Below are 57671 nucleotides of genomic sequence, written 5' to 3'. Positions count from 1 at the left end.
CAGTTTGTTTTTTGTGATGAAAATTTTTGCACTTAGTTGCTCCCCGCTCCCGCGAAGGCTATCCAACCGTACAGCGGCAAACGGATAACCATTGTTTTCGCAATAAGTAAGCAGCTTGTTCAGCAAGGTTGCTACCTCCTGACTGCTGAATGGCTGGCCGTTGTATAATTTTTCACGAAAGCCAATCCTGTCCAGAATCACATCATCAGCATTTCCATTGCTGAGCTTCGCCCATTTCCATTGTTTGCCGGTATAAATTGTTGCAATAAATTGATTCGAATCTTTTTTCACGCCAGTGTAAGTAGCTTCCAGATAACCTTCCTGATAAAACGTGTTCAGTAAGTTTTTCATCTCCTGATTGCATGCCACTGAATCATTCAAACTTCTTTTGTAGGAAAAATCCTTCGTTAAAAAGCCGCTATCTTTATCAACAGGAATAATCTTAAGCAGGAAATTTCCCTGTGCATACAGGATGGTGCCTGCAAATAAAAATATAACTAAAAGCACATAGCGCATGTAATCTTTTCAGGGAATGAAATCACAAAACTATCAATGAATAACTACAATTCTACCATCCTCTTGCCTGTTGCTCAAAAACTATTCAAACGCTCTCCGTTCCCTTTAGATTATGCTCATTTTAATTACCGGCAAATCAGATAACATAGTTATGGCCGGTATTTACATACATATTCCATTCTGCAGACAAGCTTGTCATTACTGCGATTTTCATTTTTCGGTGAAGCAGGAATATAAAACGGCAACTGTTGCAGCTATTGTAAAGGAAATGGAACTTCAGCAACATTATCTTGGCAATGAACTTATACATACTATTTATCTTGGCGGCGGCACACCTTCGCTGCTCAATCAATATGAATTGAATTCCATTTTTGAAAAACTGTACCAACGTTTCGATATCGATTCGAACGCGGAAATAACACTGGAAGCGAACCCGGATGATTTGACCATAGAAAAAATTGCTGAACTGGCGCAGTTGCCTGTTAACCGTTTGAGTATCGGCATTCAGTCTTTTGATGATGCGGATTTGAAATGGATGAACCGGGCGCACAATGCGAAGCAGGCCACTCATTCAGTCCAAGCTGCTCAGGACGCAGGATTCGACAATATCTCCATAGATTTAATGTATGGACTGCCGGAATCAAACGAAGAAATGTGGGAACAAAACATTTCTAAAGCACTTGAATTAAACGTGAACCATATCTCCTGTTATTGCCTGACGGTGGAACCCAAAACAGCACTTGCACATTTTATCTTATCAGGAAAAAGCAAACCCATTAATGAAGAACAATCGGCCAGGCAGTTTGAAGTGCTGATGAAAAAAATGAAGGAACAGGATTGGAAACATTATGAGATCTCCAATTTTTCAAGTGATGATCTTCATTGCTCAAAGCATAATACTGCGTATTGGCAGGGGAAAAAATATTTGGGACTTGGGCCATCTGCTCATTCATTCAATGGCGTTTCAAGACAATGGAATGTTTCGAATAATCATCAATACATGGAAACAATAAACAATGGAAAGACCGGATTCGAAAAAGAAATACTCACTCCAACCCAACAAATCAATGAACGCATCATGACGCAGCTCAGAACCATGTGGGGATTAAAGCTCACTGATTTTGCTGCACCTGCTGCTGATTTGATTCGCGATAGCAGTCGTGAATTTATAACAGCGGGATTTGCTTCACTTGAAAATAATGCGTTGATATTGACGGACAGTGGAAAATTGATTGCCGATAAAATTATTGTGGACCTGATGCTGGAGGAAGATTAACTTCTCTCGTCTGTTTATTTCCCTTCGATAGGTTCCAGGTTATTAAATCCTTTAGCAATTATTTTGGTGGATGGCAGTGATTTTTTTAATGCTTCATAAATCTGAGCATTCAGCTTATTATAACTTATATCCAGCACTTCCAGTTGCTTCATGTGCTGCAGTTGTTTTGCCGCTCCAAACAGATCAAGTGATTCATTAAAACTAATGTTGAGATTTCGAAGTCCACTGAGCTGATCGAATCCGGAAGGTAATTTTTCGAGGGTATTGGCTTTCAGATCAAGACTTTTCAATTGGTGAAGCAATACAAAACTGTCGGGCAATATAGTGAGCAAATTGTTTCGCAGATCGATCGTTTTCAACTGCGAACAGCGACTGAGGGAAGCAGGAAGGGCCCGAACCACCTGATCTCTCATGCTTAACACTTCAAGCAGTTCCAGGTTTCCAATAGATGATGGAACCATGCTGATCTTATCAACAGGATAAGCAAAAAAATCAGCATCCAGATGCAATTCCCGCAACGATTTGAGTTCGCCAATCCAATCAGGAATTTTATTGATGTGGTTGTGATCCAATTGCAATACCTCCAGGTTGACCAGTCCGCGAATGGCCGGAGAAATTTCAAAAAGTGTGCACCAACTCAGGTTCAATTCTTTCAGATGAATGAATTTTGAGATGGCAACAGGAATGGCGATAATAGAATCGCCACTTAAATTCAATACTTCAAGCTGTATCAGTTTATCAAACCCGGAAGGAAAATTCCTTAGCTTGTTTCTTCGTTGCCCATCACGGTCCATTCCTAAATCGAGCTCCTTCAGCAGTACTAACTTTTCAATCGATCCCGGAAGCGACGTTAATTGATTGCCACTTAGATCAAGCCTTTCCAGTGAAGTTAGATTACCAATTGATTCAGGCAGCGACTTTAGTTCGTTGGATGAAAGTGATAATTGCTGTAAGGAAGTAAGCGATACCAACTTATCCAGCTCAAGTGTATAATTCAACAAAGGATTATTGCTGAGATCAAGAGTTGTAAGTGACTTCAGTTCTTTTAAATTTTCAGGTAAGATGCGCAGCCTGTTATCAGCAAGATTCAACCACTGCAGATTTTGCAATGCATCTAAATCAGCAGGAACCGAAGTCAGCAGATTATTGGAAAGATCAAGCGCAATCAATTGAGGAAGGAGCTGTAGACGTCCAGCTACCGTAGTAAAATCCAACGTCCTGTTAAATGATAAATTCAGGTATTGCAGCCGTTTGCAATTACCGATAGCTGACGGTAATGTGGTTAGCAAATTGGATTTCAGGTTTAGTGTTTGAATATGCTGCAGCTCACCAATTTCATCCGGCAATGATTTCAAATTGCAAATACTGATTTCAATGTATTGCAAATCAGGTAATGCGCTCAAACGATTTAAGACCTGTTGCCAGTTCACATTCAGGCAATACCGGAAAGTGATGCCTTTCAGATGTGAAAGCTTTGAAAAATTTTCAGGCAATTCACGCAATGTATCCTGCTCTAAAAAAAGATAATGGCAGCGCTGCGGATTTTTTAACGCAAGATCCACACGATAGAAGGTACTGTCACTGTCGTAAGGCACTTCTTTTAGCTGACTTGCTGCTGTTAATGGAAACAAAAACAAGAGCAGCCAAAAATGGAAAGGGCTGACATGCACATTTCTAAAAATTGTTTTCTTCATGCCTGACGTTCAGGACGCATCTGTGGAAAAAAGATCACATCCTGGATAGAGGGTGAATTGGTCATGATCATGGTTAACCGGTCAATACCGATTCCCAAACCTGCTGTTGGCGGCATTCCATATTCAATGGCCCGAAGAAAATCTTCATCCAGCATCATCGCTTCTTCATCACCGCGCTTGCCCAATTCAAGCTGTTCTTCAAATCGCCTGCGCTGATCGAGCGGATCATTCAGCTCGCTGAATGCATTGCACATTTCCTTGCCATTGCAAATGGCTTCAAAGCGCTCCACCAATCCGTGTTTGGTACGATGTTTTTTCGCAAGCGGCGACATTTCTACGGGATAATCAGTGATGAAAGTCGGTTGAATCAAAAGTGGTTCGCAATGTTCTCCGAAAATCTGATCAATCAGTTTTCCTTTTCCCATGGAAGCATCTATAGGAACATGCAATTGCCTGGCAGTTTCGCGCAATTGATCTTCTTCCATTTCACTGATATCAATTGTAGTAAAATGCTGAATCGCTTCAAACATGGTGTAGCGTTTCCAGGGACGTTTGAAATCAATTTCATTGCTTCCGACCGTAACTTTTGTTGTGCCGTGTAAAGCCAGTGCAATTTTTTCTACCATCTCTTCCACCAGGTCCATCATCCAGTAATAATCTTTGTAAGCCACATACAATTCCATCATCGTAAATTCAGGATTGTGTGTGCGGTCCATTCCTTCGTTGCGGAAGTCTTTTGCAAACTCAAACACGCCGTCGTATCCGCCAACAATCAGTCGCTTAAGGTAAAGTTCATCGGCAATGCGGAGGTACAAGGTCATGTCAAGCGTGTTGTGATGCGTTGTAAACGGTCGCGCGGCGGCACCGCCGTAGATAGGTTGCAACACAGGAGTTTCCACTTCGAGGTATCCTTTCTCCAGTAAAAAATTGCGCATCGATTGCAGCAATTTCGACCGCAGTACAAATACTTCTTTCGAACGTGGATTCACATTTAAATCAACATAACGTTGACGGTAACGCAATTCAGGATCGGTAACTTCATCAAATACATGGCCTTCTTTTTCTTTTACAACAGGAAGGGGCTTTAATGCCTTACTCAATAACTTCAATGATTTCACATGAATGGAAGTCTCTCCTGTTTTCGTGACAAAAACATATCCTGTCACACCAATAAAATCGCCGAGATCAAGCAGCTTTTTAAAGACTGTATTGTAAAGTGTTTTATCTTCTCCGGCGCACAGTTCGTCGCGACTCACATACAATTGAATTTTTCCTGCAGCATCCTGCAGCACAGCAAAAGATGCACTTCCCATAATGCGTTTGCTCACAAGTCTGCCTGCGATAGAAATTTCTTTCCATGCTGCTGCATCCGTGCTGTTAAGGTAATTGCCAAGAATATTCGCCGAAGAATTGTTTACCGGAAATCCTTCTGCCGGAAACGGATCAATTCCCAGCGAAACCAATTCTTCCAATGCCTGCCTGCGCTGTATTTCATGCTCACTAAAATGTGTCATAGTCTGTTTAATTGTCGGCAAAAATAGTTTTTCGCAATGAGTACTTTGCATGCAGTGTTGAGTTTTTGCTGAACAAATACAAAGTAGTTTCAGCAATTTTATATGTTGCACAAAAATTAGACTATCAATAACGCGGTTCCCACTTCTGATCTTACAGTGCAGGCCAACAAGAATATTCAAATTCAAAAATGGGTGGTGGCCATTGGCATTGTCTTGCTCATTGCAAAGTTTGTGGCCTATCTGCTCACGCATTCGAATGCTATTCTTACAGATGCATTGGAAAGTATTGTAAATGTTGTAGCAGGCGGTATTGGCCTCTACAGTTTAAATTTATCTGCCAAGCCGCGTGACGCTGATCATCCATACGGACATGGCAAGATTGAATACATTTCAGCAAGTATTGAAGGCACGATGGTATTGTTTGCCGGTTGTATTATTATCGGAAAATCGATCTACAGTTTCTTCTATCCGCAACCTCTTCATGATCTGGATACAGGCATTATCATCATTTTAGTTACTGCTGTGGTCAACTTTGTACTTGGTGTGCTTTGCATCCGTCAGGGCAAAAGATCAGGTTCACTTGCCTTATCAGGAAGTGGCACGCACCTGCAATCTGATGCTTATTCCACACTTGGAATTATTGTGGCTTTGATCATTATAAACCTGACAGGACTTAAAATCTTCGACAATATTATTGCCATTGCTCTGGGAATATTCATTTGCTTCACCGGTTACCAGGTTTTAAGAAAAGCCATTGCCGGAATTATGGATGAAGCTGATTATGATCTGCTCAGAAAAATCATTCTGCAACTGAACAATGAAAGGCGTGATGAGTGGGTGGACCTGCATAATATGCGTGTGATTAAATATGGAAATGTGGTGCACATCGATTGCCATCTTACGCTGCCATGGTATATAAACGTACGTGCTGCTCATGAGCAGGTCAGCAATGTTGATGAGACGGTAAAGAAAGATCTTGAAAATCCGGTTGAACTATTCATCCATACTGATGCCTGCATTCCGCCGGTTCAATGTTCCATTTGCATCAACAAGAACTGTGATGTAAGGGAAGCTCCGTTAGAAAAAATTATAGTGTGGAATCTGGAAACATCTCTGCAGAATAAGAAACACGGATTTGAATGATCCTGCATTTAAATTGCCTGCATCACTCTTTTGATCTCAGCAACCAGGTCATCCATTTTGAAAGGCTTGCCGATATAACCATCCATTCCGGCTTTCAGATACTTTTCACGATCGCCTGCCATGGCATAGGCTGTTATCGCAATTATTTTAGGTGCACTGTTTTTAAACCTTTCGCGTATCAACATGGTGGTTTCTTCTCCACCCATTTCAGGCATCTGAATATCCATTAATATCAGGTCGATTTTTTTCTCATTCAATGTTCGCAGCACATCCATCCCGTCTGCTACGGCATCTGCCCTGTAACCAAGTATAGCTAGAATACTTAAAAGCAATTTTTGATTAATCACATTGTCTTCAGCAATCAGAATACGGAGTGGCAGCTCTATTGCGAGTTTACCATTGGATTTTGATTCGTGCTGTTTGCTCATCTCATTGAAGTAATGGAAAAATTGCTATTGCCAATATGAATTTAGTTAACAATACCGGCTTCGCCGCGACTGTTTACCTATTAAGCCATTTAACAATTTAATTTAAATGAAATGCTTTCCTGATCTTCGCAACATAATCCAGTTTCTCCCAGGTAAAGAATTCGACTTCGCGGAATCTTGCCTTTCCATTCTTCCCGATGTTCACTTTATGCTTATACGGCGTTTTTCCCATGTGTCCATAAGCCGCCGTTTTACCATATATAGGATTGCGTAATTTCAACCTTGTTACAATCGCATAGGGACGCATATCAAAAATCTGTTGTACGATTTCAGCGATTTTTCCGTCAGTCATCAACTTGCCATCAGCATCTTTAATATTGGTAGTGCCATAAGTGGTGATATACAACCCAACAGGATTTGCAACTCCAATTGCATAAGCAACCTGTACCAACACCTGGCTGGCTACACCTGCTGCTACCAGGTTTTTAGCAATGTGCCGGACAGCATACGCAGCCGAGCGATCCACTTTGGAAGGATCTTTGCCGGAGAAAGCACCACCGCCATGAGCGCCTTTGCCACCATACGTATCAACGATAATTTTTCTTCCGGTTAAACCGGTATCACCGTGAGGACCACCAATCACAAACTTCCCGGTAGGATTGATGTAATATTTAATGTCTGTTCCAAAAAGTCTGGTGATGCGTGCCGGAAAACTTTTTTTCACTCTTGGAATGAGATATTTCTGAATGTCATCAGCAATCATCTCCTGCATCACTTTATCAGAATCAAAATCATCGTGCTGTGTTGAAATTACAATCGCGTCAATACGTAACGGTTTGTGATCATCACTGTATTCAATGGTAACCTGCGATTTTGCATCAGGCCGAAGGTATTTCATCACCTTACCTTCTCTGCGGATAACAGCCAGTTCTTCAAGGAGTTTGTGTGCAAGATCAAGCGCCAGCGGCATATAGTTATCCGTTTCATTCGTCGCATAACCGAACATCATGCCCTGGTCACCGGCACCCTGGTCTTCCTTTTTCTTCCGTTCCACGCCCTGATTGATGTCAGGTGATTGTTCGTGGATGGCTGTTACAATGCCGCAGGAATCGGCATCAAACATATATTCAGATTTGGTATAACCGATTTCGCGAATCACCTTTCGTGCAGCCCGCTGAATGTCCACATAGGCTTTCGATTTCACTTCACCGCCCACTACTACAAGTCCGGTGGTTACAAATGTCTCACAAGCGACTTTAGCGTTGGGATCCTGTTTCAAAAACTCATCGAGAATGGCGTCTGAAATCTGATCCGCTACTTTATCCGGATGACCTTCCGAAACAGACTCCGAAGTGAAGAGGTATGGCATCGAATGATTTGAATTTTTTTGAGAAAGTGTGCGAAGATAGGGCAGCCAACTGAATTATCCGATTAATATTTACACATCACTGTATGGTGGTTTTCCGTGTAAATCCGTGCCCCCGTGGCAAAGAATAAAAAAACATTTGCCACGGAGGCACGGATTTGCACGGAGAACAAGAATTATAAATTGCCCACTCTAAATTTTATTGCACTACAATCTGCTGCGTCGCAAAATGGCCTGATACGGTAATAATTTTGAACAGATAATTTCCTTTTGGAACGTCATTCAATATTATCTTCCCTTGTTTAGTGTGATAGTAATATTCCTTGATCACTTCGCCCTGTTGATTAATTAATTGTTGCACGTGCGGAACTTCATTTCCTGTTAAGGAAAAATTTAATTGAATGGTTGCAGGATTGGGATACAGATGCAAATTGCCTGAGATATTTTCAGGATCATGTATACCGGAATACCATTGCTTTTCCACCTTAATATTGTCAATGATCCATCCATCGTAATTATCAAAAATGCCATCTGAATCAAAGTTGAATCTAACCAGGATGGTATCAGGAGTCATATTATCGCGCTCTGTTTCAACACTAAAATACCAATACCATGAGTAAGACGAAAATACCCAATCAGATGAAATACCTGATACTATATTACCATCCAATGAAGAATTTGGTGTTTGCAAAAGCGGTGGGTCCCAATAAAAAAAAGTATAGCCATACCCATTTGCGCCTTGAATATCATAAGTGTCTACCATTGCAATCCATGAAATTCCATTGTCAATAGAAAAAGAAACAGAACCCGCATCATTCAATACGCTGGCCTGATATTTATGCCAGAAAGAAAGTTCCGTCCGATTCCAATCTACTGCATATCCAATGTTATTGGTGAATTTCAAGGTAAAGGCAGAATTATTATTCACAGGATATGGATTCAGCGTATCCGTTTGAATAGCGTTAGGCGCAGAAAATGCATTTCCAAAAAATGGTTTCTGAGGCGTTCCTATCTGCCAGATGTTTTGCTGCGCCGTATCAAATAAAAACTCACAATTAATAAGTGTACCGTCAAAATCACATTCGGCAATCTGCATTGGATTTTGAGCACGAACGCTTATGAATGAGCTGCAAACAAATAGAAAAACGAATATTTTTTTCATGATAATGATTTTTATAAAATTACGGTTTATCCAAAGAAAGTAACCGGATAAAATTTACTTTTGCAAAATTCTTTTCCTGTGAAGATTCCTGCAGTTCTGTTACTTGAAGATGGTACCGTATATCACGGTTTTGCCGCTGGTGCCATTGGTACCACCACCGGCGAAATATGCTTTAATACCGGCATGACAGGTTACCAGGAAATATTTACCGATCCATCTTATTTCGGGCAGTTACTGGTGGCAACCCATGTGCATATAGGAAATTATGGTGTGTTTGAAGAAGAAGTTCAATCCAACTCCATCAAAATTGCCGGTCTTGTTTGTAAAAGTTTCAACACTTTTTATTCAAGAAAAATGGCGGGCAGCGGCATACAGGACTATTTCATCAAAGAAAATAAAGTGGCCATTGAAGGCATTGATACGAGAGCACTGGTTCGACATATCAGAAGCCGTGGTGCTATGAATGCCATTATCTCTTCTGAAACAACAGATCTTGAAGTGTTGAAAAAACAATTGGAAGCCGTTCCTTCCATGGCCGGCCTCGAATTGTCATCGATTGTGAGCACTACAACGGCTTATGAAGCGGGTGATATGAATGCTGAATTAAAAGTCGCGGCCCTCGACCTTGGGATCAAGAAAAATATTCTGGATTGCATGGTAGCGCGGGGCATGCAGGTAAAAGTATTTCCTGCAAAAACTTCTTACCAGGAAATGAAAAGCTGGGGTGCTGACGGATACTTTATCTCCAACGGACCGGGCGATCCTGCAGTGATGGATTATGCGATTGAAACCGTAAAACAAATTCTGAGTGACGATCAACCTTTATTCGGTATTTGCCTTGGCCATCAGTTGCTTGCATTAGCGAGTGGTATTCCTACTTTCAAAATGCACCACGGCCACCGCGGATTGAACCATCCGGTGAAAAATATAATCACAGGTCGTTGTGAAATCACCTCACAGAATCATGGCTTTGGTGTGGATCCGGATGCGATTAAAAGATCGGACAAAGTGGAAGTAACACACATCAATCTGAATGACCGTTCTATTGAAGGTTTACGATTAAAAGATAAGCGAGCTTTCTCTGTGCAATATCATCCTGAATCTGCTCCGGGTCCGCATGATAGCAGGTATTTGTTTGATGATTTTGTGAGTATGATGCAGGAGGTGAAGGTCTGAAGAGTTTGAAGGGTTAGGGTTGGTTGGATATTCTTTTAGACTTTTAGTTTTGCAATAATTTGTTCTGCGGCGATTCTACCTGTTGCTGCACCGCCATTCATAAATCCCTGGAATTCATAGCTGCAATGTTCACCGGCGAAATAGAGGTTGCCAACCGGGCGAATCTGCGTTCCGCACATCGTTGTATACTGACCGACTTTATAAGACAGGTAACTGCATTTTGAAAATGCATAACCCGGCCAATACCAGCGCTGGAAATTTCCGTTAAACTGGTTCGAAACTCCCGGAAAAACACCATCAAGAGCAGGCACATATTGTTTTTGCAAATCTTCCAGTGAAATATTTCCGCAATCGACTCCCGCTTTTCCTCCCAGAAAAATGGTATAGCCACCTTTACCTGAATTATTGTTTTGCATTTGTGTATGGTCGTATCCATTCATCATACCATTGTCCGAAAATGCATAACCGGCATAACCCTGTTGGCGCCAGACCCTTTCATTCACACCAATAAAAAGTTTGGAATTGGTTCCGTAGCCAACATTTTTAATGGTATTCATTTTCCAATCAGGCAATGGAACCTTGATATCCACTTCCCGCAAGGTGGTGAACGGAATGGTCATTAATACAATATCCGCCACTGTATTGATTTCTCCCTTACCTCCTATTCTAAAAGTGAGTTCATAACGGTTGTCCGGATTCATACCAATGGCAGTCAGCAAATATTCTTCGCGGATCTGTTCATTTAGCTCCGCAGAAAGCGCATTACAGATTTTTGAATTCCCACCCACCACTGAATATCGCTCATCACTGTCGCCATATAACTTCACCTCCTCTCCATTACCCGGATCAAAAATGGAAAGCAGGTTAATGGCTGATTGTTCCGATGCTTCCATTCCATATTCCGCTGTATAACTGGTATTGATAAATTCTTTGAACCAGCCGGTGAGCCCTAATTTTTCGGTGTACGCGGTGATAGAAATATTGTCAAGTGCTAAATCAGCAGGAGTATAGGTATCGAAGGAAATGATTTCCGAAAGGGAATCAATATCCGCTTGAATTTGCGCTGCCACCGGATGAATGGCTTTCACCACATCAGCAAGCACATACCGTTTTCCATCAAAGAAACAGGCAAACTCATTCAATCCCAATTCACTTGGTGCCTGACGATCAATTAACGGAAGATTGAATTTCGTGGCAAGGTTCAGCATATCAATATGCGTGCTGTCAATAAATTCACCACCCATTTCTGTCCACAATCCATCACCCATCATACCATCAACCGACATAATGCGGCCACCGGTTCTCGGACTTCCTTCATAGATCTGTGCAATCAATCCTGCATTCTTTAAAATATAAGCCGCATGCAATCCGGCAATGCCACCGCCGACAATGGCAATAACAGGTTGTGTTTTCTGATTCACCGGTTTGCAGGCTTCATACAATCCGACCGCTCCGATTACTGCTGCAGCTTTTGTAACATCGAGAATAAATTTTCTTCGAGTGATAGAATGACTTTGTATATCACCAGCAACAGATTCAAAATCTGTAGTTCCTTTTTCGTTTGCATTTCTTGAAAGCTGAAATGCTTTCCTCAGTTGCTTGAGGGCGTTGTTTTTTACAGCATGAAGTGGCATCGGTTTTTCATTTATAGAATCTTATCCGACAATATTGCAAAAAATATGGTGTCTTCAAAACAAACGCAAAATCTTCCTTATAACCTAAATGGCTTTCATAGCAGACAATTTTTTTAAGAAGAATGAATGACAATCGCAATCCGACGGTCAATGCTTTTAAAGCGTGCCAATGTAGCTGCGATTATTTCCAATGAATGAAAGCTGTTCCGGCTTTTCCTGAAAAATGCCATAGACAGCAGAACCACTTCCGCTCATGGAAGCATACAAAGCTCCTGATGCATACAGTTGCTTTTTTAACGCTTCGATTTCGGGATGTTGCCGGATTACAATTGCTTCAAAATCATTGACAATAATATCTTTCCAGGAAGATACAGGTTGCTGTAGTTGAATGGTAAAATTATTCGCATCATCCTCAGCGGAAATGGAGTTATTGGCTTTGGAATATTCCTGAAAAGCCCACGCTGTATTGACAGCTATTTCAGGATACAGAATTACAATACAATAACCTGACAGATTCATTTCAACCGGAGCTAACTGTTCTCCTTTACCAGTGACGAACATTGGTTTATTTTCAATAAAAAAAGGGCAATCACTTCCGAGTTGCAAAGCATATGCTTTTAATTCGTCGTTGGTAATGTGCAATTCAAAAAATTCATTCAACATTTTTAAGGTGAAAGCACCGTCTGATGAACCACCACCCAAACCTGCTCCAATCGGTATATTTTTGAGGAGTACCATTTTCACAGGAGGTAATTCATATAGTTGTTGCAATAAGTTATAAGCCTTTACACAAAGATTATCAGCATTTGAACCATTAATCATTATTCCTTCAGTCTGAAAACCAAATTCATTTGAGCGAACTATTTCCAATGCATCGCACCATTGTACCGGATAAAAAACGGAAACAAGATTGTGATAACCATCTTCCCGCTGGTTAAGGATGCGAAGACCGATGTTGATTTTGCAGGTAGGAAAAGAAATCATTCGTATTGAACAAATGGTTAAATGGCTTCATGGTTAAATGATTGTGTGAAAGCCAGACTGTATGAATGGGTTTGTAAATACAAATTGATACACTGGATTTTTAATTGAACTTTTCCCGCTTCATTAAATAGGGCAACAGTACAGGCCTGAATCCTTCATTCACATCCGCTTCCACCAGGTCAATCTTAAATTGTCCGCAGCGCAATTTCAGTTGCTGATAGAAATCCTGCATTTGCTTCACATAACTTTCTTTCACCTGGTTTGGGTTCAGTTTCAATTGTTCTCCGGTTTCGAGATCAATAAAACGATAAGGCCGGTTTACAAAATCAAACGACATTTCTTTTGATTTATCCAGCACGTGAAAAAGAATCACTTCATGTTTATTGTGCTTCAAATGCTGCAAAGCGGAAAACAATGCGAGGTATTCATTACTGTCAGTGAGCATGTTTTCAAACATATCACTAAAGATGACCACCATCGACCGCCGGTGAAGTTTTTCCGCCACTTCATGAAGACAAGCAGCCGCGGCGGTTCTCTTTTTTCCGGGTTCACGTGTCATCACATTTTGCAATTGTCCCAATAATAATTTATTGTGAACGGAACTGGATTTTACGGTGCTGTGCTGTTCAACATGATCGGAAAAAATAGTGAGTCCGAATGCATCTCGCTGCTTTTTCAATAAATGCATCACAGAAGCTGCCGCCACACAGGAAAAATCAATCTTTCTTAAACCGCTTGCTGATTCTTTCGCCTCCGGAAAATACATAGAAGAAGAACCGTCCAGCACAATCTGACAACGCAGGTTTGTTTCTTCTTCAAACTTTTTCACATACACACGATCAGTTCGCGCAAGCACCTTCCAATCAATGTGTCGTGTTGATTCTCCCGGATTATACAATCTGTGTTCGGCAAACTCTACAGAAAATCCATGAAACGGGCTTTTATGCAATCCTATCAGAAAGCCTTCCACCACCTGCCTGGCCAGCAATTCGAGGTTTTCAATTTTACCAACTTCACCAATTAATTCTTTAGAGGGTTCCAATTATTTTCGTTTTAATTTTTCCTGCAAAGTGCTGTTTTCTGGTTGAATGGAGTAAACGCCTTTTCCTGGCAAGTAATCTTTATCATTTTGATAAAATAGTTATCCTGTTAAACAGGTAATGTTACAATCATCGAAAGTAATTCCACATTTTCACATTGGCAAAACTAATCTTATTATGCTTCGCAATTTAAAAGGCAGGTACTTTGAAAACAGGTGGGAAATTACATTGTTACTGATAGCATCTTCTGTATTCGCTGTCGGACTTGAAGCACTTCGCATCTTTCTGAGCGGGCACCACAACTATTTGTATTTTGTCTGGAATCTTTTCCTTGCATGGATTCCTTATTGCATCGGCATTTACCTGCCCGTTTCTTTTCACGTGATACGTTCCAAATTTATTATCTATCTGTTATTTATTGTCTGGTTTCTCTTCTGGCCAAACTCTCCTTATATGCTTACCGATTTGCTTCATCTTAAGGAAAAACAAAATATTCCACTTTGGTTTGATTTGGGTTTGATCCTTGCATTCGCATGGGCCGGACTTATGCTTGGCTTTCTATCATTGATCGAAGTTCAGAACCTGGTGCGAAAAAGAATGGGTCGCATTGCAGGGTGGATCTTCGCTACTGTCACGATCTTAACAGGAAGCCTGGGTATTTACATTGGGAGATATGTCAGACTGAATTCATGGGATGTTGTTGGTAATCCTTTGCGCGTGTATGCTGATATTTTTGAACACTTTTCTGACCGTATGCTCCGGACTGAAATGATTGTGATGACGCTTCAGTACGGTATATTTTTGTTTCTGGGCTATCTTACTATAAAAATCATTATCAAAATACCTGATCGCATGGCATTGTGATTTTTTAATTCTTACCAGGAAAACCGGTGTACCACTGATGGTTTCCTTCCTATCATAGTCGACTTATTTTCGTGCATGCTTTGCAAATACTACCAGTGTTTATAGTTGCTCTATCTCTAAAGAACATGGAATTTTATTCGCGTACCAAGGAACTTTGTTCACATTACGACTCCTTTTTCAACAAATACTTGGCGAAACACTACAATCATTCTACTTTTGAAACTACCATAAAATCCGCTCCTTCAACTTACCGTTGAATTTAACTTGCATACATGAAAAGTTTTCTCTTATCCATTTTTTTACTGCTGTTCTTGCTGTTTAAAAATAGTGCCGGTCAATGTATTACAGATCCAAATTTTAAGGCAGCGATTCAGACTGCTTGTCCCACTTGTATTGATGGGAGTAGTGGCTGTCTGCTACCACCCGCTAAAATGTTGATTGAATTGAATGTTGCCGGAAAAAGCATCATTGATATTTCCGGCATTGAAGGATTTACTGCCCTGAAATCCTTCTATTGCAATAACAATTCCATTACCACTATTTCGCAACTTCCTGACTCCCTTCAACTCCTGTATTGCAGTGATAATGTGATTACAAGTTTACCGGCTACATTACCAATCAAACTCGAGCAGTTAAAATGTGAGAATAACCTGCTTGCTACGCTTCCGCCTTTACCTAATTCACTTCAGACACTGTTCTGTTCAGATAACTTGTTGGGCGAATTGCCTGCTTTACCCAATAACATGGATAACCTCACATGCAACGACAATCACCTTTTTACACTACCACCATTACCTGCACATTTAACATCCATCCATTGCAATCTGAATCAGCTCTATCAGCTTCCTGAATTACCATCAAGTCTTAAAAAGCTTTTCTGCACGCAAAATCAATTGATGTCCTTACCGGCATTGCCTTCATCCCTTACTAATCTGGATGTTAGCGGAAATCCAATTGCCTGCCTGCCTGAACTGCCTTACGACCTTCAGTCCCTGGTATATGATTTTACGAATATCAGTTGTCTTCCAAATTTTCCGGCTATCTATGAGTATCTTTCTCCGCTTCCGCTTTGTATAAACGGCCAGCCGAATAATTGCGCCCTGCATCCTACTGTTAGCGGCAATGTCTTTGTCGATTTTAATGGAGATGGATTCAAAGATGTTGATGACATCGCATTTCCTGGAATAGCCGTAAAAGCAAGCACTGAAAACTGGGCAGGTTATTCAGATCAATCAGGGGCTTATGCTGTGAATGGTGGATTTAGCGGCACCTATTCTTACAGTGCTGTACTTCCCCCGGGAAATTATACTGTTAACCCTTCAGTGCCTTATTCTATTACATTCAATGATACGTCGGGTCAACAAGTAAACAATATTGATTTCGGCATTCATCCTGCTGCTGATGTCTATGATCTTGGAATCAGCATTGCTCCGGGACAAATAGTTTCAGGTGTTAAATGTAATTTCTACATAACCTATACAAATAAAGGGCCTTATGCCGTCAACGGCTCTTTGGTATTTCAGCATGATGAAGCGATCAGTTTTCTCGGAGCCGATATTACTCCATTCCTTCAAAACGGCACAGTACTCACCTGGATTTTTTCAAACCTGCAGCCTTTCGCCTCACAAACCATTACTGCAAAATTTGATGTTCCGGCAAGTGTTTTGGCAGGTTCAAGTCTTTCGTTCTCTGCACTCGGAATTATAAGTGGCGCAACTGACATCTATTTAAACGACAATTCAATTGCTGATTCTGTAATCGTTAGCGGAACCGGCAACACAAATTACAAAACAGTAAATCGCACGGAAATTATACCCACCGATCTGGCTGATGGCGATGAGGAAATTGAATACACGATTTATTTTCAGAACACAGGGAGTAACAACTCCCAAAACCTCGATATCTATGACACATTAAGTGCTAACCTGAACACTTCCTCATTCGAAATGCTTGGGTCAAGTCATGATGGTTCTTTAAGCGCGAAAAGTGTTGCCCAATATTCCGCTCATCCACTGGTATTACATTGGAACTTTAGCGATATCAAGCTAGCGTCTGCTACAAACGATCCTCTTGGAAGTCGTGGATTTGTGAAGTTTAAAGCCAAGCCACTAACGACTTTAACGCAGGGTAATAAAGTTCTCAATAAAAGCATTATTCAATTCAGTAACAATGTTAATCCGGTGGTTACCAATACGGTTACAACCAATATCATGTTTCCGGTTGGTATGTTTGAATTACAAAGCGGAACGGTTGAATTATTTGCTGCGCCCAATCCATTCTGCAATACCTTACAGGTAAAATACCATTTAACAAAAACGGAAGAAATCAGAATTTCAGTTTTAAATATATTTGGAGCAGTCTTACTGGAAAAAGTGATACCCGAAAGCCAGGAAGAAGCCGTTGATATAAATCTTGATGGGCTTGGGTCAGGAACTTATTTGCTTACTTTAAAGGGGAAGCATAGTAATGCGACAACACGGTTATTAAAAATGTAAGTTTAACAAAAGATTATCCTGAAGACGATTCAGCCCCTTCTGATTCCATTGAAAGAACAGAAAGGGCTGAATCGTTTTTACTTAAATGAACTATGACAAGTGTGACTTCAATTTTGATTCTAGCACAGACTTCGGAACTACTCCAACCTGCTTATCTACCATCTGGCCATTCTTGAAAAAGAGAATGGTAGGAATGCTCCTGATGCCATATTGGGTTGCTGTTTCAGGATTATCATCCACATTCACTTTCCCAATTACCACTTTACCCTCATATTCATGAGCCAATTCCTCAACTACAGGACCTATCATTCTGCAAGGTCCGCACCATTCGGCCCAAAAGTCAACGAGTGCAACCTGGTTACCATCCAACACAGTTTCTTTGAAGTTGGAATCTGTTAATTGTAATGCCATTGTAGATTATTTAGTTTTTAAAATCGATAAACTAATTAAACAAGCAGATTGATTAAAAGTTCCTGCCTGAAGGAGGCGTCAAAATTAAGCTTTAAGTTTTGAAAGCAACCCATCCGCTACAGATTGTTGACAACCTGAGCACAAGGAGTAAGTAATTTTATTCATTGTCATCCCTCTTATCCAGCTTTTGTGATAACCGGTAACAAACCGGTCTCTTACCCGGAGATTCCTCCATAATTTTCCAGCCAATTAAATCATTCTTAACCTGGTTGGCATACAGTTCAAGATCACCATCAAAGTGATGGCCTATCTCCTTTTTCAAATCAGTAATTAAAGTTGCCATAGTTGCTTCTTCCCTGCGCCACAAAATGGTGATGATGGTTTGACGAATCAGGTCCCGTTTCAGAAGGTCAGGTTGAAAGGAAGGTGGTTCTGCAGACTTAGTGATTTTTTTCTTCTCCCTGGATTCACGTTTAACAAGAGGAGCAGCACTTCCGCTTTTCGGCGTTTTTTTCTTTACTGGAGTTTTCTTCACAATGGTTATTTAAATATATGAGACGGTAAAGTAAGATTTCCGGCAACCATTTTTTATTTCCGGTAAATGATTTGAGCGAGCAATTTTCAATTCAGCTTCAATTCCACCTCAGGAAATTCGTCTACCATATGCATAAATTCTTCACTGAGATTTACGGTTGCTTTCTGAGCATTGAAATTGAGTGAGAAATTATCAGATTTATCATTAACCTGAATCGCTACCGGAAAGTTGCCTTTGTATTTGGTAAATAATTCTTCAATTTTCAAAATCAGCTGGTCATTCACATCATTGAGTGAGATATTCAATGTCACCCTTTTAGTCAACCGTTCTCTGATATCCTGAAGCAACTGGATGGATGAAATTTTAAGTTCATACCGGTCTTCTGAATTGTAACGAAGCTGGTATTTTCCCTTCACGAAAAGCATAGTTCCTTCAACAAGAAAATGTTTCAGCTTCAGGTATTCTTCACCAAATAAAACAAGCTCTGTGGCTCCGGTAAAATCCTCAATGCTGAACGTGGCGAATGGTTTCCCGTTTTTGCTTACCCTATGCTCCACGGTAGTGATTATTCCTGCTATTGCGGCCTCCTGATTTTTATAATTCTCGAGATCAGCAACGGTGCTGGTACAAAAATTATTCATCTCCATCTTGTAGTCTTCCAGCGGATGTCCTGATAAATAAACGCCGGTTACTTCTTTTTCACGTTTGAGCTTCACCAATGCAGGCCATTGTTCCGTCTGCGGAAGTACCGGATTCCGCATTTCTTCATGCGCAACCTCCCCGAAAAGTGTTTGCATTTTCACATTAGCTCTCGCCTGGTCAGCGGTTGCATTTTTAATCGTCTTTTCTATTGCAGAAATGGTTTCTCCCGGAAGCGTAGCAAAATACTGGGCACGATGTGTTCCTTCAAAGCAATCGAATGCTCCGGCAGCCGCTAAACTTTCAGCCGCTTTCTTATTCAGCGAACGCGAACTGACCCTTTTGGTGAGGTCAAACAAATTTTTATAGGCGCCTTTATTTTCCCTTTCTGCAACGATTGCAATAACCGCTGCTTCGCCAACGCCTTTAATGGCAGACAATGAAAACCGAATCTCCCCTTTTTTATTTGCAGTAAACTTCAGTTCACTTTCGTTAATATCAGGGCCAAGTGTCGGGATATGAAAACGCTTTGTTTCATTCAGGTAATATTGGGTGTCTTCTGTTGAACCCATGTAATTAGACAACGTAGCGGCCATAAATTCCGGTGGATAGTTGGCCTTCAGATAGGCAGTCTGATAAGCAATTATTGCATAGCCGGCAGAGTGGGAACGGTTGAAACCATATTCTGCAAATTTTTCCATGATGGTAAATACTTCTTCCGCTGATTTGCCTTCGATTCCTTTTTTCTTCGCGCCTTCCACAAAAATGGCCCGTTGCTTTTGCATTTCCTTCATGTCCTTTTTACCCATCGCTCTGCGAAGCAAATCTGCTGCACCCAACGTATATCCGGCCATGATTTGCGCCGCCTGCATAATCTGCTCCTGGTATACCATGATGCCATTGGTGGGCTTCAACACTTCTTCGAGCAATGGATGCGGGTAAGAAACTTTCTTGCGTCCGTGCTTCCGGTCGATATAGTCAGGAATATAATTCATAGGGCCAGGACGATATAAAGCATTCATCGCAATCAGATCTTCTATATGTGTTGGTTTTAATTCCCGCAGGTACTTACGCATACCAGGCGATTCAAACTGAAAAATACCAACTGTGTCACCACGTTGAAACAACTCATACGTTTTTAAGTCATCATACGGAATCTTATCAAGGTCAATTTGGATGCTGTGATTTTTCTCAATATCTGCCAGTGCATCTTTCAGAATAGAAAGGGTTTTCAATCCCAGAAAATCCATCTTCAGCAGACCGGCATCTTCAATTAACTTGCCTTCATACTGCGTAACAAGCAAGGTTGAATCCTTTGGAGAAATAACAGGAATGTGATCTCGTATATCGCTTGGAGCAATGATGACACCGGCTGCATGAATGCCATGGTGCCTCGTACAACCTTCGAGGGTTTCTGCAATACGAATTGTTTTTTTTATCAGCGCATCAGGACTGTTACGCAATGCCGCAAGCTCTTTCACTTCGCTGTAAGCACGCTTAAAACTCATGCCTGGCATTTCCGGAATCAGCTTGGCAATACGGTTTGATTCTGCCAATGGCAAACCCAATACTCTTGCCACATCACGTATTCCCGTTTTGGGACCCATCGTTCCAAAGGTGATGATCTGCGCAACCTGGTTTTGCCCATATTTTTGCACCACATAATCAATCACGCGTTGTCTGCCGGCGTCATCAAAGTCAATGTCCATATCAGGCATTGAAACACGTTCCGGATTAAGAAAGCGCTCGAACAACAAATTGTATTGCAACGGATCAACATTCGTAATGCCGATGCAATAAGCGACTGCTGAACCGGCCGCTGAACCACGTCCCGGACCCACCCAAACGCCTAACTTTTTTGCTTCGTTGATGAAATCCTGAACAATCAAAAAATATCCTGAGAATCCTGTTTTTTCAATAATGCTTAATTCATATTGCAACCTTTCACGAACAGCTACTGAGATATCATCATACCGTACTTTTGCTCCTTGCCAGGTAAGGTGTTCAAGGTATTGCTGGTTGGAAGTATAACCAGCAGGCAATGGAAAAAAGGGCAGCAGGATCTTTTTCTTCAGGTCGAGCGGTTCAATTTTCGAAACCACTTCCATGGTATTGTCAAGTGCTTCAGGAATATCAATGAAGCGCTCTTCCATCTGCGCTTTTGTTTTAAAGAAAAACTGGTTGTTAGAAAACCGCATTCTTCCAGGATCATCAAATGCTTTGTTGGTTTGCAGGCATAGCAGAATATCCTGTGCTTCTGAATCTTCCTGATTTACATAATGTGAATCATTGGTTGCGATAACTTTCACATTGTATTTTCTGGCAAACCTGATGAGCACCTGGTTTACTTTGTCCTGTTCAGGAATTCCATGGCGTTGCAGTTCGATGTAGTAATCTTCACCAAAAACATCTAACCATTCTTTTAAAATCGCTTCTGCTTCAGCTTCTGATTTATAAAGAATGTGTTGCGGAATAATTCCTGCAAGGCAACAACTGGTGGCAATCACCCCTTCACTGTGTTGCTTTATCAGTTCAAAATCAATTCTTGGATTGTAGTAATAACCGTCAATAAATCCGAGTGAACAAAGCTTCATCAGGTTTTTATAGCCGGTTTCATTTTTCGCAAGCAAAACCTGGTGAAACGATTTTTTTCCACGTGTTCCATCTTCATCATTTCCAAAACCTGCAATCAGTTCCTTTTTAAAACGGTCTGGCACTATATAAAACTCGCAACCTACAATCGGAAGTATATTTTTTTTGTGCGCTTCTTTTACAAATTGAAATACACCGAACATGTTACCATGATCGGTGATCGCAATGGCTTTCATCTCCTCTTTAACGGCTTTATCCATTAACGAAGAAATATCAGCAGCTCCGTCGAGCAGTGAGTATTGTGTGTGACTGTGTAAATGACAAAAATCAGGCATGCTCTATTCGTTTTTTAATTCATAAAATCTGTATCATATAAAGTAATAATATTGCCATCCTTACTGCAGGAACAAAAAAAACTTTGCTGATCAATTGCATTCCATCAGGTACAGTTACTTTGCTTTGTATCCCATTTCCAATAACATCTTTACCACTCTTTCCTTTTGTGCTCCCTGTATCAGGATTAATCCATCCTTGGCACTGCCACCCACTCCGCATTTCTTTTTCAGCACTTGACCAAGCTCCTCAAGATCCTGCGTGGAACCAATAAATCCATCCACCACTGTTACCGTTTTACCGCCCCGGTGATTTTTTTCAATTCGTATGCTAAGGTTTTGTTGCTTACCTGGTAAAGTTCTTGAGGTTTCTACTTCTTGCTGCTGATACTGATATCCCGGATCAGTGGAAAACACAACGCCTTTAAGGTGCTTATTTTTATTTGACACGAATTGAAAAATTGAAAAGTGAATGAATTACAACCTTCTTTCAAATATCACATCAAAGTTAATTGAAACGGAATAGTGTAACCGTTCATTTTTTCCACAAATAAATAATCAATCACTTCCGCTTTGATGCTGACATATAGAGGATAGATTCTTTCTAATGGATTAACATTTCATTCACTTATTAATTTCTATTTTTGCCCACTTTCATTTCAAATCGCCATTCCACACGCATATGAAATTCTACCATTACACATTATCCATTTTGCTTTTGCTTTGTTGCTTTCTATCCTCCGGTTTGTATGCACAAAGCATTTCACAGGTTTCAGCTATCGGTCCATCTTCTGCGACTGTAACCTGGCAGGGATGTAATGATAACAATGAAGCGATACGTTACCGGTTGGATGGAACTTCGGATTGGATCACTGTTTCTACCGGGACGATATCCACTTTCAAGATTCCAAATCTCCGACCCAAAACACATTACGAGTTTGAAGTAAAAACAGGTTCAGTAAATGGTGTGGAAACCTGGTCGGCTGGTGAAAAAATACTTACAATTGGAAGACCCAATCTGCTGGTGATCATGGCTGATGACGGACGTTATGATAATTATACCGTAAACGGCGGCCCTGATTTTTTTCCTTCACCCAATATTAACAGTATAGCAGAAGAAGGTGCCAATTTCAAGTACTGTTTTCCAGCATTGTCCCTTTGTTCACCCAGCCGTGCCTCACTTGTCACCGGAACATATCCTCATCACCATGGTGTATTTGGCAATGCTGTTATTGATACATTACTATTGCCAACAGTTGCAGAAATATTACATGATTCAGGTTATTATGTTGGTCTGGTGGGGAAATATGGTTTTGATAAATGGCCCATTCCGGGTTATGATTACTGGCTTCAATCAGCAAGTGATCCTTATACCAATGTAATTTATGACACACCAACAGGTCCAACATTTATTCCCGGACACAAAACCAATGTTTTCACCAATGGAGCGAAAGATTTTTTGAGCTCAGTGCCCGATGATAAACCATTTTGTCTATTCCTTTTTCACAAAGCCCCTCATGTGCCTTTAGACCCAAGGCCTGATGATACAACCCTGTTTCTTACGGATACGATGCCGTTTCCTGATGACTTTTATCCATACACAGAGGCATTTCCCAGTTACCTGTATGATTGCCATGCGTTCATAAACAATACGGATACGCTTGCGTACGAATGGCTTAAATACTATCAGTTACTGGCTGGTATTGATTGGAGCGTTGGAGTAATCTTAACCAAGTTGGAAAATCAGGGTAAACTCGACAGCACGTTAATCATATACACCAGTGACAATGGATTGTTGAAAGGCGAGCACCTTTTGCGTGGCAAACAAATTCCGCAGGATGAATCATTGCGGTTGCCCATGTTTATCAGATATCCGGCTTGGTATGCCCCAAACACAAAAATTACTGATGAGATGGTAATGAATATTGATATCGCACCTACGCTTATTGATGCTGCAGGCTTTAATAATCCTGCACAAATGGATGGATGGTCCATTCATGACATTACTACCGGAGTAAAACAACGCAAGCAATTCATGTATGAATTTTACAATAAGGAAGAATGTACGCCAACCCTTCATGCAGTTCGCTCATTTGATTACAAGTATGTTTTTAATTCCTGTGACAATGTTGTGGAAGAGTTTTATGATCTCATCAACGATTCATTGGAAACTTATAATAAAATCAATGTTCCTTCTTATCAGGCCTTGATTCAGGTTTATCGTTTAAAGCTGGATTCAATGCGCAAGTTTTATGGAGATACCATTTTGGTAGATACCATAATCAATTGTGAATTGTACAACGGAATAGAAACCGAAGGCGATGAAGAAACTGAATCAGGAGTGTTATATGCAACTGTTTTTCCAAATCCCGGAAATGATCTGCTAAACATTAACTGGTCATATGTTTATACTCTGCAAACAGAAGTAACTATTACTGACATCACAGGCAGGATCATATATTATAAATCTTTCCGGTTGGGAGAAGAGCGAACGATTCTGTTGCAAACGATGGACTGGCCGACAGGGATGTATGTTATTTCTATCAATGCAGGCAATGAACAGAAAAGGTTAAAGTATGTTCGGGAATAAAATATAGTAGAATCCATTTATAGGCTATCTTCTTACGCACGCTGAAATCCTTTCCTGTGCAGTATGCTTAAATTGTTTATGCTCAGTGAATATTCCATACATCAATAGCCTTATTGATGCCTATATCTGCTAAAGTAGTTTAGCTTTTAAACTGAGATCAAGGCTACGATAGGAATGTGTTAAGGCTCCTACTGAGATATAATTAACACCTGTTGATGCAATATCACGCACTGTTTCCAGTGTAACGCCACCTGAAGCCTCAGTTTCCACTGTGTTATTAATTATTGCAACTGCACGGCTTGTGTCTGACAATGAAAAATTATCCAGCATAATACGATTTACATAACCGGATTTGAGGATCAGTTCAACATCTTCAATGGACCTGGCTTCTATTTCCACTTTCAGTTTTAGATTCTTTTCGTCCTGGTATCTTTTTACCGCTTCAATTGCCTGTACAATTCCACCGGCATAATCGATGTGATTGTCTTTAATCAAAATCATGTCGAACAAACCGAACCGGTGGTTGTGTCCTCCGCCGATCTTCACTGCCCATTTTTCTGCAGTGCGGAAGAGTGGTGTAGTCTTCCTTGTATCGAGAATAACAGTGTTATAACCCTCCACTTTTCTTACATACTCATTAGTAAGTGTTGCAATACCGCTCATACGCTGCATACAATTGAGCGCTAATCGCTCGCCTGTTAAAATCGAACGAGCGTTACCGGAAATTTCGAATGCAATTTGGCCCTTATTAATGGTAGCGCCATCATTGATGTGTATCTTCATTTGAATCGTCGGATCCAGATACTGAAATATTTTTTGCGCCAATTCAACTCCCGCTAAAATGCCGTTGTCTTTGATATGCAACTGTGCGTTGCCTTTGGCTGAATCGCTTATACACGAAAGGGAAGTATGATCGCCTTCTCTGACATCTTCTTCAAGCGCAGCTTGTATAAAATTTCGCCAATACACTAGTGTTGCTTTTCGAATCTCATTTCCTGAATAGTAGAGGTAGTACCTTTCTGCTTAACATAAAAATAAACTCTGAAAGACTGCGTGGTGGACTTTAACGGACCAATCCCGTAAGATGAACCTTCACCGGAATTTCCCCTGTGCACTACTTCAAAGGACTGCACTGGATTTTTGGAGAAAAAATCGCGTAATACCATTTCAGCCTGCACTTTGCTATAGACTGATTCCTTATCAAGGATGGTGATTTCAACATTTGAATCAAAATACCTGGCAACTTCTTTTGAATTCCCGCTTCTTATTGCATTGGCAATATTATCAACGATATCAATGTTGGAAAAAACAATAACCGGAAAAGAAAGCAGTATAAAAAGTAAAAAACCTTTATGGGAAGGTAATTTCATTACAAATTAATTTTACAAATTGTTAACAAAAACACTGCCAACACCATTATCTCCGGTTGTTGATCAGGATTATCGTTCTTCATTGGAAACGAAGATAGTAAACTTTTGAATGCTCTTTTGATGCCCGAATGGCTGGCTTTAATAATAGAGCCAATATACTGCTTCATGTATTGTGTTGTAAATTTATCGCGAAACTTAAGGGTTCAACAAGCTTTTCTATGAATAAGAAAATGATTTTGATGATAATGGATGGTTGGGGCCACGGTGCTCATCCGGCGAGTGATGCAATATACCAGGCAAATGTTCCTTTCGTAAAAAATCTGTATGCGAAATACCCTCATTGTGAGTTGATCACGTGCGGGGAAGCCGTGGGTTTGCCTGATGGCCAAATGGGCAACTCTGAAGTAGGTCATATGAATATCGGAGCCGGACGGATAGTTTACCAGGAACTGATGCGCATCAATAAATCGATTGAACACAAAGAATTACACAACAATCCAGCATTGCTGGAGATGATCAGCTACGCGAAAACAAATAGCAAACCGCTTCACCTTTTGGGTCTCGTTTCTGATGGTGGTGTGCATTCACACATTAATCACCTGATGGCATTGTGCGATGCTGCAAAGGAGCAAGGACTTGAGGAAGTATATATTCATGCATTTACTGATGGTCGTGATACTGATCCGCAAAGCGGACTGGGCTTCTTGGCTGCATTGCAGCATCATCTTGATAAAAGCGTTGGACAGATTGCTTCTGTCACAGGGAGATATTATGCAATGGATCGCGACAACCGTTGGGCGCGTGTGAAGATCGCTTATGATGCATTGGTTAAAGGTATAGGTGAGAAATCAATAAATATTTCAGAGAGTATAAATAAATCTTACCAGGAAAACATAACGGATGAATTCATCAAGCCCATCATTAAAGTAAATTCAACGGGTGAGCCGCTTGCCACCATTAAAGAAGGTGACGCAGTAATTTGTTTCAACTTCAGAACAGATCGTTGTCGTGAAATTACGCGCGCTCTTACACAGGAAGATTTTCCGGAATTTGAAATGAGAAAGCTTTCGCTTCGCTTCACCACCATGACCATTTATGACCAGACTTTCGAAAAGGTGGGCTTTATATTTTCAAACGACAACCTGAATCATACGCTGGGAGAAACGCTGTCGGAAAAAGGACTTAGCCAAATCCGCATGGCGGAAACAGAGAAATATCCGCATGTTACTTTCTTTTTCAATGGAGGAAGAGAAGAACCGTTTAAAGGCGAATACCGCTTCATGATTCCTTCTCCAAAAGTTGCTACTTACGATTTACAACCCGAGATGAGTGCCATTGAAGTAAAAAATCTGCTGATCGAGAAATTGAAAGAGCTGCAACCCCATTTCGTATGTATCAATTTTGCCAATGCTGATATGGTGGGGCACACCGGCGTGATGGCTGCTGTAAAAAAGGCGGTGGAAACCGTCGATCAGTGTGTAAAAGAAGTGTTGGAAACCGCACTTGCAATGGACTATGCTGTATTGCTGACTGCCGATCATGGCAATGCTGATTACATGATCAACGCGGATGGCAGTCCCAATACAGCACATACACTAAATCCGGTTCCATTGTTTCTAATTGACAATTCTTTAAAAATGAAATTGAAGAATGGTAAGCTTGCAGATCTTGCGCCAACCATTCTTAGCATAATGGGAGTTGATATACCAAAAGAGATGACTGGTGATATATTGACTTACCAACTATAGAATAAATTCGCTTTTTCACACATTCTTTTCAAAAAGCAAAATGAATAGTACAACCTCTTTACTGTCAAATTCATTGATGATTTTTTTAACCGCAGTATTGTTTACCGTTACTGCCTGTAACGCTCCTCCGGCCATTGCAGATAAAAAGGCATATTTTGATCTTACTGGTTTTTTGGATCAGCAGATAGCATTGCTATATAAAGATTCTTTCATGGTAATGAAAACTTCGAGCATTAACCAAAATACGGAACAACACGAAATGCCATGGACTGACTGGCGTAAGGAACTGGCCGTTTTTTATGCTTCCGATATTAACAAGGCAGCTTATGTCGGAAAATATGAAGTTGACACAATGATGGTTGATAGCACAGAAAAAAAAATTATCTATAAAAGCAGTGACGCTGATTTCAGAACATTGCTTATGGAAGTCACTTATTCCCTGACAGACCAAAACGTTACGCTCATTCATATCAGCAACTATTCGCACAATATTATTTATACCAACAGCGAGGAGCTCTATTTTAAGCCCTTAGAAACCTACATTATAAAATCAACTCAGTACATGAAGCTTTTTGGCGAAACTATATTTGCGGTAAAAGGAGATTTTGTTCAAAAAAAGCGCTCTTACTTTTAATCCGGATTTCGTAAAAAATCAGGTTTCGTAACCCTAAGGTGTAATAAGATCCTTACTCAGTTATGATTACTTTTGAAAAAAAACATTCACGTGAATTTTGCGATTTGTGATTTATCTGTGATTCCATTGCGTGCGGACACTTCGGACAAAAGTGAAATGCTTTCGCAAATACTTTTCGGAGAAGTGGTAGAAGTACAGGAACGCACCAAACAATGGTTGCGTGTCCGAACTTTTTGGGACAGTTATGACGGATGGATAGATGAGAAACAAGTGCAGCCCATTACCCAAAAAAATTTCCGTGAAATTACTTCTGCCGCAAATTCCTGTTCGCTTGATACGACGGGATTTGCTAAAAGCAAATTCCGTACACTTCAACTGCTAGCAGGTAGCTCCTTGCCTTATTATCATGAAAACAAATTCAGGATAAATGAAGAAGAATTTAATTTCAGCGGAGCCGTTACTGATCCGTCAGCGCCCAATATTTCACAACAGATACCGGAGTTCGCATTGAGATTCCTGAATACACCTTATCTCTGGGGAGGTCGATCTGTTTTTGGAATTGACTGCTCGGGATTAACCAATGTGGTTTTCAAACTCGCCGGAATACAATTGCGGCGTGATGCGTGGCAACAAAGTGAACAAGGCGTATTGGTTAGTTTCATTGATCAGGCACGCACAGGCGACCTTGCATTTTTCCATAATGAAGAAGGAAAAATAAATCACGTAGGAATAATTCTTGAAAATCAAAGAATCATTCATGCTTCGGGCCGTGTCAGGATTGACAACATTGATCACTATGGTATCTTCAATGAACAGCAAAAAAAATATTCGCACCAGCTAAGGTTGATTAAGAGAATCATCAGTTGATGCTTTTTGACAGTTGAAATAAAATTACATGTATCAATTTTGAAGTGGCGTGATTAAAATTCTTTTGGCAGAACAAATCAGGGAGGCGGACCGCTATACCATTGAGCACGAACCAATCAGCAGCATCAACCTGATGGAACGCGCAGCTTCAGCATTTGTTGAATTATTCATCGCAACCTATTCTACAACAAACAGCATTCATATTTTCTGCGGATACGGCAACAATGGAGGTGATGGTCTCGCCATTGCGAGGTTGCTTTTGCAAAAAAATTATTCAGTTGCAGTTTATCTGCTGGCTGATAGTAAAAGTTATTCCGCTGATCTTTTAATCAATCTGGAAAGGTTGAAGGAAATAAATGAGCACTGCATTCAGTATGTGGCAACTGCTGCCGGCTTGATTGAATTAAGTGCTCATGATATTACAGTTGATGCACTTTTTGGTTCGGGTCTGAACAGGTCGCTAACTGGTCTTGCAGCAGACCTCGTGAGTTTTCTTAATAAACAGAAAAACATCAAAGTTGCAGTTGACATTCCAAGCGGACTATTTGCGGATATTGTAAGTGACGGCCTTATTTTTTGCGCACATCATACCATTACTTTTCAGCAGCCAAAACTTTCCTTCCTGTTTCCGGAAAATTTTTATGTGGTTGGAAGATGGGAAACAGCAGCGATCGGTCTGCATAAAGATTTGATTGCATCAATAACCGCTGATCACTTTATAACAGAGCGGGCAGATGTACAAGCGATGCTTCCAGATCGCGGAAAATTTGATCACAAAGGAACTTTCGGCCATGCCTTTATTCACGCAGGCAATCATGGCAAAATGGGAGCTGCTGTTTTATGCAGTGCCGCATGTATGAGAACCGGCGCAGGTCTTACCACTGTTCATGTTCCCGAAACAACGGAAAGCACTTTGAATATTGCAATTCCGGAAGTGATGACATTAAGCTATTCAGAAAAACCAAGAAAAGGATTCAATTGGACAGGATTTTCTGCTGCCGGATTTGGTCCGGGCATCGGCACTGATAAAATTGCAGCAAACATATTTTTGAGTCTTATTAAGAATGTAAATGTCCCTACAGTCTTTGATGCTGATGCGCTGAATATTATTTCAACGCAAAAGAAAGGATTGAATCTTCTGCCAAAGAATTGCATCATCACCCCTCACCTTAAAGAATTCGAACGACTTGCCGGGCAAACAAATAATTGGTACGAAAGACATCAGCGTCAGTTACAAATTTCAAAACAACATTCAATTTACATTGTGCTCAAAGGCGCTTATAGCTGCATCACCACACCGGAAGGATGGAGCTACTTCAATCCTACCGGGAATCCAGGTATGGCAAAGGGTGGCAGCGGTGATGTGCTCACAGGCATCATAACAGGTTTACTTGCGCAGCGATGTAATCCGCTCCAAGCCTGTCTGCTGGGAGTTTATTTACACGGGCTGGCAGGCGACATTGCTGTGAATAAAACATCCGTGCAATCTCTATCAGCAAGCGATATCATTGCTAACATTGGTAACGCTTACAATTCACTGTCGGCTGAATAAAATCAACTCATATATAGCTGGGTTCATTGTTTTGATGATGTTGTATTCGTGCAGCACTCAAAAGAAAACGTCTTCCATAAAACCGCCTGCTTCATCAAAAGAAAAAAGAGAGGCAGCGATTAATGATACTATTTCAAAGCATAAAGGCGCAACCGAAGCTACACTCCTGATTTCTTACCAGGAAGAATATGCAAACCTGCTTGGCACACCAGAAGAAATCAACAATCTTGCGCTCTTCCAATTCATGGATGAATGGATGACAGTTCCTTATAAGTATGGTGGAAACTCAAAATCCGGAGTGGATTGTTCCAGGCTTTCGATTCTGCTGATGAAAGAGGTCTATCACAAAGTAATCTCCGGAAGCTCTGCGGATATTATAAAACAAACTGAACCAGTTTCCAAAGATCATTTGAAAGAAGGCGATCTCGTTTTCTTCAAAATCAACAGCGCCACAGTGAGTCATATGGGCGTTTACCTGGCGAATGACAGATTTCTTCATTCCACTACACAGGCTGGAGTGGTGATCAGTGATTTGAATGATGCGTATTACAAGAAGTATTTTTTTGCTGGTGGCAGCGTGAGATAGTGAATGGTGAAGGGTCATTGGTCAATAGTCATTGGTCATTGGTCATTGGTCTTTAGTCTTAAGCCCATAGAAACAGAGCAAATTATTTTTGGACATTTTTCCAAAAATTCTGGACAAGTGTCTTACCTTTGTTTTTTAAATTCAGTTCTTATGCATGAAGCAGTAGTCAAATCAAAACAGGAATCTGTCAATCATTCTTCCATTTTTTTACGGTACGATAAGAGCATCCGCGATTTATTCGCAATTGTTTCAGAAGCAAAAAAGGGTGTGAATGCCAAAGCTTTCTTTGATATGGTTTCTGTATCAGGTATTGACAAAAACAAGATGGCGGGACTCATGAATGTTTCGCTTAAAACATTGCTGCGATACAAACAGCAAAATAAAAAACTGAGTGCCACAAAGAGCGAACGCGTGCTGAAACTGCTGGCCTTATACAAAAAAGGAAATGAAGTATTTGGAGATACGAATGCATTCCGGAGGTGGCTCGAGAAGCCGGCTTATGGCCTGAATAGCATGACTCCTATTGAATTGATGCACACTTCAGGTGGAATTGATCTGATACAGGAAGAATTGACACGCATCGAATTTGGTGATGTAGCCTGATGATCGAAGTTTTCAGAATTACATTGAAAAAACATTCACGGAAACTGACCGCATCCGGCAATGCTGCACGTTGGAATTCAAAAGGCAACGAAGTAATTTATACAGCCGCTTCCCGGGCGCTCTCTTCCCTTGAAAGCATTGTTCACCGGAGCGGCGAGGGATTGGATGAAAACTTCCGGATGATGGTGATCGCAATTCCGGATGCTGTAAAAATTGATGTGATTACACTCGCTGAATTACCTGATCATTGGTGGGAAGCAAGTCAGTATCGGGCTTGCAGGAATATTGGCGATCAATGGCTTGCAAAAGGCAATACAGCAGTGCTGAAAGTTCCTTCTGCTATTATTCTCCATGAATACAATTACCTGATCAATCCAGTACATCCTCATTTCAAAAAAATAAAATTGAAAAGGACGGAAGCTTTCAGATTTGATCCAAGGATAAAAGAATAAAAATGATTCAGGTCTGTTTTGAAACGATCTTGAAATTCTACTATATCTCCGAACCCTTCGACAACAGGTCGTAACATTAGTCAGGTAAATTTTTTTAAATGATTAATCATAGGAGCTTCTTATAATTACGCACCACATTTTATAACAATGATGGATGACAAACACCCGGTAGACTTTTCAATTTCCATTTCCGCATTAATGTTCTTTTACCTTTCAAGATAATTTTGCCGCTTATCTTTGTGTCATGAACCTCACTCCTCTTACTGCCATTTCTCCGGTTGATGGCAGGTATCGCGATAAAATCAATTCGCTGGAACAGTATTTTTCAGAATACGCACTCATCCGGTATCGCATTTTTGTGGAAGTGGAATATTTTATTGCACTTGCAGCACAAGGGATTCCGGCGTTCAAAACATTTGATCATAACATTGTTGAAGATCTTCGTGCATTGTATAAAAATTTTGCAGAAGCAGATGCAGTCAGGATTAAAGAGATTGAAAAAACCACCAACCATGATGTGAAGGCAGTGGAATATTTTCTGCGCGAAAAATTTGAGGAAATGGGTTGTGGTGCATTTGTAGAATACATCCATTTCGGACTTACATCACAGGATATTAATAACACTGCTATTCCTTTGTCGATGAAGGAATGCCTGACACATTATTACCTGCCACTCCTTGAACATTTGATTGATTTGCTGAAAGAGAAAGCACTCGCATGGAAAAATATTCCGATGCTGGCACACACACATGGTCAACCTGCCTCTCCTACGCTATTGGGCAAAGAATTTTATGTGTTTGTTGAACGCCTGATTGCACAGAAAGATCAACTGATTGCTGTTCCGGCATCCGCAAAATTCGGCGGCGCAACCGGCAATTTCAATGCGCACTATGCAGCTTTTCCGGATATGGACTGGAACGCATTCGCGAATGCTTTTACACAACAAACACTTGGGTTGAAACGATCGCAGTACACAACACAAATTGAACACTACGACAATTTAGCTGCCGCATTTGATGCCATGAAAAGAATCAATACCATTCTGATTGATCTCTGCCGCGACGTTTGGATGTATATTTCAATGGATTATTTCAAACAAAAGATTAAAGCCGGCGAAGTAGGATCTTCCGCCATGCCGCACAAAGTGAATCCGATTGATTTTGAAAATGCAGAGGGAAATCTCGGTGTTGCGAATGCACTGTTTGAACATTTTGCGGCAAAACTTCCTGTTTCCAGATTGCAACGTGATCTGACGGACTCAACGGTGTTAAGAAATATAGGAGTTCCGGTTGCACACACTGCCATTGCGCTGCATTCGCTTTTGAAAGGACTGAATAAATTGATCTTAAATGAGTCTGCATTACAATTCGGCCTTGAGAACAACTGGGCCGTAGTGGCCGAAGCTATTCAAACCATTTTGCGTCGGGAAAATTATCCGGATCCTTATGGTAAACTGAAGGAACTCACGCGCAAGAATGAAAAAATATCACGTCTGGAAATTGAGGCGTTCGTAAGTTCATTAAATGTGAGTGAAGCGGTGAGAAATGAACTTAGAAACGTCACACCATTTAATTACACCGGAAAATTTATTTTATAGAAACCATTTAGCAACTGTGATCATTAAAATTTCCATTGCTCACAGTTGATGTACCTTCCAAATACTTATGTCTCCATTAAAAGAAGGCTATGATTATTACATCAATGAAAACGGCCTGTTTGTTTTTACCGAAGCTTATCATTTGAAAAGAGGTTTTTGCTGCAAGAGCGGATGCCTGCATTGTCCATATGGATTCAATAAGCAAAAACAAACTTCGAAATCAAAACCTGCTGATACCAAATCCAATCCTGAAGTTACTTGAACCGAATTGCTTTTACAGGAGTGATTCGTGAAACGAGGTAGGATGGAATAATCAAGGTGATTAAGCACACCAGCAAAGTTCCCGCATTAATCGATAAAATGTAAACCGGATCAATCAACACCGGGGCAACAGAAACATAATATGATTCTTCAGGTAACTTAATGATCTCAAAATATTTTTGCGCCAGGCAAATTCCAATTCCAAAAACGTTCCCCAACAAAAGACCTAAGGCGGTGATATAAGCTGCCTGGTACAGAAATATTTTCCTGATCATCCAATTCGAACCGCCGAGTGATTTTAATATGCCCACCATGTTGGTTCGTTCAAGAATAAGAATGAGTAAAACTGTTGTCATATTAATAATGGCCACAAGAATCATGAGGATGATGATTACTTTCTCATTCATGGTTTGAAGATCGAGCCAGTCAAAAAGATTCGGGTTTACTTGTTTCATGGTTTTTGCTTCCAGATCCTGGCCAATGTATTCACTGTTGATCACTGTGCCCATCTGATCGAGCTGATTCACATTATTGATAAAGACTTCAAAGCCGCCCACATCTTCACTTGTCCAGTTATTGATTCGTTGAATGAGTGCGATATCAACAATCGCATAGAGACGATCATATTCATCGAGGCCTGTTTTATAAATTCCGGTGATCGTCAGCTTGCGGTATCGCATCGGGTTCTGCACGAAATACACAATCACATCATCGTTCACATGAAGATTCAATCGGTCTGCCGTGGTTTTAGAAATCATTATCTGCTTTTTCGCTGAGGAATCGCCTGCAGTCAAAATATTTCCTTCTACCAAATACTTTTTCAGAAAAGTCCAGTCGAAATCGGTGCCAATGCCTCTTAACACCATCCCTTCCATTTCCTGACTCGTTTTTAAGATGCCGGCTTTGGTTGCAAAAACCTGAATGTGTCTGACTCCTTTTGCCTTTTCCAAACCCGGATAAAAAGATTGGTTTATAGAAACCGGCACTTCTCCGTAAGATCTCCCCTGCTCGAGACTGCGGATAGTAATGTGTCCCCAGAAACCAAAAACTTTTTCACTTATTTCCTGCTGAAAACCGTTTACAATTGCACCAGCTACAATCATTACACCCACACTTAATGCAACGGCAGTAACCGCTACACGAATGATGAGTCGCGAAAACGATTTTCCGGAAGCAATTGCAAGACGACGGGAAATGAAATATGAAATCTTCATTACGAGGGCGGCCAGTTATTTTACCTTTGGCACATTAATCTCAGCGCTAAATTTATGCAAATAAGCAGTTCCCATCTTACTTCCGATTTTTGCAAGACATTCTTCTTTCTTCTGATCATCACTTTTTCCCAATGTCTTCGTCCGGCAATCTCTTGTGCTCAAGTGATTGTTGGCGCAGAGAGAATGGATCAGTATGTTGATTCGCTGAAAGGAAAAAAAATAGCGTTGGTCGTCAATCAAACTTCTTTAGTCGGAAAGAAACACCTCGCTGATACTTTACTTGACCTGGGCATTCAGATAAAAAAAATATTTGCACCTGAGCATGGATTCAGAGGCGATGCAGATGCCGGTGAAAATATTACAGGCGCAGTAGATTCAAAAACAAACATTCCAATTGTTTCCATCTATGGCCAGAAGTTAAAACCCACTACTGAAGATTTAGCAGGAATTGACCTGGTTATTTACGACATTCAAGATGTGGGTGTCAGATTCTATACGTATGTCTCTACATTGCATTATGTGGTAGAAGCATGCGCTGAAAATAATATTCCTCTTTTAGTGCTTGATCGGCCTGATCCAAATGGATATTATGTGGACGGGCCGGTGCTAAGACCGGAATTCAGCTCCTTTGTTGGAATGGATCCTGTGCCGGTTGTATATGGCATGACGCCTGCAGAATATGCGCAGATGCTGACCGGCGAGCAATGGCTCGCTACAAAAAAAGTTTGCGCTTTCAGTTATGTTTTGTGTGAAGGATATGATCATTCCACCTTTTATACTTTGCCTGTTAATCCATCCCCGAATCTCCGCAGCATGAATGCTATTCACCTTTATCCTTCCATTTGCTTTTTTGAAGGCACACCGGTGAGTGTGGGACGCGGTACTGATCGTCCGTTTTCAATTATTGGATATCCGGGATTTACAAAAGGCAATGCGGAATTCAATCCGAAGAGTTTACCAGGCGCAAAAAACCCACCTTACCTGAATCAAACTTGCAAGGGTTTTGATCTAACTGGATTGAATACCGGTTATTTTAAAGAAAATCCACGACTGATGCTCCATTGGCTTTCGGATTTTTACACTTCGTATCCGGAAAAAGATAAATTCTTTACCTCGTTTTTTGATAAGCTTGCAGGCACTGATCAATTGAGAAAACAAATTGAAAAGGGAACGCCGGAGATGGAAATAAGAAGAAGTTGGGAGCCAGCTTTATCAGAGTTCAAGGTTTTGCGAAAAAAGTATTTGTTGTATCGGGATTTTGAAGGACAATAAATTGTTAAACTGTTAAATTTTTGAATTGACGCTTATCAGTGTTACTGGTAAAATTATGGTTGAAAGAGGAAAGAAATTGAGGATTGTGTTTATGGGAACGCCGGAGTTTGCGGTTCCATCGCTTCAGGTTTTACTGGAACATGATTACAACATGGTGGCTGTTGTAACTGCACCGGATAAACCGGCAGGCCGTGGAATGCAGTTGCAGCAATCGGCCATAAAGAAATTTGCGATTGAAAATGGATTAAAGGTGTTGCAGCCTGTTAAACTTAAAGATCCCTCTTTTTTAAATAACCTGAAAGAATTAAAACCCGATCTTCAAATTGTAGTCGCGTTTAGAATGTTGCCGGAATTGGTTTGGCAACTTCCTGCCATCGGAACCTTCAACCTGCATGGCTCGCTGCTTCCCCAATATCGCGGTGCAGCACCGATTAACTGGGCCATCATCAATGGAGAAACAGAAACAGGAGTCACTACTTTCTTTCTGCAACATGAAATTGATACTGGCAAAATTCTATTCCAGGAAAAAATTGCCATAGGAGAAAATGAAACAGCGGGAATGTTGCACGACCGGATGAAGCTCGTTGGCGCAGCATTGGTTTTGAAAACAGTACAGGCGATCGAAACAGAAAGCTATCCTCAAATAGCACAGCAGGAAAATAGTGACTTGAGAAAAGCGCCGAAACTTTTCAACGCTAATTGCTCCATTGATTGGCAGCAACCCGTATCAGTCATCTTCAATCAAATACGTGGATTGTCGCCTTCTCCTGCTGCATATACTTTATTGAATGGAAAAGTCCTGAAGATTCTTTCCGCAAAAAAAATAAGGGCACAGCATGCACTTTCTCCGGGAGCAATAGCTACGGATGGTAAAACATTCCTTCATTTTGCTGCGGCAGATGGTTTTATTGCGGTAGAAACATTGAAAATGGAGGGGAAAAAACAAATGGAGGTAAAGGAGTTTTTGCGTGGTTTTCGCATTGACAACGGATAAGAGCTGACGCTATATTTCCAATTGACCCTGAAATACTTTTTGCACCGGACCTTCTAAAAATAGGTTAGTAAAATGTTCCGGCGATTCTTTTGTGAAATACACCTTCAACTTTCCTCCGGGTGCAGCTACCAGGTATTCCTGATTAACGGTTTCATTCTTCAATTGTAAGGATGCTGCAATGGCAACTGCCACCGTTCCGGTTCCGCAAGACAATGTTTCATTCTCCACACCACGTTCATAGGTACGCATGCTGCATTCATCTCCGGACAGTGTAGCAAAATTCACATTGATTCCTTTTTCACGGTAGGTAGAGCCATACCTTATTTTTTTCCCTTCTGCTAATACATCCACATCATCCACATTTTTGGTAAACCTTACATAATGCGGAGAACCTGTATCCAAGACATAATCGCTGCCTGCTTTCGAAATTTTAGTAACCGGTGTCATCGAAATTTTCACCAGGCTATGGTTGATAATAGTTGCGGTATGAATTCCGTCGATCGCCATAAAAGTGGCAGTTGACTGACTAAAATGTCCTGTTTCTTTTGCAAAAATGACTGCACATCTGCCACCATTTCCGCACATTGAACCGAGACCGCCATCAGCATTGTAGTAATGCATTTCAAAATCAAAATCAGGATGGCGTTCTATCAAAATTAATCCGTCAGCGCCTATTCCGAGCCTTCGGTCACAGAGTTTCGCGATCAATGTTGCTTCCTTTGGAAAATGATGTTGCCGGTTATCGACAAGAATAAAATCATTGCCTGCACCATGGTATTTTTCGAATGTAAGTTTCATGCTCTTGAATCGCAGCAAAGTTGAGTTTTTCAAACAACTTTATTTCAATTGATTGCAGAACAAAAAGAAGGGTAAGAACTTTCCTGTATTGTGTACCTTTTTTCAGAATCTGTTTTAAATTTACAGAGGAGCCTGAAATGGATTGCCGGTTAAAGTTTAGTTAAAATGATGTTTCAGGAAATTTAACTACCCTACATTCGTTCTTCGAGGCATATTTTTTGACAAACCCCGCACATTCTAAAAAACAAAAAAACTATGAATTTGAAAAAACTCGGCCTTACCGCATTTGTCGCCATGATCAGTGCTTTGGTCACTGTTGGAGCCTACCGCTATTTTGATAACAACCAACAACGAACATTTGAAGAAAAGCAGGCAGCTTCTGCCCGCTTTGCGCAGGTTAGTTATTCCGGTGCCAGTGAATTACCGTCAACGCTCGATTTCCGTTATGCCGCAAAACGTACAACTCCTGGTGTGGTACACATTAAGACCAGTTATGCTCCCCGCCAGGTTTCCAGAAATGATCAATACAATCCTTTCAGAGATTTCTTTGGAGATCAGTTTTCACCGTTTGGACAGCAGCAACCTTCTGAGTCATCCGGTTCCGGTGTTATCATTTCTGATGATGGCTATATTGTTACCAATAACCATGTGGTGGATGACGGAGATAAGATTGAAGTAATTCTTGCCGATAAACAAAGCTATGTTGCGAAAGTGATTGGTACAGATCCTTCCACTGATATTGCTTTGCTCAAGATCGATGAAAAGGACCTTCCGTTTATTTCGTTTGGCAATTCAGATTCAGTGGAAGTTGGTGAATGGGTGTTGGCTGTCGGCAACCCGTTCAATCTTGAATCTACTGTAACTGCAGGTATTGTGAGTGCCAAAGGGCGCAACATTAATTTGTTGAGGAGCAGAGACACTAGCGCTGTGGAGTCCTTTATTCAAACAGACGCGGCTGTAAATCCGGGCAACAGCGGCGGTGCTTTAGTGAATACAAATGGACAATTGATCGGTATTAATTCTGCCATTGCTACTCCAACCGGAACCTTTGCAGGTTATTCATTTGCTGTGCCTGTTAATATTGTATCCAAGGTTGTGAATGACCTTATGAAATTCGGAATGGTGCAACGCGGTTTCCTGGGTGTTCAAATTGCGACTCTCAATGCTGAACTTGCAAAATCAAAAGGACTTGATGCGAAAAGCCTGTCTGGTGTTTATGTCGACGGTGTAAAATCGGGTGGTGCAGGAGATGCAGCGGGACTGAAATCAGGTGATATCATTACGAAAGTAAATAGTGCTGCTGTTAATACTTCACCTGAATTGCAGGAACAAGTGTCCCGTTATCATCCTGGAGACAAAATCACTATTACCTATCTTCGTGATAACAAAGAAAAAACGGTAGATGTAATACTGAAAAATAACGAAGGCAACACTTCATATCTTAAAAAGGATGATACCTCTGTTGTTTCCGCACTCGGTGCAGAATTTGAGAATCTCAGCGATAAGGACCTGAAAGATATGGGATTGACAGGAGGTGTGCGGGTGAGTAAATTATCCGATGGTAAACTGAGCAGCAATACGAATATGCGGGAAGGATTTATCATCACCAAGATTGATAACAAACCGGTAAATACCGTAGATGATTTGAAATCAATTCTTGCTAATAAAAAAGGAGGCGTAATGATTGAAGGCCGGTATCCCGATTATCCGGGACAATATTTTTATGCCTTTGGACTCTGACCGTAAGCCACTTTTATTAAAAAACGGGTTGCTATAAAACGCATCCCGTTTTTTTTTGGCTTAATTTTTTCACCGGGAAGTTCATTGGGTTGATAGTTTGGCAGGTGTTGTGATTGAAATTCCTGAATCAAAGCGGCAGCTAATGGAAATTCGAAAGTAATTTTTGCTTTTTTCGCTTTAAAAACCTGATAATACACTATGAATTGCTACCAACTTAATGATTTACAGTCACTTTGTTTTAACTTCGCCGAAATTTTATACTCATGAAAAGAATTCTCCTCCTTAGTGTGTTGCTGTGCGCTTTTTTTGTAGACTCATCACTTGCTAACGTCTATTTTGTAACCAATAACAACCCGAGCGGAACAGGATCTTTAGGTGGCGCAATCACCAGCGCAAACAGTCATGTGGGCAAAGACTCCGTATATTTTAATATTCCTGTAGGAAGTGTGACCAGCAGAACAATTACGCTCAGCGCTATTTTCCCGCTGCCTTCCATTACGGATCCATTGGTGATAGACGGAACTTCACAGCCCGTGGGCGTTAGTTTTGGAATCACCAATGCAAAAATTCAGATCAAAGCCGCTGATTATATTCCTTCAGCCATTGTGATTGCCGCGGCGGATTGTGAGGTGTATGGTTTGTATATCCATCATTTTGTTGACGGTGTAATTATCACTGGAGGCGATTTTAAGTTTGGGGCAGTAAATTTTGGCAATGTAATTAATGATTGTACTTCCAACTGTATAAAAGTAACCAATGTCATCACCGGTTCATTTCTTTCCCTGTTTGTTGGTACCGATACCCTGGGAGCTGCAGGCGCTGCTCCATTGGCAAACGGCATTTACATATCAGGATCAAAGAAAATTACCATTGGGGGAAAACAAGCGGGTGTACGCAATACTATATCCGGAAACAATAATGGGCTTTATATCGCGGACAGTAAATTCATTGACATCCAGGGTAATTACATCGGCACGGATTATAATGGAGCGATGGCAGTGCCCAACACCAATGGAATTGTGATGACACAGGGAACTTATAACTGTGAAATTGGTGGTGATTCAGTGAAGGAGAGAAACCTGATTTCAGGAAATAGCGCTGCGGGGTTTGATCTGGAAATCTACTCATCACTGATAGATGGAAACTATATAGGTGTTGACGCCTCAGGTACTTTGCCCCTGGGCAATGGAACCTATGGCATCTATTTCCGCAATCTTTCTCACGATAACGTAGTCGGTGGAACTACTGCGGGTGTTGGGAATGTAATTGCTTACAATGGAAGTGAAGCGGTGTATTTTCAGAATGATGGCGTAAAAAACATCTCCATACGTACCAATCGTATTTTTTGCAATTCACAGCTAACAGGAACCGGTGGCATCGTTACTAACGGTGGCAATCAGGGCATACTGCCTCCAAATATTGTGATTGTAACACCAACCTATATTTCAGGATATGCACAACCATACGCCCAGATAGATGTTTACGCAGCAAGCGAATGCGAGAATTGCGAAGGTGCTAATTTTCTTACCACGGTTCAAGTGGATGCGACCGGTGTTTTTATTGTCAACGTTGCATCTTCAGGTAAGGTAACCGCTACTTCCAATGACGATGCCGGAAACACCTCCGCTTTTGCAACTTGCCAGGATACCTCAAGCACCAGTTGTATTATCTCCGGTTTTTCAGCGTCATCCAGCGCTGCATGCAGCAATGTCAATATTACATTTACAGATCAGTCACTACCTGCTCCGGGGCTTACCATCAACTCCTGGAACTGGGATTTTGGAGATGGCAACTTTTCTACGGAAACCAATCCCTCGCATGTATATGCCTTACCCGGCAGTTACACAGTACAACTGGTGGTGGGAAGTTCAAGCGGTTGCACCGACACCACTTCACAGATTATCACCATTGCTGAAGGCATCAACACGATTATTTCTGCCGACAGCGTTGGTTGCATTGGCACATTATTGCATTTTAAGGACGTTTCTATTCCGAGTAGCGGCACCTTCATCGTTTCTTGGGCCTGGGATCTTGGCAATGGCACTACTTCTTTCTTTAATGAGTTTGACTATGCCTATGCTGATCCTGGATTTTACACGGTGGTAATGTCTGTATTAAACAGCGATGGTTGCCCGGGAACAGATACTTTAATCGTAAACATACAGGCTGCACCGACTGCAGATTTTTCAGTTTTACCACTTTTATGCCCATTACAACCGGCGGTTTTTACTGATCTTTCAACAGCAGGCATAGGAGACAGCATTGTTTCATGGCACTGGAATTTCGGTGATGGTGATACCAGCATTCTGCAAGACCCTTCGCATACTTATCTTGCAGAGGGCATCTACACCGTGGAATTAATCGTGGAAAATAGCCTTGGTTGCGCCTCAACAATTACTAAAACAGTAGAAGTAATTGCTGGCGGCGATGCCGATTTTACTTTCATTGTTTCAGGCAATACCGTGTTTTTTACCAACACATCTGTATTCCCTGCAGATTTTGATGTGAAATGGAAATTCGGTGATGGCAGCACCAGCAATCAGGTGAGTCCAACCCACACTTTTGCAACAACAGACAATTACCTTGTCTGCATGATTGTAATTGACAATACCTGTGGAATCAATGATACGACTTGTAAAAATGTATTCGTGATTGTGGGTGTGGATGAACCGGAATGGTTGGGCAATACAACTGTATACCCGAATCCCGCTACCGACAGAATTATCATCGACAATCTGCCCGCTTCAGCAGCTATTCAATCAGTTCGCCTGGTAAATACTATTGGAATAGAATTAAAAAGCTGGAAGGGTTTAAACTTGAACACATCAGTTTTGGAACTTCTGTTGCCCAATACTGCAAATGGTTTATATTATTTGGAAATGAATGTGGATGATAAAATTTATATGAAGAAAATACTTATACTGAATCCTTAAACAACTTTACTATTTAAATTATCATAAAATGAAATTCAAACTCATACTTTGCTCGTTGCTCGTAGCTTTTCAATTCGCTAAAGCAGATATATACACTGTTGTAAATAATGCTGATAGTGGTGAGGGTTCACTTCGTCAGGCAATAACTGATGCTAATAATCATGTTGGACCTGACAAGATTGAATTCTCCATTCCCGATTCTGATGTGCTGTCAAGAACTATAACACTTGAGTCACTATTGCCTGATGTCAGCGGTCCAACAATTATTGATGCCACCACACAAGGCGCAGGAAACGCGTTTGGGATTACTTATACCCGTATTCAACTTACCACTCAGGTAGCAGGATTGAACCAGGCATTTTTGTTCGCTGCAGATTCATGTGAAGTGTATGGTTTTTTTATTCATAATTTCATAAACGGCATCACTGTTTTGGGTACCTATGTTAAAATAGGTGCCATTCAAAAAGGCAATGTGATCCTAAACTGTAGCACTTCAGCCATTTCCATTCAATTTACCAATCATGCTGCATTGCAGGGTAACCTGATTGGTGTGGATACAATGGGCGTGATGATGACCGGTGCAACAGGTGATGGAATTCAGATTGTTAATACTTACCTCGTGAGCATTGGAGGAAAAACACTGCTTGCCAATAATGTCATCTCCGGAAATAACTATGGCATCAAATTGCAGAACGCGACTTTCGTAGATGTCAACAGCAATAATATCGGCACCAACCCTGCCGGACTGATTGCACAACCCAATGCATACGGCATTTACTGCACTGGCGTCAACAACAATATTGAGATTGGTGGTGACTCGTTGTTCGAACAAAACGTAATTTCAGGAAATACAAATGCCGGTATTTACGGGGTGCTCTCCAATTCAGCCATCGAAGGAAATGTGATTGGTTTGACCATAACAGGTGAACCACTGGGCAATGGCACCAACGGTATCTATTTTAATTTTGGATCTACAGACAATGTTATTGGCGGTGAATTATTAAAAGGCAACACAATCGCGAAAAACGGTCAGGAAGCGATTGCTTTTCAAAATGCAACCTGCCAGCGAAACACCATAACAAGAAACCGGATCTATTGTAATTCTGCCGTTTCCGGATCCGGAGGCATTAAACTCAATGGCGCAAACAGTAATATTAACGCACCACAGTTATCGATTGTAACTGCTTCGGGGATTGCAGGAACCACTGTTCCGAATGGCATTGTAGAAATATTTGCAAATGATACCTGCACTTTTTGTGAAGGAAAGAACCACATCGCAACAGTAACAGCAAATGCAAACGGAGCATTTATTTATAATGCTGCGATCTCCGGATCTGTGACGGCAACCGTTACTGATGCTGAAGGAAACACTTCCGCTTTTGCTACTTGCGCTGATACTACTATTGGCAATTGCATTGTGGCAGGATTTATTACTTCCATTGTGCACTGTGAGAATCAACCCGTTTCATTTCTTGATCAAACGGTCACTGATCCATCAACAGAAATTTCATCCTGGGATTGGAATTTTGGTGATGGTGTTACATCTACGGAGCCTTCGCCGGAACATGCATTTGCCACTGACGGAACATTTTCAGTTCAGTTAATTGCAACCAATTCAAACGGTTGTTCAGATACTATTATCAAAAGTATTGTGATCAATGATTTACCAGTGGCTGATTTCAATGCACTACCGGTAGCCTGTGTAAATACCGCAGTACATTTTGTTGATGCGTCCACTGGTGGAACAGGCGGCAACATTTCATCAAGAAACTGGGACTTTGGTGATGGATTTAGTTCTACCGGTGTAAATCCTTCACATACATATGATAGTGCCGGAATTTATACAGTAACACTTATAGTAACCAATTCTTTCGGATGTACCGGATCAACAAGTAATACTGTGGAGATAGCGCCTAATGCTGTTGCATCATTTACTTATGAAGCATCAAACCTGATCGTTAACTTCACCAATACCTCTACTTTTAACGGTCCGCACGCATCGGAATGGGATTTTGGTGATGGCAACACCAGCACACTTGAAAATACCGTGAATGCTTATGCCAATGCGGGAACTTACAATGTGTGTTTAACGGTGTATGATTCACTTTGTCAATCAGAAAGCACAAGCTGCAATCTGCTTGACATTGTTACCGGCATTCAGGACCTTGAAAATCAGGTGCAGGTTTATGTCTATCCCAATCCTGCTAAAGATTACCTGATGATTAACTATAGCAGTGCTGATTTGAAGAATATCCGGCTTACTGCGCTGGAAGGCAGCATAGTTTTATCTACCACCGGTCAATCTCTTACGCAAAATACAATTCGCATTTCACTGCCTGAACTTGCCACCGGCTTGTATTTGCTATACCTTGAAACTGATAAAGGAGTAATTGCAAAAAAGATTGTTATCGAGTAATGCTCCAATAAGTTTTTCCTCATAAGATTTTATAAAACGCCCTTGAAAATTTCAGGGGCGTTTTTATTAATTTTTTTTGCTCCCTGAGCGCAGCCGAAGGGCGCAAAAAGGGAGGGCCCCCCGCCCCCCCCGCCCCCCCCCGCCCCGGCCCCGGGCCCCCCCCCCCCCCCCCCCCCCCCCCCCCCCCGCCGGGCCCGGGGGGGGGGGGGGGGGGCGCGCGCAAGGAGGGGACCCGGGGAAAAAACCCCCCCCCCCCGACCCCGCCCGGGGACCGGACTAACACCCCCCCCCATCCCCGCGCAAAAAAAATGACGAATCATATCCAAAAAAACGTACCATGCATTTTCAAAAATCCTCACGCTTCGACTTCGCTCAGCGACCGGATTTTATTCACTTCCCTCACCGGCTGAATTTTTTTTGCTCCCTGAGCGCAGCCGAAGGGCGCAAAAAATCTGAATCATTTTCAAAACACCGCACGCCTTGGCACTTAAGTTTAACATATGCTGTCCTTTATCCTAATTGAATTAAGCATTTTTATCCACCTACTTTCTTAATCAATTCCTACCTGTATCTTTGCGGTTTCACCGGTTTTGCAGCATTCATATTTTTCTAAAGCATGAATGGTTAAATTTCACGGTAGAAAAATTAAAATCAAATTCTTTTAATTTATACTCTTCAACTCTTAATCACACAACCAATGGAAGGAACAAAAATTACGATGAGCCGCGGGAACCTGAAAGTCCCGAATGATCCGATCATCCCGTTTATTGAAGGCGATGGAACGGGTGCTGACATCTGGCGTGCAGCAGTGCGCGTGATGGATGCAGCCGTTGAAAAGGCTTATAAAGGCAAAAAGAAAATTCATTGGATGGAAGTGCTGGCCGGTGAAAAGGCCTTTAATAAAACCGGGAGCTGGCTGCCTGATGCTACACTGGATGCATTTAAAGAATACCTCGTCGGCATCAAAGGTCCGTTGACGACACCGATTGGCGGTGGTATCCGGTCATTGAATGTGGCGTTGCGCCAGATCCTTGATTTGTATGTCTGCCTTCGTCCTGTAAGATATTTTGCAGGCGTTCCTTCACCAGTAAAAAAACCGGAAGCTGTTGATATGGTCATCTTCCGTGAAAACACGGAGGACATTTATGCAGGTATTGAATATGCAGGCGGCACACCGGAAGCGGATAAAATCCTGAAATTTTTCAAAAAGAATTTTCCCAAAGAATTTAGCAAGATCCGTTTCAGTGATAAGAAACGCGGGAAAGAATTTCTGAAAATGGCAAAGAGCAAAGACAATCCTGATACTTGTGTGGGCATTGGCTTTAAACCTGTTTCACGAATCGGTTCGCAGCGGTTGATTGGTGCTGCCATAGAATATGCATTGGAGCATGGAAAAAAAAGTGTGACGTTGGTTCATAAAGGTAATATCATGAAATTTACGGAAGGGGCTTTCCGTGATTGGGGTTACCAACTGGCGGAAGAAAAATATGGAGATAAAGTGTACACCTGGTCGCAGTGGGAACGCTCGAAAAAAGAAAAAGGTGAAGAGGCAGCGAATGCTGAACAAAAAGCAGCCATTGCCTCCGGCAAAGTGTTGATCAAAGATGCCATTGCAGACATTACGTTACAACAAGTGCTTACCCGTCCGGAAGATTTTGATGTGATTGCAACACTAAACCTTAACGGTGATTATTTATCTGATGCATTGGCAGCCCAGGTTGGTGGAATCGGCATTGCACCCGGCGCCAATATTAACTATGTAACCGGCCATGCTATTTTTGAAGCTACTCATGGCACTGCACCGAAATACGCAAACCAGGACAAAGTAAATCCAGGCTCAGTAATTCTCTCCGGCGCTATGATGTTTGAACATTTGGGATGGTTGCCTGCTGCAAAATTGATTTATAGCGGACTTGAGAAATCCATTGCAGCAAAAAGAGTGACTTATGATTTCGAACGGCAGATGGAAGGTGCTACTTTGTTGAAATGCTCGGAGTTTGGGGATGAGGTGATTAGGAATATGTAGGTAGGAATGGATGGAGGGTTACATGGCGGGATGGTTGAATTGGTTAATTGTTGAATTGTTTAATTGTTGCGGCGAAGCCGGAAAGTAGAATCACTAACAATCAAATCGTCATTGCCCGTTACTCCAGGAGAAATAATCTTTCTTTAAAATAAAACGGTTGCAGAAGGTTTTTGCTTTCGAATAAAATTAAGCGGCGACAGATAGCGTATTCAGGTATCTATTGTCGTTGAATTATTCAATGGCAAGTGAAATGAAGTGTGGTGTGGTTTAACATTAGTTATTCCAACTGATATCTTTCCCCGCGCACAACTGTACTTAGACTTAAACTAAGTTGCGTATTGGACAGTACTCGCCTCCTATCTATATTGAGCAACATAAAAACCATAGCAGACAATGACGACAAAAGTTACGGTTCATACAATTTATCATTGTTCTTTGGAAAGAGCGTTTAAGACGCCGATGCTTTGTGATGTTGCTAAAGTCCATACGGGCTTTGGAATAATGCCAAAAGTTACCCATTGCACAGAAGATGAAAACTGGGGTAAAGAAGGTTTTTCAAAAAAGGTTTTTGTAGCCAGTTCACTTTCGCAGAAAGGTGGTTGGGCATCCAGTGACACAGTTGTAGAGCGAATAGAAAATCAATACTGGAAAATTGAAGTGAGCAATTTTCAATCCTGGATGTTAGGCTTTTCGAAATTCACGGGTGAGTGGAGAACTACTGAACAAGCTCCAAAAAAGATTTTAATAGAATATACTTATACGCTGCACTCGGACATTCTCTGGTTGTTTCCGGCGAACTGGTTATTTGCAAAAACATTCTGGAGAATATATATGAAAAGAGTTTTGGAGAATGTGAGAAAAATGATTGACAATAATGAGCCTTATAAATACCAATGACGCTGGAATTAGTCCGTTTTTATCAAACTTTTTTCTTAAAATAAGTTACTGTCCGTTCCAGCGCCTGCTCCTTGCTGTACTTCGGAACAAATCCAAAATCACGCTTTGCTTTTTCTGAATTGAAAATAAAATCAGTGGTAGTGTACATCACTGCGAAACGGCTCAGCTTCGGATTGTAATATTTAATGGGACGAACGAGCAGCGCGATATATTCTGAAATAGCTCCCAGCGAATAAACAAACCACGTTGGTAACCACAAATTGCGGGGTCGGATTTTATATCCTGATTGAATAATCACCTCGTCGAAAAATTTAAAAAAGTTAGTGCCGGGTCCGTCGGTTATGAAATAGGCATTTGCAAGTACCGCCTTATTATCTTCCGCAAGCGCTTTTGCAGCAAGCACATGCGCCCACGCCATGTTGCCTACATAGATGTGTTGATTGAGTGCCTTTCCATCGCCTATGTGAATGTAAAATCCGCTCTTGGCCATATCTATGAGCGGCGGAATGTGATAAGGATCGCCTTCACCCCAGATATCAGCAGGGCGCAGCACACAAGTCTTAAGACTTTCACTCTTGGCAGCCAGCACCAGTTTCTCAGCAAGGCATTTGCTCTCGCAATACATGTTCAGTTGCTTTGCGGGATAAGGTTGCGACTCATTAATATTGACCAATGGCTTTCCGGTCATCACCACGTCAAGTGAGCTGGTGTAGACCAGCATCGGTACTTTGTTCTTCTTACAGGCAGCAATAACATTTTGCGTGCCTTCGAAATTTGCATGATAAACTTCCTTGGGCTTTTTCGTTCCCCAATCAACAATGGCAGCAGCGTGAATCACCAAATCTATTCCTGAACAGGCGTTGCTGATTTCAACCGGGTTGCAGATGTCACCTTTGATGTACCGTACCTTTTCATTTATCATTCCATCATCCTCTTTGAGATCAAATACGGTGATTTCTCCAACGGTCAATGGTGCGTTGGCATCAAGCAGCTCTTTCACGATAGCGGTTCCTAAAAATCCTTTTCCTCCGGTAACCAGAATATTCAAATTCATGAAGTTTGTTGTTGTAAGGTGATTTACTTAAACTCGTAGCAAAATATTCAATTAAAAGAGAATCGTGAAATGACGAAAGATGTTTACGTCGTGCAGGGAAATGATACGGAGTCGTATGAAGGTTTTAAGCAGCGGATTTTTGACGCAGTTTCCGACATACAAATTGTGTTGAAACCTGATGCTATCAAATTTACGCTTACTGAAAAAGCACCGCCTTCTTTTTCTATTATACCATTTCGTAAGAAAAAGATAGCGGCAATTTCGGTTTATCAATCCTATCCGGGGCCGGCATTGCTGTTAAAAAAAATTGTTGGTTTTCGCGGAGCGTATCGCGTGGAGGAAGTATTGCCTGTTTCGTACAATAAAAACTGGAAGGATGGAACGTTAACACCCGGCGTTTGCTTGCTGACATTGTTTTCGCAAAAGAAAAATATAACTTATGAAACCTTTATTGACAGGTGGCACAATAGTCATACTCCTCTTTCGCTTCGCATTCATCCGTTGTGGAATTATGTGCGGAATGAAGTGAAAGAAACCTTAACTGAAAATGCGCCGCAGTTTAATGGAATCGTGGAAGAACAAGTGAGAGTTGCCTCAGATCTTTTAAATCCATTTAAATTCTTCGGCAATCCGCTTATTATTATTCCGAGAATGCTTACGGTGTATGTTGATACCAAATCATTCATTGATTATCCGTCGATGGAGACTTACCTAACGGCTGAATATATTATGAAGTCTTAGCTTCTGCGATCAGTCCTGCTATTGAAGCAAAATCAGCAGTAATCAATCACTTTGTGAAGACAACTCCATTTTCTTTCAGCAACGCTTCGGAAAGTTTCCAAAGCTTATCACCATTATTTTCATCGATTGCTTTCGGATCCATTTCCTTTCTTCCCATCAAAAAAAGATAATCGATCGCTTTTCCTTTCACTTCCGGCGAGGCTGCAAAGTATATGACGGGTTGCACTGCAACTTTCGGTGATCTGAAAAATAATTGGAAGACCACTTTAATAAGCGGCTTGAAGATGACAGGTGCTTCACGAGCAATATTTGAATTTACAGGACCAGGACACAATGCAAAAACTGAATACTGAACCTGATGCGTAGTGTTGACTCTCCGGCTGAGTTCATTCGCAAAAGTGGTGATCAGCAATTTATAGTAACCATAGCGTTCAACTGTTTTACCCATAGCATACGCTTTATATTTTCCAAAATTTTCCCATTCGAACACTTTTGGATTCCTGTGACTTTCAGATCCAACAAAAATGATTCTTGGAAGATCAATACTGTTCTTGTTGAATAAATCATTTTCCAAAAGCAATCGTGCAAGCATATATTTCGAGAGATAATTCACCACGAACATTTCCTCCAGTCCCTGTTTGGTTTTTCTACTCTTAGCAGGAACAACTCCCGCATTGTCAATCAATACATCAATCTTCACTAATGCTGCTTTAAATGTGGTCACCAGCGCATTTATCGAATTCAGATCGGAGAGATCAACCAGCAACATCTCCACGTTATTGTTTCCCGAAAGCTTGCGCACCTGTTCACCTTTTTCGGGAATACCACTGCGACAAGCCATCCAAACATGCGCACCTCGTTGTGCCAACTGAACAGCAGCTTCAAATCCTAATCCTGAACTTGCTCCTGTAACCAATACATTTTTTCCATCGAGCCTGTCTTTATCATGAAGCGTAACGACATTTTTCTGCTTCCGGAAAAGATCTGTTATTCCACTTAAAGTAGCGGAGAATGGATTTGAATATCGTCCTTTCTGTTCTGACATAAATTAATTAGTAAGTGTTTTAAGAAAAGCTGAATAGAATTTCATCTTCTTGTCTATTTCTTCTTTGCTCAATCCGAAATCTTCAAGATGGTAATTGTGCGTCCCGTACTTGTGCTGTGAATTCTGTTGTTCAGTAATCATAAATCGTTGGTGCAATTCCTGCGAAATAGATTCGCGATCTCGATATATGGCAGTAAGTGCATCCATCGGTGTTGCCACCAACTTCTCATAAAATACGTCGGTAAATTGCTGACCGGGATTTGCATTTCTGAATTCAATTCCTTTGGAAAGCATGAACTCAGTTTTACGTACCCAATGTTCTGCAATATGATCAAGCGTAACCTCATTGCTAAAAATTGATTGGCTGTGTGCCACCATGCTCAAAAAAAGACGGGAGACTTTTAGAGATGTCTCTGTGCGTCCATATAAATTGAACCTTCCCGAATTCTTTTTTAATGATGTGAAGAAATTCCATGTGGTGTGGGCTCTTCAACACCCAACGTTTTGCCGGCCGCTGAAACTGCAAATACTTCAACAACTTAATCATGTATTGATAGGCAACAGTCTGATCTGTTTTTTCCAGCCACGAAGCATACGAAGGAACATGCATTGTTGCTTCTGTTGTCGTGCTCATAAAAGCTGCATCGAGCAACAGGATATCCTCCTCTGGTTTTGCATGTTCTACAGGATGTATCGCGAAAAATCCCGGTGCCATCAGTTTTAATGCTTTTTCACTCAGTCGAGCTGCTTTAATTCGTGCTTCTTTCTCTGAGGGTTTATTACTTAATGGAATGGGATTGATTGCTTCCCAGCTTAACAGCACTCTGTTGTCAGGATCTGCAGCCAGCAATCGCTGTAGTTTGGTAGTACCAGTTCGTTGAAGGCCACAAATCAATTGTACGGGATAAAGTTGCTGCTCCAGAATTTCCGGATGCTTCTTAAAATCATTTTCAGCACGCAGGCGAATCGCCAGCAAACCTGACAAACGTGTTTGCGTAATAAATCTTCCAACAGGATGAAGTTGCGCTTCGTTATTCACCGAGAAGAGCAGACGCTCGAGTGGCTCTTCCCAAAAATCATTTCCGAAAGATTGAAGGCCTGTTTGTTTACGCGCCAGATGGATGAGATAATCTTTTTCCAGTTTAACTTTTGTACCAAAAAAATACGTGCTTGCCCAAACACTGTTGAGGAGATTAAACCATACAGGCTTTTTATTAAAACTTTTTACTGTAACTGCTCTTTGCATGGTGATCTCACACGAGGCTGGAAATTTTTACAACACTGCAATCGGGTTCCACTGCTTTTGCACCGTTTCTTAATCGATACCATCGGAAACACATGGTACCTTCCTTGTGATTACAGGTGTCAATCCAATTAGTGAAATTTTGATTCGTTTTTGAAACGATGATCCTGACACTTTCATCCTGCTCAGTCACGGCACTGTGCTTATTGATGCAAACAGGGAAATAGCGATAATCAAGAGATTCCATCCAATAATTATTCAATTGAAAATTCCAGGTGTCACAGTCAGGTGGCATAAACTTAATGACAAGTGCTTCATCATCTTTCAAATTCCAATAACTATGATAGTAGATGATGTTTGCATCACCGCCTGCAGCATTCGAAATATCAGGATTGAATTGCGGTAATTTGTTTACCTGTTTTTTGAAACCGTTGGCCCATTTAGAAAATAATAATGGTGCGCCTGCAATAAAAAGTGCCGCAGTATCAAGTCCTTTATCAATCTTTTCAGGTGTAACCGGATTCGGAAATTTTTTGCCATTGAGATTTTCAATTTGTAATAATGCAGGCACTTCATTTTTCCTATCGAGAAAAGTTTGCCGGACGATTAACAAACTGGTGGTGTCTTCGATCTTCAGCCAGTTCATTCCACTTCTTGTTTTGCTCAAAATGATTGTAAAGTTTCCGTCTTCATCCACTTTCAGCTCTTTATTTTCAAGCACTCCGCAAGGCGCCATGCCGCCGGGTTGTCCATACACACCGTTTTGCGTGAAGAAACCAATGTAATCGATGTTGTTTCTTTTGCCGGTGATGCGGTAATCATAAGCGCCGCTTATTTGAGCGTTTAGATAATAGTTGTCCGGATTGTCTGCACCAAGCTTCACTGTTTCATGCACCATTCTTCTTAATTCAGGAAATTCAGCATCGCCATATTCTACATAGGCTTCCAATGCCGCCCTTGTAAGGCGTGTGAGATAACGCACGCCTTCCGCCTGCTGGAAAGCATCAGTAGGTGCACCGGGAAAAACGAGTGCTGCTCCCGCAGTTTTAAGATGATCGCAGAATTCCGACCATGCTTTTCCGGAAACAATTCTCTGCGCATGGATATCCGCTTCGGTTTTCCCGGTTAACCGCAACCAGGAAAGACGAAACCATTTTAAGATTGCAAATATTTTAAACACAAATTTTCCCATGAAACTATTTTCGGTATAGAATGGATGTTCGCAAAGTTAATTTTTAGATCAGCATGAAGAATAACGAATCTCCATCAACTTCATTAAATCCAAACCTTCCTGTCTTCATAAGGGTCAGACATTAACCAAATCCTTTTCGCCTTTCTTAGAGCAGAATGGAATATCAGTTAAAGAAACGTATTGGGAGAAAATTCTGGAACACAATGGAATCCGTTGGTAAAATGTCGTATTGCCGGTTGACCAATATTATATTTAATCTATAATTTCCAATTGATTTTTGCACAGAAGAAATTCCTGCTTACCACGAAACAGTTAGCTGATCCATACAAATTCATTTTTACGATTTGGGTGAACTTAGTTTTTTTCAGTACAGTAATGCCTGCCACGGCACAGTCGGTGTTGTTCGACTTTGACAGCAGTAAACGCTAAAATGCAGCGCGGTTCAATCTCTGCATGATTCAGCGAATCGTTGGTGTTTTTGCTAACTAACTTACATTCGTGGTCAGTGAAAACACCGATCAAAGGCTGAAGATTAGCGCATATTTCAATCCGATAAACAATAAAAACTTTATGAGCAAGAATGACTTTGAATATAAGAGCCTCGCTATAATTATACTCTTAGGGTATATTCTCAATTTACTATTTGGTTGGATTGGCTTTTTATATAATCATGGATCCAGCGAACAAACATTATTATTTCAGATTGGAAATGCTTTTGCCATTTCAGCTTCTGTAATGGCTGGGCGGTATATCGGTCTGCGAGGTCAGCACGTAGCTGCATCTGCTTATATTTTGTTGGGTATTACACATGGAATTTCATTAGCTGCTCTCAATAAGACCGGAATAAACCTGGACAGAGAAGCCACTATGGCAATGCCAATGATTCCGGCATTGCTTTTTATGTTTTGGTGCAACCTATATCCCATGTGGTTGAGAGTGTTGGCCATCATTCCATGCATACTTTTTTCATTGGTGTATGCTAATATTCATTTAGGCGACACTTATCCCGGTTGGACCTTATACGCTGGATATGCTGCACTGCAAATCATTGAAGTGATTTGGGGAATTTATCTTTTTATAGACTGGAAAAAGATCGCTTCACAAAAACAGAATCAATAGTCAGCCAGCCTGATTAAAATAAAGAAAAAATGACAAATTGGAGAAGGTGCGATGGCGATAAGGTTTGTACGCAAATATTTGAACGATATGTAAATGCGCTTGCATCTTAACGGTATAGATTTTAAATGCAATTCAGGATTGTTTTATTGAATATCTTCGAAGTTAATGAATGAGCTCTTTAAAATATTTTCAGTAAATGCTGCTGACGCAAAAAAAATTGCGGCAACTCCTGACGAACCACACAGCCATGATTATGAAGAGTTGCTCGTAGGTATGGACGGTGAACTGGAACATTTCATAGATTTTAAATCACAAAAGTTAGCTGCTCCGTTTGTCAGTTTCGTTACAAAAGGCAAGGTGCACCGTGTATTGCCGCGTATTAAAAATGGAAAATGCAATGTTTGGGTGTTGCGTTTCAAAAGTGAATTCATTCCCGAAACAACTTTCCAACTCTATTCGTACTATCACGACCATGCAAACATTTCCTTAAGCAAGGGTGATTGCTTTAACAGGCTGGTTGCTGTTTGCGAAATGATAAATGGAGAAATGACACAGTCTGTTCCTGACTATGGCGTGATAAGGCATTTATTGAGCGCATTGTTTACGATGATTGAATCAGAAAGAAAAAAATCAAACGCTGATGGAATAACTGCGGCGAAAACGCAAAACATAACCTTCAAGAATTTTCTGAAAATTCTGGAAGAAAATTTTCACAGACCTGAAGGCGTTGAATTTTATGCGCAGAAATTATTCATGTCCTCAAGAAACCTGAATTTAATTTGTCAGCAAATATTGCAACAGAGCGTTTCTGAAATTATTGAAACAAGAAAACTGATTGAAGCTAAAAACCTTTTGGTCAGCACTGATAAGTCAATTTCTGAAATTGGTTTTGAGTTAGGCTACAATGAGAAATCCTATTTCACGAATGTTTTTAAAAAGAAATCCGGACAGACGCCGACTGAATTCAGGGAAGAGATGAGAAGCCTCATTTCCTGAATTCACCACCTATTTACCGGATACTATAACCGCTTATTCCTTCAACGGCTGCATCTTTGTACCATTAAAAATCAGTATTCATTCAAACAATTAAACAATAAAAAATGGAACCAACCACAGAAGTAACCGGCGTGAAAACAAAATGGATAATTGACCCTGCGCACAGCGAAATAGCGTTCAAGGTAAAGCACCTGATGATTACCAATGTTAAAGGCGTATTCAAAGAATTTGATGCCAGCATTTATACCACAGGAGAAGATTTTATGACTTCGGAAGTGGATTTCTTTATGAGTCCGGCATCGGTTGATACAGGAGATGAAAAGCGCGATGAGCACCTTAAGAGCGCTGACTTTTTTGATGTGGAGAATCACAAACAAATTACTTTCATCGGCGACACCTATGAGAAAGTAGATGATGATGGAAGCTATGAACTGTACGGCAATCTCACGATCAAAGGCATTACCAAGCAAATAAAACTGGATGTTGAATTCGGAGGCGTGATGAAAGATCCCTGGGGAAATCACAAAGCAGGCTTTACGATCAACGGCAAAATTAACCGCAAAGATTGGGGACTCACCTGGAATGCCGCATTGGAAGCAGGTGGTGTTTTGGTGAGTGATGAAATAAGAATTAGCTGCGAAGTGCAATTGACAAAACAATCGTAAAAACGTTTTTGCATTTTTCAAAATGGACAGAAAACGATTTCTAAAATCTTTGGTTCCGCTTGTCGCGGCGCCATTAGCCATACCAGCCATGAAACTGAATGCACTGAATAAAATGACCACGCCATTTAGCAGCACGGAAAAAATGCCCGTGCTGTTTCTCGGCCACGGCAGCCCGATGAATGCAATTGAAGAAAATGAATTTGTTACAGGATTCAGGAACATCGGAAAGCAAATTCAAAAGCCGAATGCGATACTGTGTGTTTCGGCACATTGGGAAACCAGGGGAACATTTGTTACAGCCATGGAAAAGCCAACGACCATTCACGATTTTGGTGGCTTTCCACAAGCGCTGTTTGACGTGCAATATCCGGCTCCGGGAAGCCCTGCCCTTGCCAGGGAAACAAAAGCCATGATTAAAAAAACTGACATTGGTTTAGATGAAAAATGGGGACTAGACCATGGTGCCTGGAGTGTGATAAAACATTTGTATCCGGAAGCAGATGTTCCGGTTATTCAAATGAGCCTCGATTATTACAAGGCACCGCAATATCATTATGAGCTTGCAAAGGAATTAGCAACGCTTCGAAGCAAAGGTGTATTAATTATAGGAAGTGGAAATATGGTGCACAATCTTGGCATGGTAGCTTGGGATAAACTGAATGCTGACGCGTATGGATTTGATTGGGCTTTGGAAGCAAGAGAAAAAATGAACCGCTATATTTTGAGTAGCGATCATGCATCACTCATCAACTACAAATCACAGGGCAGTGCATTTGATTTGGCTATTCCATCGCCTGAACATTATTTGCCGTTGCTTTATACATTGGCATTGAAAGAGGACCATGAAAAAGTAAGTTTATTCAACGACAAGGCTATAGCAGGTTCTCTCACGATGACATCTGTTATGATTGACAAAGCTTGAGGGAAAATGCTGGCAGATTGATCCAATTGATTCAACATGCACGTAAAGGCATTAAACTGCCGGAAGTGCCTGGGATCTCATTTCAAAAATTGGGGTACTCTGCACGTTTCTATTATCTGCTGAATTTCTAACGCTAAAAATATAGCGCAACATAAAGCATGCCCTTGCATGGGATTGCAGAAGCAAGCTTTTTAATTTTCTACAAAAATTTGGGAGGTTATTCATACCTTTTGCGAATGAATTAATTCGCCACTATGAAAAAATGAACCAAGCATTCATGTTCCTCATTGGTATCGCTTTGACCGGTTGCGGGAACAATGCTAATACTACTAATGATGCTGGT

50 protein-coding genes (2 of these 50 only partly in view) are annotated in these 57671 nt (G+C 41.1%); 28 read left to right on the top strand and 22 right to left on the bottom strand.

The genetic code is table 11. The features are described 5' to 3' along the window. Window positions 1–516 carry the start of a BamA/TamA family outer membrane protein gene (locus tag IPO83_04205; GenBank protein ID MBK9730483.1) on the bottom strand. 1263 nt of this gene lie to the left of the window's left edge, so 516 of the gene's 1779 nt are visible here — the first part of the coding sequence; the start codon lies at window positions 514–516; its stop codon lies beyond the left edge, outside the window. Between the two features lie 151 nt (window positions 517–667). Here IPO83_04205 and hemW point away from each other — a divergent pair, with 151 nt between their 5' ends. Further along, window positions 668–1792 (top strand): radical SAM family heme chaperone HemW, encoded by a 1125-nt coding sequence (hemW, locus tag IPO83_04200; GenBank protein MBK9730482.1) that lies wholly within the window; start codon window positions 668–670, stop codon window positions 1790–1792. A gap of 14 nt (window positions 1793–1806) precedes the next feature. Here hemW and IPO83_04195 read toward each other — a convergent pair whose 3' ends face one another. Both IPO83_04195 and lysS read right to left on the bottom strand, forming a co-directional pair. Further along, on the bottom strand, window positions 1807–3486 hold the full coding sequence (locus IPO83_04195; GenBank protein MBK9730481.1) for a leucine-rich repeat domain-containing protein: 1680 nt from the start codon (window positions 3484–3486) through the stop codon (window positions 1807–1809). Continuing rightward, window positions 3483–5000 (bottom strand): lysine--tRNA ligase, encoded by a 1518-nt coding sequence (lysS, locus tag IPO83_04190; protein ID MBK9730480.1) that lies wholly within the window; start codon window positions 4998–5000, stop codon window positions 3483–3485. The genes IPO83_04195 and lysS overlap by 4 nt, the downstream gene beginning before the upstream one ends. A gap of 123 nt (window positions 5001–5123) precedes the next feature. Here lysS and IPO83_04185 point away from each other — a divergent pair, with 123 nt between their 5' ends. Further along, complete coding sequence (locus IPO83_04185; protein ID MBK9730479.1) at window positions 5124–6143, top strand: cation transporter; 1020 nt, start codon at window positions 5124–5126, stop codon at window positions 6141–6143. A gap of 8 nt (window positions 6144–6151) precedes the next feature. Here IPO83_04185 and IPO83_04180 read toward each other — a convergent pair whose 3' ends face one another. From IPO83_04180 to IPO83_04170, 3 genes are all read right to left on the bottom strand, one after another. Continuing rightward, window positions 6152–6571 carry a response regulator gene (locus tag IPO83_04180; protein MBK9730478.1) on the bottom strand — a complete coding sequence of 140 codons (420 nt, stop codon included), beginning with the start codon at window positions 6569–6571 and terminating at the stop codon, window positions 6152–6154. A gap of 97 nt (window positions 6572–6668) precedes the next feature. After that, window positions 6669–7940 carry a methionine adenosyltransferase gene (locus tag IPO83_04175; protein MBK9730477.1) on the bottom strand — a complete coding sequence of 424 codons (1272 nt, stop codon included), beginning with the start codon at window positions 7938–7940 and terminating at the stop codon, window positions 6669–6671. A 196-nt stretch (window positions 7941–8136) separates the two neighbouring features. Then, on the bottom strand, window positions 8137–9099 hold the full coding sequence (locus tag IPO83_04170; GenBank protein ID MBK9730476.1) for a T9SS type A sorting domain-containing protein: 963 nt from the start codon (window positions 9097–9099) through the stop codon (window positions 8137–8139). A 60-nt stretch (window positions 9100–9159) separates the two neighbouring features. On the opposite strand from IPO83_04170, the gene carA reads away from it, so the two are divergent. After that, window positions 9160–10275 (top strand): glutamine-hydrolyzing carbamoyl-phosphate synthase small subunit, encoded by a 1116-nt coding sequence (gene carA, locus IPO83_04165; GenBank protein ID MBK9730475.1) that lies wholly within the window; start codon window positions 9160–9162, stop codon window positions 10273–10275. Between the two features lie 35 nt (window positions 10276–10310). On the opposite strand, the gene IPO83_04160 is transcribed toward carA, so the two are convergent. The 3 genes from IPO83_04160 to IPO83_04150 all read right to left on the bottom strand — a co-directional run bounded on the left by IPO83_04160 (window position 10311) and on the right by IPO83_04150 (window position 13935). Beyond that, on the bottom strand, window positions 10311–11909 hold the full coding sequence (locus tag IPO83_04160) for an FAD-dependent oxidoreductase (protein ID MBK9730474.1): 1599 nt from the start codon (window positions 11907–11909) through the stop codon (window positions 10311–10313). A 156-nt stretch (window positions 11910–12065) separates the two neighbouring features. After that, window positions 12066–12893 (bottom strand): 4-(cytidine 5'-diphospho)-2-C-methyl-D-erythritol kinase, encoded by an 828-nt coding sequence (locus IPO83_04155; GenBank protein MBK9730473.1) that lies wholly within the window; start codon window positions 12891–12893, stop codon window positions 12066–12068. A gap of 100 nt (window positions 12894–12993) precedes the next feature. After that, the gene (locus IPO83_04150) at window positions 12994–13935 is read right to left on the bottom strand and encodes a DUF58 domain-containing protein (GenBank protein ID MBK9730472.1); all 942 of its coding nucleotides are present in this window, start codon (window positions 13933–13935) and stop codon (window positions 12994–12996) included. Between the two features lie 175 nt (window positions 13936–14110). On the opposite strand from IPO83_04150, the gene IPO83_04145 reads away from it, so the two are divergent. Both IPO83_04145 and IPO83_04140 read left to right on the top strand, forming a co-directional pair. After that, window positions 14111–14797 carry a DUF1361 domain-containing protein gene (locus tag IPO83_04145; GenBank protein MBK9730471.1) on the top strand — a complete coding sequence of 229 codons (687 nt, stop codon included), beginning with the start codon at window positions 14111–14113 and terminating at the stop codon, window positions 14795–14797. Window positions 14798–15069: 272 nt separating this feature from the next. Then, window positions 15070–17292 (top strand): DUF11 domain-containing protein, encoded by a 2223-nt coding sequence (locus IPO83_04140; GenBank protein ID MBK9730470.1) that lies wholly within the window; start codon window positions 15070–15072, stop codon window positions 17290–17292. A 90-nt stretch (window positions 17293–17382) separates the two neighbouring features. Here the strand turns inward: IPO83_04140 and trxA are convergent, their stop codons facing one another. From trxA to IPO83_04120, 4 genes are all read right to left on the bottom strand, one after another. Continuing rightward, on the bottom strand, window positions 17383–17703 hold the full coding sequence (trxA, locus tag IPO83_04135) for a thioredoxin (protein ID MBK9730469.1): 321 nt from the start codon (window positions 17701–17703) through the stop codon (window positions 17383–17385). Window positions 17704–17860: 157 nt separating this feature from the next. Then, on the bottom strand, window positions 17861–18238 hold the full coding sequence (locus IPO83_04130; GenBank protein MBK9730468.1) for a hypothetical protein: 378 nt from the start codon (window positions 18236–18238) through the stop codon (window positions 17861–17863). An 86-nt stretch (window positions 18239–18324) separates the two neighbouring features. Then, window positions 18325–21804, bottom strand: a complete 3480-nt coding sequence (dnaE, locus tag IPO83_04125; GenBank protein MBK9730467.1) for a DNA polymerase III subunit alpha — start codon at window positions 21802–21804, stop codon at window positions 18325–18327. A gap of 114 nt (window positions 21805–21918) precedes the next feature. Further along, the gene (locus tag IPO83_04120) at window positions 21919–22251 is read right to left on the bottom strand and encodes a translation initiation factor (protein ID MBK9730466.1); all 333 of its coding nucleotides are present in this window, start codon (window positions 22249–22251) and stop codon (window positions 21919–21921) included. A gap of 232 nt (window positions 22252–22483) precedes the next feature. Between IPO83_04120 and IPO83_04115 the strand changes: the two genes are divergently transcribed. Further along, complete coding sequence (locus IPO83_04115) at window positions 22484–24391, top strand: sulfatase-like hydrolase/transferase (GenBank protein MBK9730465.1); 1908 nt, start codon at window positions 22484–22486, stop codon at window positions 24389–24391. A 129-nt stretch (window positions 24392–24520) separates the two neighbouring features. Here the strand turns inward: IPO83_04115 and nadC are convergent, their stop codons facing one another. Next, window positions 24521–25360, bottom strand: coding sequence for a carboxylating nicotinate-nucleotide diphosphorylase (gene nadC, locus IPO83_04110; protein ID MBK9730464.1), 840 nt, complete (start codon window positions 25358–25360; stop codon window positions 24521–24523). Then, a complete protein-coding gene (locus tag IPO83_04105) occupies window positions 25360–25761 on the bottom strand; it encodes a DUF4783 domain-containing protein (protein ID MBK9730463.1) in 402 nt (133 codons plus the stop codon). Before IPO83_04105 ends, nadC begins: the two co-directional genes overlap by 1 nt. 218 nt (window positions 25762–25979) lie before the next feature. On the opposite strand from IPO83_04105, the gene IPO83_04100 reads away from it, so the two are divergent. The 9 genes from IPO83_04100 (at window position 25980) to IPO83_04060 (ending at window position 34062) form a co-directional block, all read left to right on the top strand. Next, window positions 25980–27509: a 2,3-bisphosphoglycerate-independent phosphoglycerate mutase gene (locus IPO83_04100; GenBank protein ID MBK9730462.1), complete on the top strand. Its 1530-nt coding sequence runs from the start codon at window positions 25980–25982 to the stop codon at window positions 27507–27509. 76 nt (window positions 27510–27585) lie between these two features. Beyond that, window positions 27586–28143 carry a hypothetical protein gene (locus IPO83_04095; protein MBK9730461.1) on the top strand — a complete coding sequence of 186 codons (558 nt, stop codon included), beginning with the start codon at window positions 27586–27588 and terminating at the stop codon, window positions 28141–28143. A 90-nt stretch (window positions 28144–28233) separates the two neighbouring features. Further along, the gene (locus IPO83_04090; protein ID MBK9730460.1) at window positions 28234–29010 is read left to right on the top strand and encodes a C40 family peptidase; all 777 of its coding nucleotides are present in this window, start codon (window positions 28234–28236) and stop codon (window positions 29008–29010) included. 49 nt (window positions 29011–29059) lie between these two features. Further along, on the top strand, window positions 29060–30562 hold the full coding sequence (locus IPO83_04085; protein MBK9730459.1) for an NAD(P)H-hydrate dehydratase: 1503 nt from the start codon (window positions 29060–29062) through the stop codon (window positions 30560–30562). 34 nt (window positions 30563–30596) lie between these two features. Further along, window positions 30597–31148 carry a C40 family peptidase gene (locus IPO83_04080; GenBank protein MBK9730458.1) on the top strand — a complete coding sequence of 184 codons (552 nt, stop codon included), beginning with the start codon at window positions 30597–30599 and terminating at the stop codon, window positions 31146–31148. A gap of 150 nt (window positions 31149–31298) precedes the next feature. Then, window positions 31299–31751 (top strand): DUF2384 domain-containing protein, encoded by a 453-nt coding sequence (locus tag IPO83_04075; GenBank protein MBK9730457.1) that lies wholly within the window; start codon window positions 31299–31301, stop codon window positions 31749–31751. Window positions 31752–31753: 2 nt separating this feature from the next. Then, window positions 31754–32203 carry an RES family NAD+ phosphorylase gene (locus IPO83_04070; GenBank protein MBK9730456.1) on the top strand — a complete coding sequence of 150 codons (450 nt, stop codon included), beginning with the start codon at window positions 31754–31756 and terminating at the stop codon, window positions 32201–32203. A 244-nt stretch (window positions 32204–32447) separates the two neighbouring features. Beyond that, window positions 32448–33800: an adenylosuccinate lyase gene (gene purB, locus IPO83_04065; GenBank protein ID MBK9730455.1), complete on the top strand. Its 1353-nt coding sequence runs from the start codon at window positions 32448–32450 to the stop codon at window positions 33798–33800. A 67-nt stretch (window positions 33801–33867) separates the two neighbouring features. Then, window positions 33868–34062, top strand: a complete 195-nt coding sequence (locus IPO83_04060; GenBank protein ID MBK9730454.1) for a hypothetical protein — start codon at window positions 33868–33870, stop codon at window positions 34060–34062. Here IPO83_04060 and IPO83_04055 read toward each other — a convergent pair. Further along, window positions 34055–35275, bottom strand: a complete 1221-nt coding sequence (locus IPO83_04055) for an ABC transporter permease (protein ID MBK9730453.1) — start codon at window positions 35273–35275, stop codon at window positions 34055–34057. The genes IPO83_04060 and IPO83_04055 overlap by 8 nt on opposite strands. A 54-nt stretch (window positions 35276–35329) precedes the next feature. Here IPO83_04055 and IPO83_04050 point away from each other — a divergent pair, with 54 nt between their 5' ends. Both IPO83_04050 and IPO83_04045 read left to right on the top strand, forming a co-directional pair. After that, entirely contained in the window at window positions 35330–36547 is a 1218-nt protein-coding gene (locus tag IPO83_04050; protein MBK9730452.1) for a DUF1343 domain-containing protein, read from the top strand. Window positions 36548–36638: 91 nt separating this feature from the next. Beyond that, on the top strand, window positions 36639–37541 hold the full coding sequence (locus IPO83_04045) for a methionyl-tRNA formyltransferase (GenBank protein MBK9730451.1): 903 nt from the start codon (window positions 36639–36641) through the stop codon (window positions 37539–37541). Between the two features lie 9 nt (window positions 37542–37550). Here IPO83_04045 and IPO83_04040 read toward each other — a convergent pair whose 3' ends face one another. Continuing rightward, on the bottom strand, window positions 37551–38339 hold the full coding sequence (locus IPO83_04040) for a diaminopimelate epimerase (GenBank protein ID MBK9730450.1): 789 nt from the start codon (window positions 38337–38339) through the stop codon (window positions 37551–37553). Between the two features lie 255 nt (window positions 38340–38594). Between IPO83_04040 and IPO83_04035 the strand changes: the two genes are divergently transcribed. The 5 genes from IPO83_04035 to IPO83_04015 all read left to right on the top strand — a co-directional run bounded on the left by IPO83_04035 (window position 38595) and on the right by IPO83_04015 (window position 48351). Next, window positions 38595–40079, top strand: coding sequence for a Do family serine endopeptidase (locus IPO83_04035; protein MBK9730449.1), 1485 nt, complete (start codon window positions 38595–38597; stop codon window positions 40077–40079). A 263-nt stretch (window positions 40080–40342) separates the two neighbouring features. Then, the gene (locus IPO83_04030) at window positions 40343–43012 is read left to right on the top strand and encodes a PKD domain-containing protein (GenBank protein ID MBK9730448.1); all 2670 of its coding nucleotides are present in this window, start codon (window positions 40343–40345) and stop codon (window positions 43010–43012) included. A gap of 28 nt (window positions 43013–43040) precedes the next feature. Then, on the top strand, window positions 43041–45428 hold the full coding sequence (locus IPO83_04025) for a PKD domain-containing protein (protein ID MBK9730447.1): 2388 nt from the start codon (window positions 43041–43043) through the stop codon (window positions 45426–45428). A 697-nt stretch (window positions 45429–46125) separates the two neighbouring features. After that, on the top strand, window positions 46126–47454 hold the full coding sequence (gene icd / locus IPO83_04020; GenBank protein MBK9730446.1) for an NADP-dependent isocitrate dehydrogenase: 1329 nt from the start codon (window positions 46126–46128) through the stop codon (window positions 47452–47454). A 393-nt stretch (window positions 47455–47847) separates the two neighbouring features. Beyond that, window positions 47848–48351, top strand: coding sequence for a hypothetical protein (locus tag IPO83_04015; GenBank protein ID MBK9730445.1), 504 nt, complete (start codon window positions 47848–47850; stop codon window positions 48349–48351). Between the two features lie 22 nt (window positions 48352–48373). Here IPO83_04015 and IPO83_04010 read toward each other — a convergent pair whose 3' ends face one another. Continuing rightward, the gene (locus IPO83_04010; protein MBK9730444.1) at window positions 48374–49405 is read right to left on the bottom strand and encodes an NAD-dependent epimerase/dehydratase family protein; all 1032 of its coding nucleotides are present in this window, start codon (window positions 49403–49405) and stop codon (window positions 48374–48376) included. A 69-nt stretch (window positions 49406–49474) separates the two neighbouring features. Between IPO83_04010 and IPO83_04005 the strand changes: the two genes are divergently transcribed. Further along, on the top strand, window positions 49475–50146 hold the full coding sequence (locus IPO83_04005; GenBank protein MBK9730443.1) for an EthD domain-containing protein: 672 nt from the start codon (window positions 49475–49477) through the stop codon (window positions 50144–50146). A 46-nt stretch (window positions 50147–50192) separates the two neighbouring features. Here the strand turns inward: IPO83_04005 and IPO83_04000 are convergent, their stop codons facing one another. From IPO83_04000 to IPO83_03985, 4 genes are read right to left on the bottom strand one after another with little or no spacing between them, the layout of a single operon-like run. Further along, window positions 50193–51191 carry an SDR family NAD(P)-dependent oxidoreductase gene (locus tag IPO83_04000; protein MBK9730442.1) on the bottom strand — a complete coding sequence of 333 codons (999 nt, stop codon included), beginning with the start codon at window positions 51189–51191 and terminating at the stop codon, window positions 50193–50195. Between the two features lie 3 nt (window positions 51192–51194). Further along, window positions 51195–51485 carry a hypothetical protein gene (locus tag IPO83_03995; protein MBK9730441.1) on the bottom strand — a complete coding sequence of 97 codons (291 nt, stop codon included), beginning with the start codon at window positions 51483–51485 and terminating at the stop codon, window positions 51195–51197. A gap of 55 nt (window positions 51486–51540) precedes the next feature. Then, window positions 51541–52437: a sulfotransferase gene (locus IPO83_03990; GenBank protein ID MBK9730440.1), complete on the bottom strand. Its 897-nt coding sequence runs from the start codon at window positions 52435–52437 to the stop codon at window positions 51541–51543. A 7-nt stretch (window positions 52438–52444) separates the two neighbouring features. Beyond that, window positions 52445–53626, bottom strand: a complete 1182-nt coding sequence (locus IPO83_03985; GenBank protein ID MBK9730439.1) for a DUF1214 domain-containing protein — start codon at window positions 53624–53626, stop codon at window positions 52445–52447. Window positions 53627–54196: 570 nt separating this feature from the next. Here IPO83_03985 and IPO83_03980 point away from each other — a divergent pair. The 5 genes from IPO83_03980 to IPO83_03960 form a co-directional block, all read left to right on the top strand. After that, window positions 54197–54745 (top strand): hypothetical protein, encoded by a 549-nt coding sequence (locus IPO83_03980; GenBank protein ID MBK9730438.1) that lies wholly within the window; start codon window positions 54197–54199, stop codon window positions 54743–54745. Between the two features lie 165 nt (window positions 54746–54910). Continuing rightward, entirely contained in the window at window positions 54911–55741 is an 831-nt protein-coding gene (locus IPO83_03975) for a helix-turn-helix transcriptional regulator (protein MBK9730437.1), read from the top strand. A 104-nt stretch (window positions 55742–55845) separates the two neighbouring features. Next, a complete protein-coding gene (locus IPO83_03970) occupies window positions 55846–56406 on the top strand; it encodes a YceI family protein (GenBank protein ID MBK9730436.1) in 561 nt (186 codons plus the stop codon). Window positions 56407–56428: 22 nt separating this feature from the next. After that, window positions 56429–57328 carry a 4,5-DOPA dioxygenase extradiol gene (ygiD, locus tag IPO83_03965; protein MBK9730435.1) on the top strand — a complete coding sequence of 300 codons (900 nt, stop codon included), beginning with the start codon at window positions 56429–56431 and terminating at the stop codon, window positions 57326–57328. A gap of 262 nt (window positions 57329–57590) precedes the next feature. Next, window positions 57591–57671: the 5' portion of a DUF3604 domain-containing protein gene (locus IPO83_03960; protein ID MBK9730434.1), read on the top strand. Its footprint extends 1791 nt past the window's final position; the window shows 81 of its 1872 coding nt (coding positions 1–81); its start codon is at window positions 57591–57593; its stop codon lies beyond the right edge, outside the window.

The sequence above is a fragment of the Chitinophagaceae bacterium genome, assembly GCA_016717285.1.
GTDB lineage: Bacteria > Bacteroidota > Bacteroidia > Chitinophagales > UBA10324 > JACCZZ01.
The sequence above is the reverse complement of the archived record's forward strand: the minus strand, read 5'-3'. Positions and strand labels throughout refer to the sequence as shown.

Coding starts and splice junctions, on each gene's coding strand:
- hemW (MBK9730482.1), top strand. CDS start 668: ATGGCCGGTATTTACATACATATTCCATTCTGCAGACAAGCTTGTCAT.
- IPO83_04195 (MBK9730481.1), bottom strand. CDS start 3,486: ATGAAGAAAACAATTTTTAGAAATGTGCATGTCAGCCCTTTCCATTTT.
- lysS (MBK9730480.1), bottom strand. CDS start 5,000: ATGACACATTTTAGTGAGCATGAAATACAGCGCAGGCAGGCATTGGAA.
- IPO83_04180 (MBK9730478.1), bottom strand. CDS start 6,571: ATGAGCAAACAGCACGAATCAAAATCCAATGGTAAACTCGCAATAGAG.
- IPO83_04175 (MBK9730477.1), bottom strand. CDS start 7,940: ATGCCATACCTCTTCACTTCGGAGTCTGTTTCGGAAGGTCATCCGGAT.
- IPO83_04170 (MBK9730476.1), bottom strand. CDS start 9,099: ATGAAAAAAATATTCGTTTTTCTATTTGTTTGCAGCTCATTCATAAGC.
- IPO83_04160 (MBK9730474.1), bottom strand. CDS start 11,909: ATGCCACTTCATGCTGTAAAAAACAACGCCCTCAAGCAACTGAGGAAA.
- IPO83_04155 (MBK9730473.1), bottom strand. CDS start 12,893: ATGATTTCTTTTCCTACCTGCAAAATCAACATCGGTCTTCGCATCCTT.
- IPO83_04145 (MBK9730471.1), top strand. CDS start 14,111: ATGCTTCGCAATTTAAAAGGCAGGTACTTTGAAAACAGGTGGGAAATT.
- IPO83_04140 (MBK9730470.1), top strand. CDS start 15,070: ATGAAAAGTTTTCTCTTATCCATTTTTTTACTGCTGTTCTTGCTGTTT.
- trxA (MBK9730469.1), bottom strand. CDS start 17,703: ATGGCATTACAATTAACAGATTCCAACTTCAAAGAAACTGTGTTGGAT.
- dnaE (MBK9730467.1), bottom strand. CDS start 21,804: ATGCCTGATTTTTGTCATTTACACAGTCACACACAATACTCACTGCTC.
- IPO83_04115 (MBK9730465.1), top strand. CDS start 22,484: ATGAAATTCTACCATTACACATTATCCATTTTGCTTTTGCTTTGTTGC.
- IPO83_04105 (MBK9730463.1), bottom strand. CDS start 25,761: ATGAAATTACCTTCCCATAAAGGTTTTTTACTTTTTATACTGCTTTCT.
- IPO83_04100 (MBK9730462.1), top strand. CDS start 25,980: ATGAATAAGAAAATGATTTTGATGATAATGGATGGTTGGGGCCACGGT.
- IPO83_04095 (MBK9730461.1), top strand. CDS start 27,586: ATGATTTTTTTAACCGCAGTATTGTTTACCGTTACTGCCTGTAACGCT.
- IPO83_04080 (MBK9730458.1), top strand. CDS start 30,597: ATGATGTTGTATTCGTGCAGCACTCAAAAGAAAACGTCTTCCATAAAA.
- IPO83_04075 (MBK9730457.1), top strand. CDS start 31,299: ATGCATGAAGCAGTAGTCAAATCAAAACAGGAATCTGTCAATCATTCT.
- purB (MBK9730455.1), top strand. CDS start 32,448: ATGAACCTCACTCCTCTTACTGCCATTTCTCCGGTTGATGGCAGGTAT.
- IPO83_04060 (MBK9730454.1), top strand. CDS start 33,868: ATGTCTCCATTAAAAGAAGGCTATGATTATTACATCAATGAAAACGGC.
- IPO83_04055 (MBK9730453.1), bottom strand. CDS start 35,275: ATGAAGATTTCATATTTCATTTCCCGTCGTCTTGCAATTGCTTCCGGA.
- IPO83_04050 (MBK9730452.1), top strand. CDS start 35,330: ATGCAAATAAGCAGTTCCCATCTTACTTCCGATTTTTGCAAGACATTC.
- IPO83_04045 (MBK9730451.1), top strand. CDS start 36,639: ATGGGAACGCCGGAGTTTGCGGTTCCATCGCTTCAGGTTTTACTGGAA.
- IPO83_04040 (MBK9730450.1), bottom strand. CDS start 38,339: ATGAAACTTACATTCGAAAAATACCATGGTGCAGGCAATGATTTTATT.
- IPO83_04035 (MBK9730449.1), top strand. CDS start 38,595: ATGAATTTGAAAAAACTCGGCCTTACCGCATTTGTCGCCATGATCAGT.
- IPO83_04030 (MBK9730448.1), top strand. CDS start 40,343: ATGAAAAGAATTCTCCTCCTTAGTGTGTTGCTGTGCGCTTTTTTTGTA.
- IPO83_04025 (MBK9730447.1), top strand. CDS start 43,041: ATGAAATTCAAACTCATACTTTGCTCGTTGCTCGTAGCTTTTCAATTC.
- icd (MBK9730446.1), top strand. CDS start 46,126: ATGGAAGGAACAAAAATTACGATGAGCCGCGGGAACCTGAAAGTCCCG.
- IPO83_04015 (MBK9730445.1), top strand. CDS start 47,848: ATGACGACAAAAGTTACGGTTCATACAATTTATCATTGTTCTTTGGAA.
- IPO83_04010 (MBK9730444.1), bottom strand. CDS start 49,405: ATGAATTTGAATATTCTGGTTACCGGAGGAAAAGGATTTTTAGGAACC.
- IPO83_04005 (MBK9730443.1), top strand. CDS start 49,475: ATGACGAAAGATGTTTACGTCGTGCAGGGAAATGATACGGAGTCGTAT.
- IPO83_04000 (MBK9730442.1), bottom strand. CDS start 51,191: ATGTCAGAACAGAAAGGACGATATTCAAATCCATTCTCCGCTACTTTA.
- IPO83_03995 (MBK9730441.1), bottom strand. CDS start 51,485: ATGCTTTCCAAAGGAATTGAATTCAGAAATGCAAATCCCGGTCAGCAA.
- IPO83_03990 (MBK9730440.1), bottom strand. CDS start 52,437: ATGCAAAGAGCAGTTACAGTAAAAAGTTTTAATAAAAAGCCTGTATGG.
- IPO83_03985 (MBK9730439.1), bottom strand. CDS start 53,626: ATGGGAAAATTTGTGTTTAAAATATTTGCAATCTTAAAATGGTTTCGT.
- IPO83_03980 (MBK9730438.1), top strand. CDS start 54,197: ATGAGCAAGAATGACTTTGAATATAAGAGCCTCGCTATAATTATACTC.
- IPO83_03975 (MBK9730437.1), top strand. CDS start 54,911: ATGAATGAGCTCTTTAAAATATTTTCAGTAAATGCTGCTGACGCAAAA.
- IPO83_03970 (MBK9730436.1), top strand. CDS start 55,846: ATGGAACCAACCACAGAAGTAACCGGCGTGAAAACAAAATGGATAATT.
- ygiD (MBK9730435.1), top strand. CDS start 56,429: ATGGACAGAAAACGATTTCTAAAATCTTTGGTTCCGCTTGTCGCGGCG.